Below are 56,577 nucleotides of genomic sequence, written 5' to 3'. Positions count from 1 at the left end.
AACGCTGGGTCGTCCGCGATCTCCTGACGCCGCGTCTGGACGGCGAAATAGGTCTGCCCCGCCGCGATCACAGGCTTGGACGGGTCACCGTTCTGGACGATCAGGTAACAGGCGTAACGAGACAACCGCACATCGGCGACCTCGCGTTGCGCGCCAGAGCCCAGATCGACCATTTTGGTGACGTCACCGAAATGGTCCGCCGGATCGAGCCCCGCCGCAGCCGCCGACACACGCGCCTTCTCAATCACGGACAGGAAGTTGCGGTAATCCTGATAGCCGAGAACGGGGGCAAGCTGCCTCGCCAGCCAATACTCAACCCCTTCGTCCTCATGGCGAATGGACTCGAACGACTGGCGATGCGGAGGAGCGATGTCGGTCATCTGGTGACTATCACGCCAGCAGAACAAAAAGGCAACTCTGTTATCCTTTTGCCAGCGCTCCTCGGTCAGCTCTCAATCCTCGTCCATCTTCAGCGCCGCAATAAAGGCTTCCTGCGGGATTTCGACCTTGCCGAACTGGCGCATGCGCTTCTTGCCGGCCTTCTGCTTTTCCAGCAGCTTCTTCTTGCGGGTGGCGTCGCCGCCGTAGCATTTCGAGGTCACGTCCTTGCGGAGCGCCCGGACGGTCTCGCGGGCGATGATCTTGCCGCCGATGGCCGCCTGGATCGGGATCTGGAACAGGTGAGGCGGGATCAGTTCCTTCATCTTCTCGACCATGCCCCGACCGCGCGTCTCGGCGCGGGCGCGGTGGACCAGCATGGAGAGGGCGTCGACCGGCTCGGCGTTGACCAGGATGGACATCTTCACCAGGTCGCCGACCTTGTATTCGGTGATCTCGTAGTCGAACGAGGCGTAACCCTTCGAGATCGACTTCAGCCGGTCGTAGAAGTCGAACACCACCTCGTTCAGCGGCAGCTCATAGACCACCATGGCGCGGTTGCCGACGTAGGACAGTTCGATCTGCTGGCCGCGACGGTCCTGGCACAGCTTGATGACGCCGCCCAGGTATTCGTCCGGCGTCAGGATGGTGGCCTTGATCCAGGGCTCGGCGATCGTCTCGATCTGCATCACGTCGGGCAGGTCAGCCGGGTTGTGCAGGTCCATTTCGGAGCCGTCGCGCAGGCCGATCTTGTAGACGACGGACGGCGCCGTGGCGATCAGGTCGAGGTTGAACTCGCGGCTCAGACGCTCCTGAATGATCTCCAGGTGCAGCAAACCCAAAAAGCCGCAGCGGAAGCCAAAGCCCAGCGCCGCCGAGCTTTCCATCTCATAGGTGAAGGAGGCGTCGTTCAGGCGCAGTTTGCCGATCGCGGCGCGCAGGTCCTCGAAGTCGGCGGCGTCCACCGGGAACAGGCCGCAGAAGACGACCGACTGGACTTCCTTGAACCCCTTCAGCGGTTCGGCGGTCGGCTTCTTCTCGTCGGTGATGGTGTCGCCGACGGCGGCATGGGCCACTTCCTTGATCTGGGCGGTGATGAAGCCGACCTCGCCGGGACCGAGTTGATCGACCGGGGTGTTCTTGGGCAGGAAGACGCCGACCCGGTCGATCAGGTGGGTCGAGCCGTTGCGCATCATCTTGACCCGCATGCCGGTCTTCAACACGCCGTCGAAGACGCGCACCAGCACGACGACGCCGAGGTAAGGATCGTACCAGGCGTCGACCAGCATGGCCTTCAGCGGCGCATTCACATCGCCCTTGGGCGCCGGAAGCTTGGTGACGATGGCCTCCAGCACCTCCTCGATGCCGATGCCGGACTTGGCGCTGGCCAGGACGGCTTCGGAGGCGTCGATGCCGATCACGTCCTCGATCTGGGCGCGCACGCGGTCCGGCTCGGCGGCCGGCAGATCGACCTTGTTCAGGACCGGGACGATCTCGTGGTTGTTGTCGATGGCCTGATAGACATTGGCCAGGGTCTGGGCCTCGACCCCTTGCGAGGCGTCCACGACCAGCAGCGAGCCTTCGCAGGCGGCCAGGGAGCGGCTGACCTCATAGGCGAAGTCCACGTGGCCCGGCGTGTCCATCAGGTTCAGGATATAGTCCTGCCCGTCCTTGGCCCGATAGGTCAGGCGCACGGTCTGGGCCTTGATGGTGATGCCCCGTTCCTTCTCGATCTCCATATTGTCGAGCACCTGCTCGGACATCTCGCGCGCGGTCAGGCCGCCGGTGTGCTGGATCAGGCGGTCGGACAGGGTCGACTTGCCATGATCGATGTGCGCGACCACGCTGAAGTTGCGAATGTTCGAGATCGGGGGAGTCGTCATCCGCGCGCCCCTATCACGCGTAAGGGTTCGGGACCAGACGCACGGCCGAACTGGTCCCGAACTGCGTCACATTAAGCCTTGGCAATAAAGCCTTTCGCCGTTTGAGAAGGCTTGGCGGACGCGGTATGGAACAAACCTCCCGATAACCGGCGCGAGCCGGCGACCCGCTTCGCCTGCAACCGAGGAAATCCCGTGTCCAAGACGACCCGAACCGTTTTCAACTTCGGCGCCGTCGCCCTGTCGGCCTTGCTGCTGGCCAGCTGCGGCGGACATGGCGAGGAAAAGAAAGATGAAAAGGCCGCAGGCGGCTCGCGCCAGACCGTCAGCGCCGCGACCGTGACCCAGACCAGTCTGGACCGCACCGTCACCGCCTCTGGCACCGTCTCGGCCTGGGAAGAGGTGCCGGTCGCGGCCGAGACCGGCGGCCTGACCGCAGTCGCCGTCTATGTGGACGAAGGCTCCTATGTCCGACAGGGCCAGCCTCTGGTGCAGATGAACGACGTCCTGCTGCGCGCCCAGCTGCGCCAGCAGCAGGCCCAGGTGCAGCTGGCCGAGGCCAATGTGGCGCGCGACAACGCCGCGCTCGATCGCGCGCAGCAGCTGAAGGAACGCGGCTTCCTCAGCCAAGCGTCGCTGGATACGGCCCTGGCCAACCAACGCAGCTCGAACGCCAATCTGGCCGCCGCCCGCGCGGCCCTCAGCCAGACCCAGACCCAGTTGTCACAGGCGACCATCCGCGCGCCCGTCAGCGGCCTGATCATCAGCCGCAGCGTCACCAAAGGTCAGATCATCGCCGCCGGGACCGAGCTGTTCCGCATGGTGCGCGACGGCCGGCTTGAGCTGGACGCCCAGGTGCCGGAAACCGAACTGTCCCTGGTCCGCGCCGGTCAGTCCGCGATCGTGACCTCCAGCGAGGCCGGCCAGACCACCGGCTCGGTCCGCATCGTCACGCCCGAGGTCAATGCGCAGACCCGCCTGGGCCTGGCTCGCATTTCCCTGGCGCCCGGCGCCCAGCTGCGGCCCGGCATGTTCGCCCGCGCCAACATCGCCGTCGGCGATCAGCCGGCGACGACCGTGCCGACCGGCGCGGTCCTGTATCGCGACAACAAGCCCGGCGTCTTCGTGGTCCGGGGCGACAGCACCGTCCACTTCCAGCCCGTGACCATCCTGTCGCGCACCGAGACCCAGACGGCGGTCAGCGGCGTCGCCGTCGGCGTTCGCGTCGCGGTGGACGGCGCCGGCTTCCTGAACGAAGGCGACCGCGTCAACGTGGCCCAGGCGGTCGGCAACGCGCCGGCCCCGGCCGCTCAGCCTGCGACTAAGTAGGACCGACGACCATGAACCAGATGTCGTCATGGGCGATCAAGAACCCGATCCCGATCATCCTGCTGTTCCTGTTGCTGACGCTCGGCGGCGTGGTCGGCTTCATGGGGATGCGGATCAATCAGAACCCCGACATCGACTTTCCGCTGGTCGCCGTCACGGCCGCCCGCCCCGGCTCGGCCCCGGCGGAAATGGAGGTCCAGGTCACGCGCCTGATCGAGGATTCGCTGGCCGGCCTCTCGGGCGTGCGCCACATCACCTCCAACATCACCGACGGCGTCTCGACCACGACGATCGAGTTCGAGCTGGGCACCGATACCGACCGCGCCACCAACGATGTGCGCAACGCCATGACCGGCCTGCGCGCGTCCCTGCCCCAGGACATGCAGGAGCCAGCGGTCCAGCGTATCGACATCACCGGCGACGCCCTGATCACCTATGTGGTCCGCTCGCCGACCATGACGCCGGAAGAGATCAGCTGGTTCATCGACAACGAGGTCAGCCGCGGCCTGCTGGCTTTGGGCGGCGTGGGAGAGGTCAACCGCTCGGGCGGGGTGGACCGCGAGATCCGCGTCGAGCTGGACCCGCAGCGGCTCGCCGCCTACGGCGTCACTGCCGCCGAGGTCAGCCAGGCGCTGAACAACGTCAATAACAACCTGCCGGGCGGGCGAGTCACCATCGCCGGGTCCGAGCGCGCCGTGCGCACCCTGGGCGCCGCGACCTCCGTGGCGCAACTGCGCGACACCCTCGTCCCGCTGGGCGACGGCAAGACGGTGCGTCTGGACAACCTGGGCACGGTCGAGGACAAGTGGAGCGAGCCGCGCCGCCTGGCCCGCTACAACGGCCAGGAGGCTGTGACCTTCAACTTCCTGCGGTCGCGCACCGCGTCCGAGGTCAAGGTCGCCGAAAAGGTCCGCGAGGAGGTCAAGAAGCTTGACGACGCCCACCCCGAACTGACGATCCAGCAGGTCACCGCCAGCGTCGAACAGATCGAGGAATCCTATCTGGCCTCGCTGGAGGCCCTGCTGCTGGGCGCCGTGCTGGCGGTCATCATCGTCTTCATCTTCCTGCGCGACTGGCGGGCGACCTTCATCGCGGCCATTGCCATGCCGATGTCGCTGATCCCGACCTTCGCCATCCTGGGCCCGCTGGACCAGTCGCTGAACGTGGTGACCCTGCTGGCCCTGTCGTTGACCATCGGCATCCTGGTTGACGACGCCATCGTGGAGATCGAGAATATCGTCCGCCACATGCGCGACGGCAAACCGCCCTACGACGCCTCACTGGAGGCGGCCGACGAGATCGGGCTGGCGGTCGTGGCCACCACCGCCACCATCATCGCCGTCTTCGCCCCCGTCGGCTTCATGCCCGGCATCATCGGCCAATTCTTCAAGGCCTTTGCGCTGGCGGCCTGCGTCTCGGTGGCCTTCTCCCTGCTGGTCGCGCGGACCCTGACACCGCTGATGGCCGCCTTTATCCTGAAACACACCAACCACGAAGACCGCGATCCCTTCTGGATGGACGGCTATCTCAAGGCCCTGCGCTGGTCGCTGGGCAATCGATGGAAGGTGTTGATCCTCGGCATCCTGTTCCTGTTCGGCTCCATCGCCACGGCCGTCGTCGCCAAGATGTCGTTCGAGTTCATGTCGCCCGGCGACACGGCCCGCGCCGCTTTCCAGGTCGAGCTGCCACCCGGCGCGACTCTGCGGCAGACCGACGCCGTGGTTCAGCAGGTCACCAGGCGGCTGGAAGCCCGGCCCGAGGTCGTCTCCGTCTATGCCGCCATCGGTGGGCAGGACGTGACCCAGGCCAACATCTATGCCGACATGGTGCCCAAGGGCGACCGCGACCTGAGCCAGCAGGCCTTCGCCCGCGTCATGGTGGACGAGCTGAAACAGATCCCCGGCGCCCGCATCCGCGCCGGCGTCGCCCAGCAGGGCGGCGGTCCCGGCGACGGCACCAGCTATACCTTCTCGATTCTGAGCGATAACCCGGATGCCCTGAACGCTGCCGCGCGCAAAGTCGAAGAGGAAATGCGCGGCGTCCCCGGCCTAGCCAACGTCGTCAACTCGGCCGCCATCGCCCGTCCCGAAATTCTGGTCACGCCGCGTCCGGACGAGGCGGCCCTTGCCGGCGTTTCGGCCGGCGCCATCTCCCAGGCCGTGCGCGTCGCCACCATCGGCGACGTGGACCAGAACCTGCCCAAATATAACTTGGGCGACCGCCAGATCCCGATCCGTCTGCAACTGACCGCAGACGCGCGAGAGGATCTGACCGTGCTGGAAAACCTGCGGGTGCCGGCGACGGGCGGTGCGTCCGTGCCGCTCACCGCCGTCGCCGACATACAGTTCGGCGCCGGTCCCGCCACCGTCACCCGCCAGGACCGGTCGCGGATCGCCTCGATCAGCGCCGAACTGGACGGCATCACCACCGGCGCGGCCGGGGCGGCGGTCAATCGCCTGCCCTCTGTCAAGACCCTGCCCGCCGGCGTGCGCCAGGTGCCGGCCGGCGACGCCGAGTTCATCCAGGAGATGCTGACCGGCTTCGGCATCGCCTTCGCCTCGGGCATCCTGCTGATGTATGCGGTTCTGACGCTGCTGTTCAGAAGCTTCGCCTATCCGATCACCATCATGGCGGCCCTGCCCCTGGCCATCGGCGGCGCCTTCATCGCCCTGGCTATCGGCGGCGCCAACTTCTCCATGTCGGCCCTGATCGGGGTGCTGATGCTGATGGGGATCGCGGCCAAGAACTCCATCCTGCTGGTGGATTATGTCATCATGGCCGAGCGAGAGGGTATGCCCCGCCACGAGGCCATCATGGATGCGGCGCACAAGCGCGCCCGGCCGATTTTGATGACCACATTCGCCATGGGCGCCGGCATGGTGCCCATCGCCCTTGGGGTGGGCGCCGACGTCCAGTTCCGCTCACCCATGGCCATCGCCGTGCTGGGCGGACTGATCTCATCGACCTTCCTGTCCCTGCTCTACATCCCCGCCATCTTCACCATCGTCGACGACATCGCCGGCTGGGGCCGCCGCATCCTGAGCCGAAAGACGGCCGGGCAGCGGGAGTTGGCGAAACCGAGGCAGGGGCCGTTAGTGGAGTAGCGCGCGGCGCCTTTCGCACCACACCTTCGTCACCGTCTCCGTCACCCTCGGCAAAGAGTCCGAGGGTGACGGTTCTAAAAAAGGCAGGTTTCCCGCCTCGATCCGGACCGGAACAGACTGAGCGGAACGCGCAGCCGATCTGCCAATTCATGGAAAATGATGACGCGGAGAGCCTATGCCTTCGCGGCACCTTCCCGACCGGGACCTTTTTCGCGGGGCGGTATCTGGAGCTCTAGTGCGCAACGGGCGCGCTGGGCCAGGACAGGCGGGCGATTGCGCCGGGCGATGAGGACCGCAGCGACCAGTCTCCGCCGAGTTGGCGGGCCAGGGCCGTGATGATCCGAAGACCCAGGCTGGTCGGTTCGGTGCCCGTATCTTCGGTGACGCCGACGCCGTCGTCGGCGATGATCAGGGTGCGTACCGCGCCATCGTCGCACAGATCGATCGTGATCCGGCCTGGCCGGTCGGGAAAGGCGTGCTCCAGCGCGTTGTTGACGCACTCCAGCATGATCAGGACCACGGGCGTGGCCTCCTCGGCCGACAGAACCACGTCGCCGCTGGAGATGGAGACAATCACGTCGTCACGCGCGGCCGCCGTCAGCGCATCGTCGACGATCGATCGCGCCAAATCCTGAAAAGCGGTGTTCTTCTGGTCTGCGTCGGCCAGACTGCGCTGGATGCGGGCCACGAGACCCGTGCGGGACGAGGCGTCGGCCAAAGCCTTTCTGGCGCCTGGGTCGGCGGCGGCGCGCGCCTCCAGGCTCAACAAGGCGCTGACCACCTGAATATTGTTCGACACCCGGTGCTGAACTTCTCTGAGCAGAATGTCGCGGCTTTCCGCGAGCGCGGCGTTGCGCTCGACTTCGCGCGCCAACTTTCCTGACGCCTTGTCCATGCCGACGATGAAGAAGATGTCGACGGCGACGACGAAGGCATAGAAGCCGATGGCGACGAAGGTCGCGACGCTGAGGTCGAACCCAGCCGGGCCGATCCAGAACCACCAGGCCGACAACCCCGACAAGGTCGCTGTCAGGACCGCCGGGCGCAGGCCCGCATAGAAGGCGACCAGAACGACGGCCGGAAAAAAGGTCAGATAGGGAAAGCCCGGCGGAAACCAGTGCGCCAGGCCGTAGCGAATGGCGAAGGCGACCAGCCAGGCGGCTATGGCGAAGGCATAACCGCGCCAGACGGGCGTTCGAAACTTCTGATGAAGCATTCGCTTCCCCAATGGACGCAGTGCGTCGACAAAGCCTTGTATCGGGCAGTGGAACGTCCGCGTCCAGCATGGCTTAACGAGGGAAACCGGTCGATTGGCGAAAAGTCCATAACGAGAGCCTGCTGTGACAACGCCAGGTCGCACCCGCCCACGGGCTTGATTGCACAGAAAAAGGGCCGGCCGGTCGCCCGGTCGGCCCTTGGTCGGTCAGCCTCGAAGGCCAGCGATCAGTATTTGACCTTCAGCGTCACGCCGTATGTGCGCGGGGCGCCGAGGTAGGCGTTGTAGGTCGCCGTGTCGGTGGCCTGGTTGTAGAAGGTGCCGTTGGCTTGCGGCGTCGTGGTGTTGGTGAAGGCCGTACCCTGCAGCGGCGCGGCGAAGCCGACCTGGGTGTATTCTTCTTCCAGCAGGTTCTGGCCCCAGACCTCCAGCGTCCAGCGCTCATCCGCCGAACCGATCGAGACCCGGCCGTTGACGACGGTGAAGGCGTCCTGGTTCTTGTACGGCAGCAAGTCCGAGCCGGTGTTGTATTCGGTCGAATACTTGGCCGACAGGTTGAAGCCGCCGCGCAGGCCGCCGCCCAGTTCGCGATCGAACGCCAGGGCGCCGGTCAGCGACCATTCGGGAGCGAAGGACGCACGCGCGCCCGGCAGCAGCGACAGCTGCGGGAAGCGGCCAGGGCTGGACAGGTCGGCGGCGCCGAACTGGCCGTATTTGGCGTCGGTGTAGGTCACGCCGCCCTGGAAGCTCAGGCCCTCGACCGGGGTGAACCAGACCATGTCGGCATCGACGCCGCGCGAGGTCAGTTCCGGGATCGATTCCACCACGAAGGCGGTGCCCAGGAAGGTGTTCAGTTGGAAGTTCTCGAACTTCTGATCGAAGTAGGTGACGTTCAGCAGCATGGTGCGGTCGAACAGGGTCGTCTTGACGCCCGCCTCATAGCTGTCGACAGTCTCGGCCTTGAAGAACAGCGAGGCGTCCGGCGTCACGCCCGTCTGCACCCGGTCCATATTGTAGCCCGCGCCCTTGTAGCCGCGCGCATACGAGCCGTAGACCATGATCGACGGGTTGAAGCGGTAGGACGCCTTGATCGTGCCCGACAGGTCGGTGTCGCTGAACTTCTCCTGGATCCGACGACCGTCGTACAGCGGGTTGGACCAGGGCAGACACAGCAGACCGAGCGCGGCGGCTGGCGTGGCGACGTTGGCGGTGCCGGGGATCGGCGACACGGTGCGGTTGGCCGGGTTCTGATTGGCCAGGGCGCCGCCGCAAGCTGCGCCGTTGGTGCCCAGATTGTCCTGAATCCCGAACAGACGCTTGCTGTCGTAGGTGTAGCGCAGACCCAGGTTGATATCGAAGGCCTCGGTCACCCGGTAGGTGTTGTTGGTGAAGACGGCGACCGATTCCGACTTCTGGGAATAGTGGTCTTCGTAGGCCTTGCCGACGCCGAAGGTCGGGGCGGCGGCGCTGGGCGGCACCGCGCCGATCACGCACAGCGGCTGGCCCGCGGCCGCGCCGGCGGTGCCGACTAGGAAGCCGTTCGGATTGGTGAAGCAGCCCAGGCGCGACGGGCTGGGACCGCCCACCGTCGCTGGCAAGGACGCCGTCAGCAGCAGGGAGGCGAAGGCGTTGTAGTCCGAGCCATAGACATAGCTGTCGTCGCGATAGACGCCTTCCTTGGTGGCGAACAGACCGACCAGCCAGTCTAGCTTGTCCGAGGTGCCGGCCAAGCGGAACTCCTGCGTCAGATTGTCGACGCCGTAGCCGTTGGAGCCGTCGTTGGCGCGGTACAGGATGTCGGCGCCGGTGTAGTCCAGGTCCATCCCCTGCTGGAACGACCAGTCGCGCCACGAGGTCTGCGACGTCAGGGTGGCGTTGATGCTGGGGAAGTCGATGGTCGCTTCCGCCGACAGACCCATGTCCTCGATCTCTTGCGGGGTCTCGCGGTTCGAATAGGCCAGACGTGAGAAGGGCACGGTGCCGAAGCCGGCGACCGGCGGACGCTGGCCCGGGCCGTTCGGCGCCGTCAGGGCGGCGATGAAGGCCTGGGTCGGGCCGACGCGCGTCTGCACGGCGACGCAGCAGTATTCCTCGCGCTTGGTGTAGTCGGCGATCAGGCGCACCGAGACGTCGTCGCTGGGCAGGATCAGCAGTTGGCCGCGCGTGGTCCAGTAGTCCTGGGTCTGGTCGTCCTTGCGGGTGTTGGGTCCGTCGCCGTTGTTGACGTCGTAGAAGCCGTCACGCTCGCGGTGAGCGACGAACAGGCGGCCGGCGATCTGGTCGGTCAGGCCGCCGGTGACGGAAACCGAACCGCCGACGGCGCCGAAGTTGCCGCCGGTCAGTTCGCCCGCGATCGAGGGATCGAACGAGGGGCGCTCGGTGATGATGTTGATGACGCCGGCCGAGGTGTTCTTGCCGAACAGGGTGCCTTGCGGGCCCTTCAGGACCTCGATGCGGCTCAGTTCGCCCAGGTCGCCGAAGCCGACCGAGTTGCGCGAGCGATAGACGCCGTCGATCACCACGCCGACCGAGCTTTCCAGGCCGGGGTTGTCGCCGACGGTGCCGGCGCCGCGGATGCGCACGGTGGTGGAGGCTTCCGATTGGGTCGAGGTGACGGTCATGCCCGGCGTCAGGATCTGCAGATCCTTGATGTCCTGCACGCCGGCGCCGTCCAGCAGTTCCTGCGACAGGGTCGTGACCACGATCGGCACGTCCTGCAGGCTCTGTTCGCGCTTCTGGGCGGTGACGATGATGTCGTCGACGGTCGCCGGGGCTTCCTGCGCGGCGGCGACGCCTGCAAAGCCGAACACGACAGCGCCAACGACGGCGGCGGACACAGTGGTCCTGAGTTGAAGATTGCGGCGCATAGCGTCCTCCCGGCTGAAGCCGCGATGCTTTGAGCGATCGCAGCGTTTCCTGTTCCCTCGACGTCCCCTACGTGGGGGATCATTCGTTAGGGACAGGCTAAGCGCGGTTCGGGCCGACCGACAAGCGAGCGTTGTTCGCCGCGACGATTTTTCGCCGCGGATTCGCCTTTGTGTGTCAGGGAAGCGACAGAAAACGCTGACGCTAGGTCAGTTTTTGCCCGTCTTTCGGCCCCAGAGGCTCGACCTCAGGATGCAGGGCGGCGGGATCCACCTGGCGGGCCCGACCGGCGAAACCCAGCACCAGGGCCGCCGCGATCGCCGACAGGATCGAGCCGCCGATAACGCCCAGTTTGACCTCGACCTGCTCGGGCGAATCGACCGCGCCAGGGAAGGCCAGGACGCCGATGAACAGGCTCATGGTGAAGCCAACCCCGCACAGCAGGGAGACGCCATAGACTTGCAGCCAGCTGGCGCCCGTCGGCCGCGCGCCGATCCTCAGCGCCGAGGCCAGCCAGGCGGCGCCCAGGACGCCGATCTGCTTGCCGAAGAACAGGCCCAGGGCGATGGCGATAACGAGGGGCGCGAACGCCTGCTCCATCGACAGGCCGGCGAAGGAGACGCCCGCCTTTGCGAAGGCGAACAGCGGCAGGACCAAAAAGGCGTTCCACGGATGCAGATCGTGCATCGCCTCCTTCAGCGGGCTCTGGCCGTCTTCGGCGCGCCCCTTGATCGGCACGATCATGGCGAAGGCCACGGCGGTCAGGGAGGTGCTGAGGCCCGACAGCACGGTCAGATACCAGACCAGGGCGAACCCCAGCACCCAGAAGGGCGCGGGGATGCGGATGCGGTGCGCCGCGACCGCGCCAAGCGCTAGGGCGCCCAGCGCCCAGAACAGCGGCGTCCAATTCGCGCCCTCGCTGAACAGCACGGCGATCAGGGCGATGGCGCCCAGGTCGTCGACGATGGCGAGCGTCAGCAGGAAGACCCGCAATGACGAGGGCAAGCCCTTGCCAACGAAGCCGAAGATGGCCAGCGCAAAGGCGATGTCGGTCGCCAGCGGAATGGGCCAGCCCGCATGGGGCGCCCCGATGGCGCCGGACAGCAGCAGATAGACCGCCGCCGGCCCCGCCATGCCGCCGAGCGCCGCCAGCACTGGCGTCGCCAGCTTCTTCGGATCGCTGAGTTCGCCGCGTACGATCTCGTATTTGATCTCCAGCCCCACGACGAGGAAGAAGATCGCCATCAAACCTTCCTTGATCCAGTCGGAGATCGTCTCCTCCAGCCGGATCGGGCCGATCTGCAAGACGTGGTAGCTCTTCAGCCAAGCGAAATAATCGGCCGACCAGGGCGAGTTGGCGATCGCCACGGCGGCGATGGCGGCCAGCGCCAGCGCCGAGCCGGATGCGGCCTCGGTTTTGAGGAAATCGAGTGTCAGTTTGCGCGCCACGGCGGCCTCCAAGCGAACGGAAGTTTCGTCGTGACGCCAGGTTATCGACGGGCGTCGGACCGGATTCGCAAACCAAACTCGGCGCGCCGGCCTGGCCGCACGGGGCGACCTGATGGCTGGTGCCAGAATAGAGGATCAGGCCGGCCAAGCCAAGCCGAAGCAGGCTAGCCCCTCGGGCCGAACAGGATGAGCCCGGCGCCAACCAGGCAGACAAGGCCGCCCAGGATGTCCCAGCGATCTGGCGGGGTCTTCTCGACCAGCGCCATCCAGATGAGGGAGGCGCAGATATAGACGCCGCCGTAGGCCGCGAAGGCGCGGCCCGCCGCGTCGCTGGGGACCAGGGTTAGGAGCCAGGCGAAGGCGATCAAGCAGGCGACGCCGGGCGCCAGCCACAGGGGTGAACGATCCAGCTTCAGCCAGGCCCAGAAGGCGAAACAGCCGCCGATCTCCGCCAGGGCCGCCAGCGGATAGATCAGCCAGAGTTTCACTCAGGCGTGTCCGTCTTCGCCTTCGCCGCCCGCTCGGCCGCCAGCTTGGCCAGGACCCGGCCGCGGCCGCGCGACAGGGCGTGGATGGCGCCGCGCATGGTGGCGACCTCTTGCTCCGAGAAGGCGGCGCGGCCCAGCATGACGCGCAGGTTCTGGCTCATCGAGCGCTTCTTCTCGGGCGGATAGAAGAAGCCGCCGTTTTCCAGCTCTTCCTCCAGATGCTCGTACATGCCGATCAGCAGGTCGTTCGACGCCGGCGGTTCGCTGTCGCGGAAGCGCGGCGGCGGGGCGTCCAGGATCAGGGTGCGCCACTCATAGGCGTTGATCGCCACGGCCTGGGCCAGGTTCAGCGAGTGGTGCTTCGGATCGATCGGAATGGTGACGATGCCGGCGCACAGGGCGATGTCGGTCGTCTCCAGTCCGGCGCGCTCGCCGCCGAACAAGAGGCCCGTCTTCAGGCCCGAGGCCGTGTCGTCATAGAGGACGCGGCTGGCCTCGCGCGGCGTGCGCACTGGCTGGCGCGTCTCGCGCGGGCGGGCGGTCGTGGCGAAGACGGTGTTCAGGTCGGCGATGGCCTCGGCGACACTGTCGAACACCCGCACCCTGTCCAAGACCCAGTCGGCGCCCGAGGCCGTGGCCCAGGCCCGCTCTTGGGGCCAGCCGTCGCGGGGGCTGACCAGGCGCAGGTCCGACAGGCCGAAGTTGGCCATCACCCGCGCCACGGCGCCGATGTTCTCGGCCATCTGCGACTTGTCGAGGATGACAGAGGGAGGTGTCAGCTCAGGCAACGCAATCAGTCCTCGCCCACCATGGCGATCCAGGGGTCGGCGGTTCCGGCCTCGACCTCGGCGACCTTGACGGCGGGCCAGCCGATGGAGGCGCTGCCCGAGGCGGTCCAGGCGGCGACGATGAAGTCGCGCAGTTCGCCGGCGCCCGCCGCCAGACGTTCGTTGACGAAGGCCGCGCCGCGCGGGTCGCTGTCGCGGAAACCTCCGGCCTTCTCCAGACGATAGAAGGGGATCACCGTGCCCAGGGTCGTGGTCAGATAGGAGACGGTGCGCGCCTTGACGTCGAAACCGTCCAGTTTGGCGGCCGGCATGGCGGCCTCGACGGCGTCCAGACGGGCGACGCGGTTGGTGAACTCGCCCTCGAACACGGCGTGGGTCTGGCGCGAGTTGGTGAAGCCTTCCGGGTTCGGGAAGTCGCCCCAGCCGTTGTAGTGAATGCTGGTGTGATGCGGTTGCGAACCGTCGCCGACGTAGTGGCCCATGACGCCGATGTCGCGCAGGATCAGGGCCTCGCGGCGAATGCGGTCGGCGCGATACCAGGCCTGGCGCTCCATATTGGTCTCGCGCTTTTCGGCGGCGTTCAGCACGCGCCAGTAGGCGAAGTCGCGGCCCAGCTGCTGCCAGGCGTCCATCATGGCGTAGGGCAGATAGCCGGCGTCGTTGACGTCCAAACCGGCCTTGGTCAGGGCGGCGTCATATTCGGACTTCAGGCGCGGCAGGTCGTTGAGGTTCATGCCGCGCTGGTCGTAGACGCGCCCCTGGTCGTCCAGATCGACGAAGTGGGCGGTGTCGCGCTCGCGGTCGTGCGGCTGGCCGGCGCCCTTCCAGCGGTCGGGCTCGCGCGCCAGTTCGCCCACGTCTGCGATGGCGGCCGGGGTGCGCAGGAAGGCCGGCAGTTCGTCCGGCAGGGCCCGCATCGCCGCCACGCCGATCAGGCGGTGGCCGGTGTTGCCCCAGGCGGTGACAGTGACAGCCGGCGCGGCGACCGCGACGAGGGACAGGGCGGCGATGGCGAGACGTTTCATGGACAAACCTCAACAAGGATCACGCCCGTCTAACGCATCCTTGATCGCGCCTCCAGCGTCCAAGGGGTGGTGCGAGGCGCATCGGCGCCTAGGTTATGAAGGCTCCCCCTTCGTCTGTTTCAGGCTCCACGCCCTTGGGGAGCGATGACGTGATTGCGTCGTCGCCGTCGTCGGACGGCCCTTCAAGTGGACGCCAGACCGAAAGGACATTCCCATGCGCACGCCCCGCATCGCCCTTCTTGCTTCCGTCGCCCTTCTTGCGACCGCTGCGACCGCTCACGCCCAAGACGCATCAACCACATCGCAGACGCCGACGGCCGCGCCGATGGCCGGCTCGACCACTTTCACCGATGACGAGCTGAAAAAGTTCGACGACGCCATGGCCAAGGTGAGAGCCGTCAGCGACACGCTGAACGGCGCTCAGCCGACGCCGGAACAGCAGGCGCAGATGGCCGCCGCAGTGCAGGATTCGGGGCTGGAAGTGACGCGCTTCAACACCCTGTCCAACGCCGTCGCCGCCGATCCGGCCCTGGCGGCGCGCATCCGGGTGGTCAACGCCACGCCGCCCGCGCCCGGCACGCCGGCCGCCGCTGTGACGGAGGACGAACTGAACCGCTTCGTCACCGCCATGACGCAGATCCGCGCCGTCACGGCCGAGGTGCAGAACAATCAGGCGACGCCCGAGCAGAGCGCCAAGTTGACGGCGGCGGTCGAGGCGTCCGGCCTGACGACCGAGCGTTTCAACGCCATCTCGCAACTGGTGTCCGCGACGCCCTATCTTCAGGCCAAGGCGCAACTGGCCGGCGCGCGTCTGGAGAAGGGCACCAGCCAGTAGCGATCAGGTGTCTGCGGGCTCGCGCCGGGTGTCCGGCGCGGCCGGGCCCGCCTCGTCCTCGTTCAGCAGACGGCCTTCGCGACGGGGCTTGATATAGGGGGCGGGCTGGGGCGTCGGCATATTGCCGCGCATCAGCTGGCGGCCGGCCTTGAGCCCGCCGGTCAGTTGCAGGTCCAGTCGGGCCTCGTCGCGACGGCGCACGTCGCCGATGGTCTCGGCCGCCTCATGCTCGTCCAGCCCCAGTTCAACCAGGGCGCGCTCGCCGAACTTGAGCGCCGACTCGAAGGTCTCGCGGATCTGGTAGTCCACGCCGGCCTGGATTAGCCGCATCGAATGCCCTCGGTCGAAGGCGCGGGCCATGATCCGCGTAGTCGGGAACTCCGACTTGACCAGTTCGACGATGCGGTCGGCGGCCTCGGGCTTGTCGACGCAGACCAGGACCATCTCGGCCTCCTCCGCGCCCGAAGCGCGCAGGGTGTGCAGCTGGGTGCCGTCGCCGTAGTAGACCTTGAACCCGAACTGGGAGGCGGCCTGGATCATCTCCACGTCGTTCTCAATGATCGACACGTCGACGTCGCGGGCCAGCAGGGGTTGGGACACAACCTGGGCGAAACGGCCGAAGCCGATGATCAGCACCTGACCGCGCAGGTCCTTGGCGAAATCCACGCCCTCGGCGCTTTCGGCGTCCTGGACCGGCTTGGGCGACAGTCGCGCGATCAGCAGCGAGGTCAGGGGCGTCAGGGCCATCGACAGGATCACCACCGCCGACATCATCGCCCCGATGCGCGCGTCGAACAGGCCGGCGGCGACGGCGGCGCCGTACAGGACGAAGGCGAACTCGCCGCCTTGTGCGAACAGGCCGGCACGCTCGACCGCCTCATGGTGCGAGGCCTTGAACAGGCGCGCGACGGCATAGATGCACACGCCCTTGACCAGCATGAAGGCCACGACCCCGCCCAGCACCAGACGCCAGTCGGCGACCACGACCGACACGTCCAGCGACATGCCGACGCTGAGGAAGAACAGGCCCAGCAAGATGGCGCGGAACGGCTCGACGTCGGCCTCCAGCTGGTGACGGAAGGTCGATTCCGACAGCAGGACCCCGGCCAGGAATGCGCCCATGGCCATGGACAGGCCGCCCAGCGACATGGCCCAGGCGGCGCCGACTACGACCAGCAAAGCCGCCGCCGTCATCACCTCGCGTCCCCCATATTGGGCCAGCAGGCGGAAGACCGGATTGACCAGATATTTGCCGGCCAGCAGCACACCGCCGACCGCCGCGACCGCGAAGCCGACGGTCTGCCACAGGGGCGGCGCCTGTTCGTTGGCCACGCCCAGCACCGAGGCCAAGACGGCGACGATGGCCAGGAGCGGCACGATGGCCAGATCCTCGAGCAGCAGGATGGAGACCGCCCGCTGGCCCGGCCCGCCCGCGATCTCGCCGCGCTCTTCCAGCATCTGCATGATGACGGCGGTGGACGACAGGACAAAGCCCATGGCGCCGACGAAGGCGACGGGCGCGGAGAATCCGGCCAGCATGGCGGTCAGGGTCAGGATCAGGCCGCAGAATAGCACCTGGGCCGCGCCGAGGCCGAAGATTTCCTTGCGCAGTCCCCAGAGCCGCTTGGGCCGCATCTCCAGACCGATGATGAACAGGAAGATGACCACGCCGAACTCGGCGACGTGCAGGATGGTCTCGGGCTCGCGGAACAGCTTCAGACCGAAGGGACCGATGGCGAGGCCCGCCGCCAGATAGCCAAGCACCGATCCCAAGCCGATGCGCTTGAACACCGGGACGGCGAGCACGCCCGCGGCCAGCAGAGCGGCCGCCGCGCCCAGATCAAGTCCCGTCGTCGCCTCAGCCATCGCATTCCCCCAAGCTTGGCGTCTATTGTGGAGGTCCTGGTCGGCGATTGCGAGAGGACACGAAAGACACGCTGAAAGATCATCGTGCGTCGAGCGGGATTTGGCGCCACAGTTTCGCCCCAGGACGACCCGCGACTGGCGTCAAGACAACAACCGGAGGAAGCCATGTCACGCATCATCAGGATGGCGGCGCTGTCCGTTCTGAGCCTGTCGTTCGCTGCGCCGCCGGTCGCCGTGCCGAGCGTCGCCCTGGCCAAGCCGCTGGATGGCGAACCGACGCCGGCGGCGTGCCGGCCGCTGGGGTTTGAGCTGGAAACGGAAACCGAGATGCAGGATCTCGTCGTGACGGGATCTCGCGTCCAAGGTCGCACGGCGACGACGCACGCGCCGCCTCCTCCTCCTCCTCCGGCTCCTCCCCCGCCGCCACCGCCTGCTTCATACGTCCCTCCGCCGCCCGCTGCGATGACAGGCAGCGTGGGCGTAACCGGGGTTCGGGTTTCGCCGATCACCCCGGCGCCCGCGCCCGCCGACACCGAACGCTACCCTGATGCGACGCCCAATCCGGTGAAGCGGACCAGCGATCAGCCGGTCTCGACCTTCTCCATCGACGTGGACACGGCGTCCTATTCGAACGTGCGGCGCTTCATCGACGAGGGTCGTGCGCCACCCAAGGATGCGGTGCGGGTCGAGGAGCTGATCAACGCCTTCGACTATGACTATGCCCGGCCGACCAGCCGGACCCGGCCCTTCGCCATCACCACGGCGGTCGCGGCCTCGCCCTGGGCTGACGGGCGTCAGATCGTGCACATCGGCCTGCAAGGTTATGAACTGCCGGCGGGCGAGCAGCGGCCGCTGAATCTGACCTTCCTGGTCGACGTCTCCGGCTCGATGGGGTCGCCGGACAAGCTGGACCTAGCCAAGAAGGCGATGAACCTGGCCATCGACCGGCTGAGGCCGCAGGACACGCTGGCCGTCACCTACTACGCGGAAGGCGCCGGCACGACCCTGCAGCCGACCAAGGGCGACGAAAAGCTGAAGATGCGCTGTGCGGTCGCCAGCCTGAAGGCCTCTGGCGGCACGGCCGGGGCGACCGGCATGACCAATGCCTATGACCAGGCCCAGGCGAACTTCGCCCGCGACAAGGTCAACCGCATCCTGATGTTCACCGACGGCGACTTCAACGTCGGCGTGACCGACAACAGGCGGCTGGAGGACTATGTCGCCGACAAGCGCGGTACGGGCATCTATCTGTCGGTCTATGGCTTCGGGCGCGGCAACTATCAGGACGCGCGGATGCAGACCATCGCGCAGGCGGGCAATGGGGTCGCGGCCTATGTCGGGGACCTGAGCGATGCGCGCCGGCTGTTCGGACCGGCCTTCGACAAGGGCGCCTTCCCCATCGCCGACGACGTCAAGATCCAGGTCGAGTTCAATCCCGCGCGCGTCGCCGAATGGCGGCTGATCGGCTATGAGACCCGCCTGTTGAACGAGGAAGACTTCAACAACGACCAGGTCGATGCGGGCGAGGTCGGATCCGGCGCCAGCGTCACCGCCCTGTATGAGATCACCCCCGTTGGCGGCCCGACGCAGATCCCCGATCGGCGCTATCCCGACAACCGTATCGGGGTCGGCGGCGGCGATCCGAACGGTGAGATCGGCTTTATCCAGGTGCGCTACAAACAGCCGGGCCAGAGCCGCTCGGACCTGATCCAGCAGCCGCTGACCAACCGCGCGGGCGGGTCGGTCAGCGCCCAGCCGCCCGAGGCCACGCGCTGGGCCATCGCCGTCGCCGGATTCGGGCAAAAGCTGCGGGGCGATCCGTGGATGACGGCCGACTATGGCTGGGACCGGATCATCGATCAGGCGCAAGGGGCCAGGGGCGAAGACCCCTATGGCGATCGGGCCGAGTTCGTTCAGCTGGTGCGGGCGGCCCAGGGCCTTCCCCCGATGCGGACGCCCTGACCGGAACCGCCACGCTCGCGGCGGGTTTTTGAGCGCAACGCTTCAACCAAGGGAAACCCGCCATGAAGATCCGCGACGTGATGACCAAGGACGTGCATCTGGCCCGCCCCGCCGACACCATCCAGGACGTGGCCAGCCGCATGGCCAAGGGCGGCTTCGGCTTCGTGCCTGTGGCGGACGGCGATCAGCTGATCGGCACCATCACCGACCGCGACATCGTGGTGCGCGCCCTGGCGACGGGCGCCGCCTCCAGCGCCTCGGTAGTGGAGTTCATCACCCGTGATCCGCAGACGGTGCTGGACACCGACGACCTGAAGGTCGTGCTGGACCTGATGGGCGCCAAGCAGATCCGCCGCGCCCCGGTCGTGGACAAGCATGGCCGCGTCGTCGGCGTCGTGTCGCTGGGCGACCTGTCGACGCGCGTGAAAGAGAAGTACGCCGGCGAGACGCTGGAAAGCATCTCGCGTTAAGACCTGCGTAACCGCGCCCCGACACCGGGCGTCAAGGATCGTCGTTCATGCTGTTCCTGCGAATATCGGAGGATGGCATGGCGCGCGCGCAGTTCCAGAAGGGTCAGAAGGTCTGGGTCGAGTGCGTCGGCGCCTGGGCCTTTATCGAACAGGTCCAGCCCGTCTGGGCCAAGGGGTTCGAAGAGCCTGTGCGCGTCACCTATGACGTCGGTCTGGGGCGCGAGTTCACCGCCAACGAACTGTTGCTGGCGACCGACGATCCGGCCTCGGACCAAGGCTTGGGCGACTGGCGGCTGCTGCGCGCGCGCAACAAATGGCAGTTGCCCGAGGATTGCCTGCATCACCCCCATCCCGGCACCTATCCGGTCGTCGTCACCGATCGGGCGGACTGGGGTGGTTGGCGCGTGCCGGGCGCCGAATACGACCGTGATCCCCAGCATATCGAGTTTCAGGCCCGCCTGATCGCCGCCGCGCCGCAGCTGATGCGCGTGGCCCAGGATCTGGTGGATCTGGTCGCCGAGACGCCGGACGATGCGCCGCCGGCCGTCCTGACCCTGGCCCGACAGGCGCGTGATGTGCTGCATGGGGTGACGCGGGTGCTGGAGCCCGCGCCCGACCGCCTGCTGTCGCCGGTCGCCGCCGCTTAAAAACCCGTCAAAAGCGCGCGCCGAGCCTCGACACGAATCCGCGACGCAGCCTAGATTCCCGCAACGAAGTGTTTGTCGGAGGGTCGGGGCTTGCGGGACGAGGAGCGGCGGGAAAATCGGTCGGGGCGTCGCGCCTCCGACCGCGCCGCCGGCGCGCCCGCCTGGTTGCGGATTGCTGTCCTTGTCTTGGCGCTGATCGCGGCCGCCTATGCCCTGATGGCGTCGCGCGAGTTCAGCCGGCCGACCCGCGAAATCAGCCGCCTGGAAGCCGAAAATCTGAAGCTGAACGCCGAGCTGGTCGCCAGCCAGACCGCGGTGCTGATCCAGTCGGCCGAAGCGGGCCTGGCCGCAGGTCGCACCGCCATCGCCGCCAAACTCGCCCCCATAGAGGTCGTTGAAGCCGCGCAGGCCGCTGCGCCCAAGGTCGCCTTCACCCTGGTCGGTCCCGGCGAGACGGTGCAGGCCGCCAAGGGCGAAGGTTCGGTCGTCGCCGGCCAGGCCAATGCCGACGGCCTGAGGCTGGAGGCGCGGATCGCGCCCGTCCTGCCGAAAGGCGGCGAGACGCGGATCGTGTCGGCGGGCGGCGTGGTGCTGGCCTCCGCGCGCGCTGCCGAGATTGGCCAACCCATCCGCTCCCTGATCGGCGTCGATGCCTCGGCCCTGGTCGGTCGGGCCGAACCGCGCGCCGTGACGCTGGGGGGGCAGGCCGGCCTCGCTGCGGCCGCTCAGGCCCGGGCGGGCGGCCCTTATGTGGTCGCGATCTCGGAAGGGACGACCGCCTCCGTCTTCGACGACGCCTGGGTGGTGCTCGCGCCGCTAATGCTGGGTGTCGGGGTCGTGGTTCTGTTCGTCCTCTACGGCCTGCGCCAGACGCGCCAGCACCGCGAACGGGTGGCGACCGAAAAGCGGTTCCGCATCGCCGTCGAAGCCGCGCGGTGCGGGGTGTGGGAGTGGGATCTGGCCAAGGGCGAGGTGTCGCTGTCGGACTATATGGCCGCGCTGCTGGGCTTTTCGCGCGGCGGTGTGACCGACGCCGAAGATGTGATCGGCCGCGTCCATCCCCGCTTTCAGGAAGATTTCCGCCACGCCCTGCGCCAGGCGGCGGCCTATGGCGCCTTTGAGATCACCTTCCCGGTGGCGGGACCGGACGGGCGGGCGCGGTGGATCGACGCGCGGGGCCAGGCGCGCGGCGAGCGCGGCGACATGGGCTTTTCCGCAATCCTGGGCGTCGCGCTGGACATCACCGAGGCCCGCCGCGCCAAGGCCGCCGCCCAGGCCGCCGAAAGCCGGCTGCGCGACGGGGTGGAGAGCATCTCCGAGGCCTTCGTCCTGTTCGATCGTCAGGGGAGGCTGATCCTTTGGAACCAGGCGTTCGAGGACGCCTTCGGCTTCGATCACGGCGTGGTGCGGCGCGGCGCCATGAAGGACGAGCTGAACCGGATCGCCGGCCTGGCCATCAAGGCCGAGCATCGTCCGGCCAGCGGTCGTGCGGGCCTTCGCGAGGTCGAGCTGAACGACGGGCGCTGGCTGCAACTGTCCGAGCGGTTCACTTCCGAGGGCGGGTCGGTCGTCACCGCCGCCGACATCACCGCCATCAAACGCCAGGAGGCCGAGCGCCGCCGCGCCGCCGACGATCTGCGGGCCACCGTCGATCAGCTCGAATCCAGCCAGGAGAAGCTGTCGCTGTTGGCGCGCAAATACGAGGTCGCCATGACCCGGGCCGAGGCCGCCAACCAGGCCAAGTCCGAGTTCCTGGCCAATATGAGCCACGAGCTGCGCACGCCGCTGAACGCCATCAACGGCTTCTCGGAGATCATGGCCAGCGAGCTGTTCGGGCCGCTGAACGAGAAATACAAGGGATACGCCGGCGACATCCTGAAGTCGGGCCAGCACCTGCTCAGCCTGATCAACGACGTGCTGGACATGGCCAAGATCGAGGCCGGCAAGATGACCCTGCACTATGAGCCGGTGTCCTTGCGCGAGGTGTGCGAGGACGCGGTGCGGCTGATGCGCGGCAAGGTGCAGGAGGCGGGCCTGAAGATCGCGGTCGAGGCCGGCGACCTGCCCGACATCGAGGCCGATCAACGCGGCGTCAAACAGGTGATGCTCAACCTGATCTCCAACGCCGTGAAGTTCACGCCCGAAGGCGGCTCCATCGTCGTGTCGCTGAAACCCTTCGTCGGGGCGCAGGGAGAGGACCGCGTCCGCGTCGCCTGCGCCGACACCGGCATTGGCATCGCGCCAGAGGACCTGGTCCGCCTCGCCCGCCCGTTCGAACAGGTCGAGGGCCAGCATTCCAAGACCACTCAAGGCACCGGCCTGGGCCTGGCCCTGACCAAGTCCCTGATCGAAATGCACGGCGGCCAGCTGAGCATGGAAAGCCAGCCAGGCGTCGGCACGGTCGTCAGCTTCGACCTGCCGGTCAAACGCCCGGATCAGACCGTGCAGCCGATCCGGGCGGCGTTCGCGGCATAAGACTTGGGCATATATGGCCAGCCAAAAAGCTGCTGCGGTTTTCGGCCTATCTGAGACCTTCTGCCCGTAGGCTGCGAGCGCGAACTGTTGAGCTTTTTCGGCGGCCCGATCAGAGTGCATCCATGAGCCTCCGATCCCTTCTCGCCCTTGGTCTCCTCGCTCTCGCCGGATGCGCTCCATTTCCGAAAGGGCCGCCTTTGATCGGGTACGATCCCGCTCCTTATGGCGACGCATTCCGGGCGGCGGCAACGGAAGCAGTCATCCGGAAAAAGCTGGGAAAGGGCTTCTACGAAGCCTTCGGCGACAAGGCCTATACGATCGGCAAGTCCGGCCTTTGCGGGGAGGACTCGCTCCAGCAGTTCTTCTCGCTGCAGCAGGGATGCGCGCTGCTCGGTCCAGGCGACAATCAAGACTGCCGCGAACTGGAGCTTTGCATCCGGCTCACATTGAGCAGCGCATTATTTAGAGACCCAGAGATTAGGTCGGCTGTCGAATCCGCTTTGCTACGGCCCTGCGATGCGCTCACTCCGCCTCGAGATCTGCCATACGCAAGATGGCCTTCGGCCATTGGCAAGCCCGCGACCGCCAGTTGGGACTTGCTTGGCTGTAGCAGTCGTCGTCAGGTGGATGGGCGCGATATCGCGTTTCACGAGAACGGCGACCAAACCGTGATTTCATTCACGATTGGCCGCACTTAACGCAAGCAGGCCTCTAGCAACTAGATATGCTAGCCACCCGAAGAGGACGCTCGCAGCGTTCGCTCAAGACAACACGCCTCCCCTAAACCAACTCCACGCCCATTGCGGTGGCTTCGCCGCCGCCGATGCAAAGGGCGGCCATGCCGCGGGTCTTGCCGTGGGCTTTGAGGGCGGACAGGAGGGTTGTCAGGACGCGGGCGCCGGAGGCGCCGAGCGGGTGGCCCAGGGCGCAGGCACCGCCGTTGACGTTGATCTTGTCGTGGGGGATGCCGAGTTCCTGCATGGCGATCATCGGCACGATGGCGAAGGCCTCGTTGACCTCCCACAGATCGACGTCGTCGGCGCTCCAGCCGGCCTTCTTCAACGCCTTCTGCAGGGCGAAGACCGGAGCGGTGGTGAACAGGTGCGGTTCGTGGGCGTGGGCGGCCTGGCTGACGACGCGGGCGATCGGCGTCAGACCCAGCGCCTCGGCCGTCGATTGGCGCATCATGACCAGGGCGGCGGCGCCGTCCGAGATCGAGGCGGCGGAAGCCGCGGTGATGGTGCCGTCCTTGCCGAAGGCGGGTTTCAGATTGGGGATCTTGGACGGGTCGGACTTGGTCGGCTGTTCGTCGCGGTCGACGGTGACGGGGCCCTGGCGGGTCTTGACCTCGACCGAGGCGATCTCGGCGTCGAAGGCGCCCGTTTCCTGGGCGCGCTTGGCGCGGCCGGCGCTCTCGATGGCGTAGGCGTCCTGCTGCTCGCGGGTGAACTGATAGTCCTTGGCCGTGTCCTCGGCGAACTGGCCCATCAGCTTGCCGGGGGTGTAGGCGTCCTCCAGCCCGTCCAGATACATGCTGTCGGAAATGACGTCGTGGCCGATGCGGGCGCCGCCCCGGTGCTTTTGCATCAGATACGGGGCGTTGGTCATCGACTCCATGCCGCCCGCCACGATCACATCGGCCGAACCGGCGGCCAGCGCATCGTGCGCCATCATGGCCGCCTGCATGCCCGAGCCGCACATCTTGTTGATGGTGGTCGCCTCGGTCGAGGTGGGCAGGCCTGCGCCCATGCCCGCCTGACGCGCTGGCGCCTGGCCCAGGCCCGCAGGCAGGACGCAGCCCATGATGATCTGCTCGACCTGTTGCGGATCAAGGCCCGCGCGATCCAGCGCCGCCTTGACCGCGACGGCGCCCAGGTCGGTGGACTTGGCGTCGGACAGCGCGCCTTGGAAGCCGCCCATCGGGGTGCGGGCGTAGGAGACGATGACGACGGGATCGGCGGATGGGGTCGCGGACATGGGGACGGCTTCCTCTATTTCGGGCGAGAGATAGCGATCCCGGCCGGTCAGGAAAAGTGCAGCCGCCGATACTTGCCCCGGAAATAGAGCAGCGGATCGCGGCGCGGCTCGAACCGGGCGCGCCTGACCCGGCCGATGATGACCAGATGATCGCCGGCCTCGACGATCTGTTCGGTTCCGCATTCGAAACTGGCCAGGGCGCCCGAGAGGATGGGCGCGCCGGTGTCCCACGTCTCCCACGCCACGTCCTGGAACCGGTCGGCCTGGGACCGGGCGAAGACGCCGGAGGTCGGCTGTTGGCCGATATGCAGGACGTTGATGGCGAAATGTTCCGCCTGGCGGAAACGGTCGACGTTGGTGGACGAACGGGCCAGGCAGAACAGGATCAGCGGCGGGTCGAGCGACACCGAGGAGAAGGAGTTTGCGGTCAGGCCGACGGGCTGTCCGGCCTCGTCCAGGGTCGTGACCACCGTGACCCCGGTGGCGAAACAGCCCAGGGCGTCGCGCAGGGTGCGAGGGTCGGAGCCGGCCTGATAATACAGGGCGTCGCGCGGGGCGTGGCGTTCGAGAAAGCCCAGAAGGGCGGCGTTCTCGGTCTCGACCGCGTCGGGCGCCTCGGCGCGCGCGATCGTCTGGATCGGGACGCCGGCCAACTGCGCCTCAAGCTCGGGCGAGACAGCCCCCTGCCCTTCGGCGACGACCGCCAGACAGCTGGCCAGGGCCGGACCGGTGACGGCGAGCGCAGGGATGACGGTCGCCAGCGTCGTGCCGGAACAGACGATGGCCGGGCGAGAGGGAAGCTCGGTCAGCAGTCGGCGCAAGGCGGTGGAGCCGTCGTCCGCCTCGTCGAAGTCGGCGGTCAGCATGACATGGCGGCCGGCCTCGACCAGCGCGCGCACCGACCGGCGCCAGTCGCCGGACAGGCGCTCGGGCGCGCCGATCAGCAGGACGATCGGATCCTCGGGGTCGCCCCAGCTTTCGACGTCCAGGCCTCCGTTCGGGGGCGGCGATGCGGTCATGAGGCGGGGCGGTCCGGTCTGTCGTGAAGCGTAGGCGCGATCCCTATTAGGGGAAGACCGGCGCCCGACGCCAGAACTGTATCAGCCGCCGTAGCCTCGGCCGCCGCCGCCGAAGCCGCCGCGCGAGACGACGGTGGTGCGGCTCTGCACCCGCGTCGGGGCCTGACGGGCGACGTCGCCATGCTCGCGGGCATTGGTCAGGGTCTTGCCGGTGCGATAGTCGCGGTAGGCGTAGCCGCCGCCATAGCCGTTGGACAGCCGCCCCTCGCGGTCGCGATACAGCGGTCCGCCGCCGCGATAGCCGCCGCCGTTCAGCATCTGGCCGACGATGAAACCGGTCAGCAGCGGGCTGAAGAAGGAACCGCCGTTGTTGTTCGGCTGGCATTGCGACGGTCCCCACTGGCCCTCGCACTCTTCGCGGGTGGCGTAGCGCGGCGCGGTCTTGGCGGCCTCGTCCTGGGCCTTGGCCAGGGCGGCGTCGCATTCGTTGTCGGGAATGTCGTTGGCGGCCTTGCACTCGTCCAGCGACTGATAGGCCAGGGTCGGCTCGGGTTCGGGCGCAGGCACGCGCTGGGGCGAGCCGCAGGCGGCCAGCGAGAAGCTGGCGGTCGCCATCAGGCTGCTGACGTGCAGGACGCGCGAGCGCTTCAGCCGGCGCATGGTGTCTGTCTTGGGAAGGTCTTTGGGGTCGGTCATGGGTTCACGACGTCATGCAGGCGGCGTTGAGCAGGCCGACGCAGATGGAGATGGAGGCCAGATAGACGGCCGCGGCGATCTCGCCCGCCTCGATGCGGACGACCAGGTTGCGGAAGGCCATTCGGCTGATGGCGACGAAGACGACGATCTGGATCACCCCGGCCAGAAGGGCCCAGGCTGCGAACTCCATCAGGCTGACGGTGTGCGACAGGGCCGAGGCCAAAGGCAGGACATAGCCGATCAGGGCGCCCCCGAGAGCAATGGCGGCGGCCGTGTTCCCCTCACGGATCAGCGTGTGTTCGTGATAGGGCGTGACCCACTGGTAGATCAGTTTGAAGGCCAGGGTGAAGGCGCCCGCCATGGCGAAGGCGATCAGGAAGGCGATCGCCCCCTGCTGAAAAATGAACCAGTCGAACATCGGTCTCGCCCCCTCGGTTTGCGCGCTCAGGCGCGGAACTCGGCCATTTCCAGCGGAATGCCGATCATGATTTCGTGCGTGGTGTCGCCGCCCTCGGGCTGCTGCTCCAGGGCCAGCATCAGCTCGCGCCCGCCGCCCAGCTCGCGTGCATACAGCATGCAGGTCTGGAAGATTTTCGCATAGGGCGTGGTCGCGGCGCGATCGTCCCAGATCGTTTCCCACAGGGTGACGGGCGGCTGGATGGCGTCGCTTTCGGCGAACCAGAAGCGGGGATAGTCGGGCAACTCTTCGGCCGCGCCGTGAAAGACCGGCGCCGACAGGCGGTCGCGCCAGATTCGGCGTTCGCGCTCGCCCGGCGGATAGGCCGAGGTCCAGGGCACGAACAGGCTGAAGTCGTAGGTTTCCAGGCCCGCCTCGTCGTCGCTCATGGCCTGAAGCATGACGTGGTCGTCGGTGTAGAAGCGATGGACGAACTGGCCGCTGTCCAGGCTGACCAACCCCTGCGCCGAGATGTCCAGCACGTCGCGATCCAGGGTGAACTGCGTCTCGTCGCCCAGCCGGCGCCAGGCCAGCGGGTCCAGCGACACGGTGCGGCCCACGGTGATGTTGCGCACCGTCGCCAGTCGATTGGCAGGCGCGACCTTCTCCGAGGATCCGAAAAGCTTCTTGAACATGGGACGATCAGGATCCGGCCAGGCTCGGCTGGTTCAGCCGGGCCGCCGAGACATAGAACAGGCGGTCGCCCTGTTCCACGCCTGTTTCCGGCGAGGGATTGAAACGCGGCGAGTCCGCGCCGTCCGGCTGATGCGCCAGAAGGGTCGCGCGGTGCTGAAGGAAACGCTGCGTCAGGTCGCCGACCGATCTGCCCGCGCCGGTCCATTTCAAGCTGAACAAGGTCGCGCCTTCGTCCAGGTGACTGGTCAGGGCGCTGATGACTTGGCTGGAACCTGGATCGCGCGCGGCGCGGGCCAGCATTTCCGGCGCCGACGACAGAACGATCTCGACCTTGGGACAGTGCTGCGCCAACAGCCGTGCGCTGTCGGCGTCATCGAAGAAGCAGACGATATGTGCGGCGTCCGGCGCCATCGCCGAGACAGCCAGGGTGGCGGTCAGGGTGTCGGCGTCATTGCTCGCGTGGACCAATATGCGGCTCGCCTTCGCTGCGCCCGCACGCGTCAGCCCAGTCGTCGAGGTCAGGCTTTCCGTCTGGACGTAGCGAATGCGCGGATCGACGTCCGCCACCACCTGGCGCGTCAGCAGCACCAGGGTCTGAGACCGGTTCAACTCCGCGCACAGTTCTTCGACCATTTTGGGCGTACGAACGGGGTGATAGCCGACCAGCAGAATCGTATCGGTCATCCTTGAATAGTCTCCCTTGCCCGATCTCCGGGCGCGCCAGATGTCGCCGATCCCGGCCAGCACCTTGGCCACGACGGTCGTGAAAGCCGCGATGGCGCCGGGAAAGATCCACAAGGCCGTGACCAGTCGGCCGCCGACGCCTTGCGGACTGAGATCGCCATAACCTACGGTATAGGCCGTCGTCGCGTACCAGTAGAAGAAAGTCAGCGGGTCATGGAGTTCCGCTTCGTGTGCGACGGCGAGGATCAGCCACGACGAAACAGCGTGAAAGAGGATCAGCCCGCCCAGCATGCGCCAGTGCATATCGGCCATGGCGTGGAACGCCCGGTCGAAAATCACGGCCAGCTTCATTCGCGGCAGCAACATACGTCTTTCCCTCTCGCCAAGATGATCTCAGACCCCTAGGCGAAGTCAAGCGTTCATGTTACGCGTTTCATGTAACGATATGCCGAATGACGTTTCGCCCTCTTCCGCCGCTAACGACCGCATTCGTGCGTGGCGACAGGCGCGTCGTGAGGCGGGCCTGGTCAAGCTGGAACTTTGGGTGCCCGCCGCCGCCCGCGACGACGTCAAGGCGGCCGTGCGCGCCATCGTCACCGATTCAACGCGCGGGCCGCAGCTTGCGGGGCGCCCGCGCCGCCCCACTTCCGATTCCATCACCCCTGGAGACGACCATCAAATGGACGCCGTGATCGAGACCCCCTGGACCGTGCCCGCCATCAAGGCGGCGCTGGATGGCTCAACCCTGCTGCGTGACGGCGAAATGACCCTGCGCGTAGTCGAGGGCGCCGAGCCGGTGCTGCTGGCGACCATGCACGAATATGGCGACCTGCCGGTCTACCTGAGCGTTGGCGGCGCCCAGATCGTTTGTTCGGTCCTGCTGTGGCCGGTGTCTGAGCAGAAGGATCGCCACGCCTTCAACGAGTTTCTGCTGAAGGCCCAGCGCGTGGTGCCCCTGTCCAACTTCGCCATCACCAATGTCGGTGGCGAAGACGTGTACGAGCTGATGGGCGAACTCTCTTGCAAGACGACGCTTCAGACCATCCTGATCGAACTGCGCACCCTGGCCGAGAATGCGATCGACGCCACCGAACTGCGTGAAACCTTCGGCGCCGACGCCGCCTGATCCCGGAAGACCGACCATGTCCATGCTCAGAAAACTGTCCGCCCTGTTCCGCGGCTCGGCCCACGATGCGGCCCAGGGCGTCGTCGACGCCAATGCGCTGAAGATCCTCGACCAGGAAATCCGCGACGCCGACAACGCCCAGGGCAAGGCCCGCGATGACCTGGCCGGCCTGGTGGCGCGCCGCCGCATGGCCGAAAACGAGATGGCCAGCTTCCGCGACCAGATCGCCAAATACGAAAGCTCGGCCCGCACCGCCCTGGGTCAGGGCAAGACCGATCTGGCGCGCGAAGTCGCCGGCCGCATCGCCGAGCTGGAGGTTGAGATCACCAGCCGCGGTCCGCTGATCGAGGACATGAAGACGGCAGAGACGCGCCTGCGCACAGCCATCGCCTCGACCGACCAGAAGATCGAGACGCTTCGTCGCGAGATCGACATCGTCAAGGTCAACGATTCCGTCCAGAAGGCCCAGACGTCGGTCGCCCTGAACTCGGCCGGCGCCCAGTCCCGCATCGGCTCGGCGGCGGACAGTTTGCAACGCATCAAACAGCGCCAGGCGATCCAGGAAGAGAAGCTGAACGCCAGCCAGGCGCTGGAAGATCGCCGCACCGGCGCGGACCTGGACGCCAAGCTGCGCGAGGCCGGCATTCTGCCCGGCCATTCCTCGGCCGACGACGTCCTGGCCCGCCTCAGCCAGCCGGAGGTGACCGTGGTCACGCCGCGCATCGGCCAATCTACGCCCGACAAAGACCCGGCCTGATCCATGGAGCGTCTGCGCTTCGATCCCCGCACCGACTGGGACGCCAAGGCCGAGGAACTCGGCTTCACTTGGCGCCACACCGACGGCAAACCCTATTGGGACGAGACGGCGGCCTATGCCTTTTCGCTGGCCGAGATCGAGGACGGGATCGAGGCGCCGACCGAGGAACTGCACGGCCTGTGCCTGGAGCTGGTCAACGAGGCGGTTCAGTCCGAGCGGCTGATGGAACAGCTCGATATTCCCGAGACCATACGGGACTATGTGGCCGACAGCTGGAAGCGGGGCGATCCATCCCTCTATGGCCGGTTCGACTTCACCTATGACGGCACGGGGCCGGCCAAGCTGTATGAATACAACGCCGACACCCCGACCAGCATCTATGAGACGGCGGTGTTTCAGTGGCTGTGGCTGGAGGATCAGATCAAGGCCGGCGCCCTGCCCGCCGATGCGGATCAGTTCAACAGCCTGCATGAGAAGCTGGTCGAGCGGTTCCGCGCCATCTTCCCCAGCGGCGGCTTCGTGCATTTCGCCTCGGACGCCGATTTCGTCGAGGACCGCCAGACGGTGCGCTTCCTGGAAGACCTGGCCCAGCAGGCCGGGTTGGAGCCCCAGTTCGTCGCCATCGACCAGATCGGGCTGAACGCCGACGGCCGGTTCGTGGACCACGAGAACTGGATCATCCAGGCGATGTTCAAGCTCTATCCGTGGGAGCAGATGCTGCGCGACGACTACGCCGCGCCCCTGCCGACGGCGGACGTGACCGTGCTGGAGCCGGCGTGGAAGAGCATCCTGTCCAACAAGGCCATCCTGCCGCTGTTGTGGGAGCGGCATGCGGGCCACCCCAACCTGCTGGAATCCTATTTCGAGGGCGATCCGGCCGAGGCGGCGCTGGGCTCGTCCTATGTGCGCAAGCCGTTGTTCTCGCGCGAGGGCGACAATGTCGAACTGATCGACCGGGGCGTCAGCGCCGCAGAGGTGGTGGACGGCGGCTATGGCGAGGGGCGCTACATCCGCCAGGCGCTGTGCGATCCGCCCCTGTTCGACGGCAACCATGTGATCGTCGGGTCTTGGGTCGTGGGAACCGAACCGGCGGGCATCAGCCTGCGCGAGGACACGGGGCGCATCACGAGGAACACCTCGCGCTTCGTGCCGCACTTCATCCGCGACTGAGACGCAGGCAGGCAACCAAGCCGGACGACCATCGTTTTGTCGGCTGACATCAACCGACAAGAAGCCTCCCCATGCGCAACGTCCGCCTCGCCCTGATCGCCACCACCGCACTGACCCTCGCGGGCGGCGCGGCAGTCGCCCAGACGCAATATCCTTCGACGACCCAGGATCGGCTGGGCGCGGTCGTGGGCGCCCTGTTCGGCGATCGTCTGGGTCTGTCGGCCATGGATCAGGCCTGGCTGCGCGGCGGCCGTCCGCTGCGTGACGGACAAAGCCAGTTCTCGACCCGCGTGGACGCCAGCGTGCGCGCCCGAAGCGTCTCCGCCTCGGCCGCGACGCGCCTGCGCGCCGACTATTCCGCCCTGGTCGATCTGGAGAACCAATATGCCGTCGGCGGCATCTCGGCCCAGGAACGCGCCGATCTGAACGCCCGCTACACCGCCCTGACCCAGACGCTGGAAGCCGGCGCCTCGGGCTATGCCGACATGGACACCGTCGCCGAGGGCCGTGCGGACTTCGACACCCGCGTCAACGCCGCCGTGACCGCGCGCCGCATCACCCGCACAGAGGCGACGCGCCTGAAGTCCGACTATCAGGCCCTGATCCAGCTGGAGAGCCGCTACAGCGCCGATGGATCGATCAGCGCCAGCGAGCGCGCCGATCTGGACGCCCGTCTGGACGCCCTGGACCTGCGGGTCGGCGACGGCCCAGCCGGACAGACGCCGTCCGCCAACCTGCCCGCCCGCACCCGTCTGGCGAACCTGGAAACCGCCCTGACCGCCGCCGAGCGTTCGGGCGTCGTCAGCCGCACCGAGGCCGCCGACATCCGCGTCGAGGCCGGCGATCTCGCTCGCCTGGACGCCGCCTACAGCCGCACCAGCCCCTCGTCCGACGACACGGCCTACCTGAGCCGCCGCATCGGCGAACTGGAACTGCGCGCCCGCCGCTAAGCGTGACCAAAGCGTCCCGTGTGATCCGGCACGGGACGCCTCTCCGGCTACACCTGTGCATTGGGAGCTCTGATTTCACGGCAGCGCGGAAATGGCGTATGGGCACCCGCAGTCGCCCCTGCATCGCCGGTCAAGCCGCAACCCTATGTCCCTGAACGCCTCCCGCACGCTGTCCATCGCCCCAATGATGGATTGGACCGATCGGCATTGCCGGGCGTTTCACAGGGCGTTGACGCGCAAGGCGCTGCTTTACACCGAGATGGTGACGGCGCCGGCGGTGTTGCATGGGGATCGCGAGCGGCTGCTGGGCTTCGACGGGCTGGAGCATCCGGTCGCTTTGCAGCTGGGCGGGTCGGATCCGGCGCAGTTGGCTGAGGCCGCCAAGGTCGGCGAGGCGTTCGGCTATGACGAGATCAATCTGAACGTCGGCTGCCCGTCGGACCGGGTGCAGTCGGGCCGGTTCGGGGCCTGTCTGATGCGCGAGCCGGAGCTGGTTGCCGACTGTATGGCCGCGATCAAGGGGGCCGTCAGCGTGCCCGCGACCGTCAAATGCCGCATCGGCGTGGACGATCAGGATCCAGCCGTCAGCCTGTTCGCCACGGTGGACGCCTGCGCCGCCGTCGGGATCGAGGTCTTCGTCGTCCATGCGCGCAAGGCCTGGCTGAAGGGCCTGTCGCCCAAGGAGAACCGCGACGTGCCGCCGCTGGACTATGATCTGGTGCGCCGGCTGAAGCGCGAGCGGCCGCATCTGAACATCTCGATCAACGGCGGCGTCGCCTCGATGGACGAGGCCGAGGCGCATCTGGCCGAGGTTGACGGCGTCAAGCTGGACGGCGTCATGCTGGGCCGCGCCGCCTATCACGAACCGGCCATTCTGGGTCAGGCGGATCGTCGCCTGTATGGCGAGCCAGTCGAAGACACCGACGCCTTCGCCGCGCTGGAGCGCTATCGGCCCTATATGGCCGCGCGTCTGGACGAAGGCGTCGCCCTGCCGGCGATGGCGCGGCATATGCTGGGCCTGATGCACGGCCGGCCGGGCGCGCGGGCGTTCCGTCGCATTCTGACGGTCGAGGCGATCAAGCCCGGCGCCGGGCTGGAGGTGCTGGACCGCGCGGTGGAGGCCGTGCGCGAGGCCGAGGCGAGGCGCGACACGGCGCCCGGCGACTGGGCGGCGTAACCCAATCTTCAGAGCTGGCCGGCAAGGTTAAGAGAACCCTGCCGTTTCGGACCTGCACGCCATGAAGACCCCGCTGATCGCTGCCGTCATCGCGACCGCGCTGCCCGCCACATCGGCCCTGGCGCAGGCTGACGGCCGGTTCGCCGTCGGCGCCCAGGCCGGCACGCCGGGCGCCGGCCTTCAGGCCCAGTTCGCGCTCAGCCCGGTCGTGGTGCTGCGCGGCGGCTATGACGTGCTGAAATGGGACCGGGACCAGACCTACAAGGGTATCGATTACGACGCCAAGATCGACTTCAAGTCGCCGGGCGCCTTCGTGGACCTGCATCCGTTCCGCAACGGCTTTCTGATCTCGGGCGGGGCCTATTTCGGCGATCGCAAGGTCGATCTGGATGCGACGCCCACCGGAAACGTCAATGTCGGCGGCGCGACCTTCACCCCGGCCCAGGTCGGGACATTGACCGGGCGCATCGACCTGGAGAGCACCGCGCCGTTCGTCGGCCTGGGCTATGACAACACCTTCACACGCGGCGGAAGGCTCGGCTTCCGCATTCTGGCCGGCGCGGCCTTTGGCGATGCGCCGCAAGTGAATCTGGACGCTCGCGGCGGCACGCTGTCGAACGACCCTACCTTCCGTTCGCGTCTGGATCAGGAAGAGCGTGAGATTCAGGCCGAGGCCGATGATTACAAGGTCCTGCCGGTGCTTCGGGGGGGGGCCTCAACTTCAAGTTCTGACGCCAGCGGCGTCGTCCCCAAACGCGAAGACTGGGGTTAAATTGATTATACAAAACAGGGCGTTAACCTAGAAACAAACCGTAACAGACAGCGCCAGGGCGGGTTTCGCCACTTTTCCGCCACAGGTTAACGCGACAAGGCCAGCGCCGGCGGCGTTGGGAGCCGGTGTCTCCTGAGCGAAACTCATGATCGGCGCATCCGCTGCTATCGCCATGCTTTGGGCTGCCGTATCGTCTGTGACGAGCGCGCCTGTCCCCTACAATGACGTCGTAGCGGCGGATCAAGTCAGGACTGAAACCCCTGCCGCCATCGTCGGTTCCGATGAAGTCGAGACCGCCCTGAACGCCGAACAGGCCGAGCTGATGGCCTCCGATCCGGACTGGCGCGCCTCGGCGCGCCTCTATCACGCAGGCGGCGGCGGCGCGACGGGCAACGATTCGCTGGGTTGCCGTCCGATCGCCATGCGCACCGTCGCGGTCGATCCCCGCGTGATCCCGCGCCGCACCAAGCTGTTCATCCGCGAAACGGTCGGCATGCGTCTGGCCGACGGTTCGATCCACGACGGCTACTGGTACGCCTCCGACACCGGCGGCGCGATCAAGGGCCAGAAGATCGACCTCTATACCGGCAACGGTCGCGGCTCGATGAACCAGGCGCAACGCCTGAACATGCGCACCCTGACCATCGTGGACGCCGGCGATTTCGACGGTTGCCCCCCGGCCTGGACCACCGCTTCCAACTGATCCGGCCGATCATGAAAAACGCCGGCTGACCACGAAGGTCAGCCGGCGTTTTCGTGTCTGATGGCTTACGCCGATCAGTCCAACTCGGACACTTCCAGCGTCGACTGCACCATCGAGCCATTATATGTGCCGACCCAGATGTCGTAGCGGCCGCTCTGCGGATTGGTGATCGTCACCTTCGGATCGACGCCGCCCGCGCCGTCGTCGTCGCAGTAGAAGCGGCCGTTGGGCGTATTGATCAGCAGGGTCGTGTCTTCCGATGCGCGCACGCGGAACGTCAGATCGGCGTCGCCCGGCTCGAAGAAGATCTGGATGTCCGGGGCCGAGCTGACCGAACCCTCGCAGCCCGCCTTGGCGGCCGAGGCGGGCGAGGAGCCGCCGGCCAGGATCGACTTGGTCCAGGGGTCGGGCGTGAAGCCGCCGCGCAGATTGGCCGTGCCGTAGTTGGGCTCAAGATCGATATTGGGCGCCGCGCCCGCCGTCGTGTCCGTGCCGCCCAGTTCGCTGATCTGCAGCGTCGACTGGACCATGTTGTCGTTATAGGTGCCCAGCCAGATGTCGTAGCGACCGCTCTCGGGGTTGGAAATGGTCACCATCGGGTCCAGGTCGCCGCCGCTGTCGTCGTCGCAATACCAGCGGCCGCCGGGGCTGTTGACCAGCAGCGTCGTGTCCTCGCTGGCGACCGCCTTGATGGTCAGGTCCAGATCGCCGGCTTCGAAGTTCAGTTGCAGATCGGGCGCGGCGCTGACCTTGCCCTCGCAACCCGACTGCGCCGCCGAGGCGGCGATCGAACCGCCCGCCAGGATGGACTTGGTCCAGGGATCGGGCGTGAAGCCGGTCTCCAGCCGCACCGAGCCGTAGTTGGGGTCCAGGGTGAAGTCGGGCTTGGCCCTGCTCTTCTGGGCCAGGCTGACGCCAGGGGCGAGCAGCACGGACGCAGCGGCGATGACGGCGATGGATTTCATGATGCTCCCTCCAGCAGCGGCGCAACGCCGCAGGGGGAGACTATTCCGTTTCGGCGAACCGTGCAGCTTGAAATGCGGTCCTTCAGAAGCGGCGCTTGCCCGTCACTGTCTCGAAGAACAGGCGAAAGTCGCCCATCAGGCTCCACAGCGGATATTTGAACGTCGCGGGCCGGTTCTTTTCGAAGAAGAAATGCCCGACCCAGGCGAAGCCGTAGCCCAGCAGCGGCATGGCCAGCAGCCACCAGGCGTTCCGCGTCGCCACGAAGGCGACGAAGGCCGAGATCACCAGAAAGGTGCCGACGACGTGGATGCGCCGACACGTCCGGTTGGAATGCTCGTGGATGTAATAGGGATAGAAGGCCTCGAACGAGGCGTAACGGCCCTCAGGTGCGGACGGCATGCTCATGGGCGGAGGGTGCGCCTCCGCCCACGATCAGGCAAGTGCCGGCATGATCAGCCCTTGGGCTTGCCTTTGAAGCCGTCCTTCTTGAAGCCCGGCTTGGTCTTGAAGGGCTTCTTGGCATAGGGCTTGTCGCCCGCGGCGTTCGAGCGCGGATTGGCGCCGCCGTCAGCCTTCGGCGCCCAGGGCTTCTTCTTGAACGGCGGGCGGGCGTCGCCCTCTCCGCCATCGGCGCGCTTGTAGGGGGTCTTCTTGAAGGGGCGGTCGCCATCCTCGCGCGGCTTGCCGGCGAAGCGGCTAGCCTTCATCGAGCCGGGCGTCGGGGCTTCCGACGGCGTGATCTTCACCTCGTCTTTGGAGGCGGCGACGGCTTCGCGGAAAGCCTTCTCGTGGGTTTTGGCGACCTCGAACCGCGTCTCTTCGGGGAAGGTGCGGATGGCGCCGATCTGAGGCTTGGAAATGCCGCCGATGCGGCAGATCAGCGGGATCAGCCATTTGGGGTCGGCGTTCTTGTTGCGGCCCACGTCCAGACGGAACCAGACCACATCATCAGCGCCCAGGCGGTCGCCCGGCCAGGGTTGAGCCGCCGTGCCGTCGTCGTTGCGAACGGTGCGCTCGCGCTTGGCCGGACCGCGATCCGAACCCGGATCGGACAGTTCTTCCGGCGCCGGCTGTTCCTTGCGCAGCAGACGCACCAGGGCGGCGGCGATCTCGTCGGGCGTGCGTTCGGCGATCATCCGCTTGGCGACGACCATGTCCTCGTCGGAGACGTCGGCCTCGAAGAACTCGGGCGACAGCAAACGGCCTTCGTCGGCCTTGCGGATTTCATCGAAGGTCGGGGCGCCGGTCCAGACGGCGTCGACGCCGGCCTCGTCCATCAGCCGCTCGGCCTTGCGACGGCGCGAGTGCGGAACCAGCATAACCGAGATGCCCTTCTTGCCCGCCCGGCCCGTCCGGCCCGACCGGTGCAGCAGGCCGGCGCGGTTCATCGGCAGTTCGGCGTGGATGACCAGACCCAGGTCCGGCAGGTCCAGACCGCGCGCGGCGACGTCGGTGGCGACGCAGACGCGGGCGCGGCCGTCACGCAGCGACTGAAGCGCATCGGTGCGCTCGCGCTGACCCATCTCGCCCGACAGGCTGACGGAAGAGAAGCCGCGCTCCAGCAGCGACGACTGCAGGTGACGCACGCTGTCGCGGGTCGAGCAGAAGACCATGGCGCGCGGTGCCTCGAACCAGCGCAGGGTGTTGACCACCGCGTGCTCGATCTCGTTGGGCGCAATGCGATAGGCGCGGTATTCGATGTCGGCGTGCTGGCGCGTCTTGTCGGTCGCGTCGATGCGGACCGCGTCCTTCTGATAGCGTTTGGCCAAGGTGGCGATGTCGCGCGCGATGGTCGCCGAGAACAGCAGGGTGCGGCGTTCGGCCGGCGCCTGGTCCAGGATGTGCTCCAGGTCCTCGCGGAAGCCCATGTCCAGCATCTCGTCGGCCTCATCGAGGACGGCGACCTTCAGCTCGGACAGGTCCAGGTTGCCCCGGTCGATGTGGTCCTTCAGTCGGCCGGGCGTGCCGACGACGATGTGGACGCCGAAGCCGAGCGCGCGGGCTTCACGGCGCGCATCCATGCCGCCGACGCAGGTGGCGATCTTGGCGCCGGAGTCGGCGTACAGCCATTGCAGCTCGGCCGCGACCTGCATGGCCAGTTCCCGCGTGGGCGCGATGGCCAGGCACAGCGGTGCGCCGCCGGGGCCGAAGATCGGCTTGTCGCCCAGCAGGGTCGGCGCAGCGGCCAGGCCGAAGGCGACGGTCTTGCCCGAACCCGTCTGGGCCGAGACCAGCAGGTCGCGATCCGCATGCTCCGCCTCCAGGACGGCGGCCTGAACCGGAGTGGGTTCGGCATAGCCCTTGTTGATCAGGGCGCGATCAAGCGCGGGATGGACGGCGGGAAAGGGCATAGGAAACCTGGGACAACGGACAAGGGCGGTCGCCGAAACGACCGCGCCCGGCCGAGGTCAGACCTCAGGCCGGGCGAATGATGGGGCTCTATACATCAATAAGGGCGCAAGCGGGGCGGAAAACGCCGTTCACCCTGTTCCTTCAGGCGACGTTGACCTGAAAGACGCAGTCTGGCGATCGAACCCACCGCGTCCGGAGCTTCGCCATGCAAGCGCATTCTATCGCCACCGCCGGACTGACGACCGCGCAGAACCGGTTCGACAACAGCGCACGCCGCACCGCGACCGCGCCGCTGGACAATCTCGCCGACGAAACTGTGGAGCGGATCCAGGCCAAGACCGCCTTCAGCGCCAACGCCGCCGTTCTGCGCACCGCCGACGACATGACCGGCACGCTGCTGGACATGCTGGCCTGAAGCTTCAGACCGGAGCCTTCTCAGGCAGGTTGAAGAGGCCCGCGAAGCGGTCGAACACGGCCCGGTCGCCGGTCAGGGTCATCAGGTCGTCAGCCTCGAAGGCGGCAGGCGGAACCTTGCCGTAAACGCACGCGGCGACCAGCGGCGGTTGGGTCGTCAGGACGACGTCGGCGGTGTCCGTGGCGCCGCGACGGGTCGTGATCGTCCCCTTTTCGATCTGAACGACAAAAGGCTCGTCGCCGAAGACGAAGCCGACTTTCATCGCGGCGTCTCCGGCCAGGGCCGGATCGAACATCGTCTCAAACGACTGCATGATCGACACCGCACTGATCGGCAGGGTCGGGTCGTGGCGAGGCGAGCGCGCGGCCCAGCCACCCAGCACCATGAAGACCGGCTTGATCTCGTAGCCCCACGGCGTCAGCTCATAGACCTGGACCGAGGCGGGCGGCGGGAGCTTGCGGCGGGTCACGATGCCCGAAGCCTCCAGCCCCTCCAGCCGCTGGGTCAGCACGTTTGCGGAAATGCCGTGCAGATCCTTCCGCAGATCACCGAACCGGCGCGGACCCATCATCAGTTCGCGGATCACCAGCAGAGCCCAGCGTTCGCCGATCAGGTCCAGTCCGTGCGCAGCGCCGCACGCATCATGATATTTTCGGCCCGCCTTATCGGTTATCTTTTCTAACTTCATAGTTGACTATGGTAATCATCGGAGTCAGGTTTCGCAAATAACAAGGAGAGGAAACGTCGTGGCCCAGCTGATTTTCATCAACCTGCCGGTCGCCGACCTGCCCAGATCGATCGCCTTCTATGAGGCTGTCGGCGCGACCATGAACCCGATGTTCAGCGACGACACGGCCGCCTGTATGGTGGTGTCGGACGTGATCCACGTCATGCTGCTGACCCACGACAAGTGGCGCACCTTCACCGACCGGGCGATCCCCGACGCCCATGCCTCGGCGCAGATGTCGCTGTGCATTTCTTTCGACAGCCGAGAGGCTGTGGACTCGGTGGTCGAACGCGCGGGTGCAGCGGGCGGCCTTATGGATCCAAACCCGATTCAGGATCATGGCTTCATGTATGGGCGCGGCTATGCCGATCCGGATGGCCATATCTGGGAGCCGATGTGGATGGACCCGGCCGCCGTCGCCGCCGGTCCTGAAGCCTTCGCCGCCAACGCCATGGTGTCGTGATGGCTGACAGTCGCGAACTGAGCACCAGCCGTCTGATCAAGGCCTCGCCGGAGACGGTGTGGAAGATCTACACCGAGCGCACCGGCGAGTGGTTCTGCCCTCGCCCCTGGACCACACCGGTCGTGGATTGGGACCTGCGCGTCGGCGGGCGGGCCAATGTCGAACTGGCCTCGCCAGAGGGCGAGCGGCATCCCTATTCCGGCGTGTTTCTGGAGGTGGTTCCGGGCCACAGACTGGTCTCGACCGGCGCCTTTACAGAAGGCTGGGTTCCGCAGGCTGGCGACATGAACTTCGTGCGCATCGACACCTTCGAGCCCGAGGCCGGTGGAACCCGCTACACCGCCACCGCTCGGCATTGGGACGAAAAAGCCGCCGAAACCCACAAGGCCATGGGCTTCGAACAGGGCTGGGGCGCCATCGCCGATCAACTGGCGGCGTTGGCGCAGGGAGATGCGGCATGAGCGACAAGATCATTCCCTGCCTGTGGTTCGACGGCGACGCCGAGGCTGCGACCGCCTTTTATGTCAGCCTCCTGCCCGACAGCCGCGTCACCGCCGTCAACCGCTCGCCGGTCGATACGCCCTCCGGCGCTGAAGGCACGGTCCTGACGGTGCAGTTCGTGCTGGCGGGTCGTCAGTATCTGGCGCTCAATGGTGGACCGAACTTTCGCTTCACCGAAGCCGTCTCCTTCATGGTGATGACCGAGGATCAGACCGAGACGGACCGGCTGTGGGACGCCCTGCTCGCCGACGGCGGCGGCGAAAACGCCTGCGGCTGGTTGAAGGACCGCTGGGGTCTGTCGTGGCAGATCACGCCTCGTCGTCTGATGGAACTGACCACCGATCCGAACCCCGCGCGCGCCAAGGCCGCCATGCAGGCCATGATGGGCATGATCAAGATCGACATCGCGGCGCTGGACCGCGCCGTCGCCGACGTTTGAATCCAGAAAGAGGAGACGACCGATGACCTATGTGACCGGCTTCCTGACCCCCGTGAAAACCGAGGACAAGGCGCGCTACGTCAAGTCCGCCGAGGCCTCCTGGCCCCTGTTTCAGAAATACGGCGCCCTGTCGCAGGTCGAGACCTGGGGCGAGGACGTGCCGGACGGCAAGCTGACCAGCTTTCCCATGGCGGTGAAGCTGCAAGAGGGCGAGGTCGTCGTCTTCTCCTGGGTGACCTGGCCCGACCGCGCCACCGCCGACGCCTGTTTCGGCAAGATGCAGGACGACCCCGACTTTGCAAACATGGACATGCCCTTCGACGGCAAGCGCATGATGTGGGGCGGGTTCAGCGTCGCTTTCGAAGGCAAGGCCTGAGCCCGGCGGCGGCCCGGTTCGAACGCAAATCGCCCTGACGCATTGTCAGGGATCGAGGAGAATCGACATGGCCGCCCGCCCCACCTGGCAAGGACATCTGAAGCTGTCGTTGGTCACCTGTCCGGTGGCCCTCTACACGGCGACGACCAGCACGAACGACGTGCGGTTTCACCTGATCAATCCCGACACCAATAATCGCATCCGCATGGTGCCGACCGACCCGGACGCCGGGCCGGTCGAGCGCAGCGATCTGGTGCGCGGCTATGAGGTGTCCAAGGACGAATACGTCCTGTTCGACGACGCCGACTTCGACAAGGTGAAGCTGGAAAGCACCAAGACCATCTCGATCGACAAGTTCGTCGACGAAGACGACATCGACCGGCTGTATTGGGACGATCCCTTCTTCGTGGTCCCAGAGAAGGGCGCGGGCGTCGAAGCCTTCGCCGTCATCCGCGACGCCATGAAGAAACAGGGCAAGGTGGCGTTGGGTCAGCTGGTCCTGCGGGGCAAGGAGCGTCAGCTGGCGCTGGAGGTCCGGGGCAAGGGGCTGATCGCCTACACCCTGCGCGCCCATGACGAGGTGCGCGATTCCGACGAATATTTCGACGACATTCCGACGGTGAAGGCCGATCCCGACATGGTCGAGATCGCCGCGCGCATCATCGGTCAGAAGGAGGCGGACTTCGACCCGACAGACTTCAAGGACGGCTACGACGACGCCCTGCGCGCGATGATCAAGGCCAAGTCCAAGGGCGGCAAGGGCGTGGTCGATGTCGCCGAACCCGACGACACCAATGTCATCGACCTGATGGCCGCATTGCGGAACAGCCTGAAAGGGTCGGCGACGGGGACGAAAAAGCCAGCCGCCAAGAAGGCCCCGGCAAAGAAGGCTCAGGCAAAGAAGGCGGCGCCCAGGAAGGCTGCGGCAAAGAAGAAGACAGCGGCCTAGACGCCCATCGCCTTCAGGGCCGATTTCAAACTGACCGCCGAGCTGCGGAAATCAGCCCACGGATCGGGCTTCTTCAGCAAGGCCGCATAGGTCCAGAGGTTGAATGCGGCGGGGTCCAGCCCGGTCTTCACCTGCCCCCACGACAGCGGAACGGCGATCCCCGCGCCCGGCCGTGCACGCGGCGACCAGGGCGCGACCGCCGTCGCCATTCGCCCGTTGCGCAGATAGTCGATGAAGATCTTTCCACCCCGCGCCTTCTTGGCCAGGGTAGTGGTGAACCGGTCCGGCGCCTCGGCGCGGATGGCCTCCGCCACCGCCTTGGCGAAGGCCTTGTTCTGATCCCAGGTCACGCGCGAGCGGGCGTCGGTCTTGATCGGCGCGACGACGTGCAGCCCCTTGCCCCCGGTCGTCTTGACGAAGGCGGCCAGACCCAGCGCCTCGATCTTCGCCTTCACAACCTTGGACGCGGCGATAACGTCGGCGAAGTTCAGCCCCTTGTCCGGATCCAGGTCGAAGGTGATTTGCTCAGGGATTTCCGGCTGGCCGGGCGCACAGCCCCAAGGGTGCAGTTCCAGCCCGCCCGACTGGGCGATGGCGACCAGGCCGCCGACATCGACGGCGGCGACGTAAGGGGTGCGGGCCTTGACGTCGATCAGCTTCAGCCGCGGGTTCGACCCCGCCATGGCGTGACGCTGGAAGAAGGTCTCGCCGCCAATCCCCTCGGGCGCGCGGATGATGGAGGTCGGCCGGTCCGCCACATGGGGCAGGATCCGCTCGGCCGCCGCCTCGTAGTAGCGCGCCAGATCGGCCTTGGTGATCGCCGGCCGGTCGCCGACGGCGGGCCACAACACCTTGTCAGGGCTGGAGATGGTCACGCCCGCCACGACCACCTTGCCGGGCTTCCCGGCTGGTCGCACCGTCGTCGTGGTCTTCTTCGCGTCGCCCATGTCCGTAGGCGGTTGCGGCGCCTGGGTGACCTCGGCGGCCGTCTTGTCTTCACGCAGCCCCTTGAACGCCGCCTGCCGCAGCGATCCGGATTCGGTATAGCCGCCGTGCTCGACCTCGGCGACCAGCACCGGATTGACCCAATGGATGTCCTTGGCCGCCTTTGGCGCGCCCGCCCCGGCGAAGGGAGATTTCTCCGCCGCCACGCCCTTCAGCGCCGGAACAAGCGTCTTCGTCACCGCCTCGGCATAGCCGGTCCCGACCCTTCCCAGATAGCGAAGACCGCCCTTTTCCCTGACCCCGACCAGCAGAGAGCGGAACCGCGTGCCGCCCTCGGACGACCAGCCGCCGATCACGATTTCATCGCGCCCGCGGCATTTGGATTTCAGCCAAGTGGACGACCTTCCGGCATGGTAGGGGGCGTCCAGTTTCTTGGAGATCACGCCTTCCAGATCCATGCGACAGGCGCTCTCCAGCACCGCTTGGCCGGTCGAGGCGAAATGCTCGACGTAGCGCAGCCGCCCTGCGGCCGCCTTTCCGATCCTGTCCACATAGGCCTGCAGCCGCGCCTTGCGATGCGACAGCGGCAGTTTGCGCAGATCCTCCGCCCCCTCGAACAACAGGTCGAAGGCGAAATAGACCAGACCTTCCGTCTTCTCGTCCGAAATGGCGGCCTGCAACGCTCCGAAGTCCGGCATGTGTTCGTCGTCCAGCGCGCACAGCTCGCCGTCGATCACGGCGTCGGGCCAGGTCGCCGCATCCGCCGCCAGATCCGAGAACTTGTAGCTCCAGTCCAGACCCTTGCGCGTCCGCAAGACCGCCCGACCGCCGCCTACGCCGATCTGGATGCGATAGCCGTCGAACTTGATCTCGTGCGCCCAGCCCGTACCGCCCGGCGGATGGCCGGTCACCTTGCACAACTGGATCGGCACGAAGGCCGGCGGCTTCCTGGCCTTCGCCGCCGCTTTCGAGGGCGTGGGTTTGGCCGGGCCCTTTCGCCCCGTCGGCTTGGACGCCGTCCATTCCTTGGTTCCGTCCGCGATTTCGGCCAGCGACCGGCCCGTCGTCACCGAGGCGTCGATTTCGGCCAGCGCATCGCCCTCTCCCGCCACGGCGAAGTCGTCCTTCTCCTTCAGCAGCAGCCAGTTGTTGCGTTTGGAGGGTTTGCCCCGATCGCTCTTCAGCCGGATCAGCGCCCATTTGCCCTTCAGCCGTTCGCCGTGAAGGATCATCTTGATCTGACCCTTGGCCCAAGCCGCCTCCAGGTCCGGCTCCTGCGGCTCCCAGGTCCCGACATCCCACATCTGCACCGTTCCGGCGCCGTAGTTGCCGTCGGGGATCGTGCCCTCGAACGACCCGTAATCCAGCGGATGATCCTCGACCTCGACCGCCAGACGCTTCACCGCCGTGTCGCGCGACGGCGCCTTGGTCACGGCCCAGGATTTCAGCACCCCGTCCGCCTCGATGCGGAAATCATAATGTAGCCGCGTCGCCGCATGGCGCTGAATCAGATAGCGGAAGCCGCCCTTCGCGCGCTTGCCCTTCGCGCCCTTCGGCTCGGGCGTTTCGCCGAACCGGCGCTTGGCCTGATAGGTCTTCAGTTCACCGCGCATAGGGGCGTAATCCGCCCCGCGCCAAAGCGTTGCCTCAGCGACAGAAGCGCGTGTCGGTCGCCTCGAGGTGCAGGTGGTCGTAGTGGACGGCGTTGTAGTCGGGGCTCAGCGTCGTGCCGAAGATGCGGCAGGCGTCGTCGCGGATACGCTTCAGGAAGCGCGCTTCGGGCGTGTCGCCGTTCCAGTCCTTGGTCACGGTGATGCGCCGCCCGTCCCTCAGCCTGACCCCGGCGAAGTCCAGCGCCGCCGCCTGGGAATGGGCGCTGATGCGGTTCGAGCCCACGCCGTTGTTCACATTGCGACAGGCGTAGGCCCCCATGTGGTCGATCTGCACGACGTCAGAGCCCAGGATCTCGCGCGCCGCCGGCTCCAGCGACTGGCGACGCCAGATGCTCAGCGCCAGCGCGGTCTGGCAGGTCATCTCCACATCGCCCGGCGCCATGCGCGCCACCGTCCCCAGGTCGGCGCCCAGCACCCCGCCTTGATGCAGGCCGCAGGTCGCGGTGTTCTGGCGATCCGGCACAGGACTGAATCGCACGCGCGCGGCGTTCAACTCGGCCAGGCACCGGCCCAGATCGCTACCTTCGCGCACGACCAGGGCCTGGGTCCCGCCGTCGATCATCCGGTCCACCAGCCCCCCGACCAGCGGCGCCTCGGTGCGTGACGGATAGGGCGATGGCGGCCGCAATGGCTCGGGCGGCCGCCGCACGCAGCCGCTGAGGATCAGCAGGACGCCGAGGCCGATGAGAAAGGGAGAGACGCGCGACACAGAGAGCATGGTCGCGACGCTTAGCTGATTCCCGCCGCCGCAGTGGTCACGAGGCGGAGAGCCGTCTATCGGCGCTCTTCGGACGCACCCTTGGCCCGGCACCGATCCGAACAGAACCGCACCTGATCCCAGTCCCGCGCCCACTTCTTGCGCCAGGCGAACGGCAGGCCGCAGGCGGCGCAGAGCTTTTGCGGCAGGTCGGACTTGGCCGGCGCCGTGCCGAGATTGACGTGCTTTCGAGCCATGTCACCTGCCAAGAAAAAGGGCGGCCCGTCGGGGCCGCCCTTGATCGTATCAGCTGTCCAGGAAGGACCGCAGTTTGCGCGACCGCGACGGGTGCTTCAGCTTGCGCAGCGCCTTGGCCTCGATCTGACGGATGCGTTCGCGGGTCACCGAGAACTGCTGGCCGACTTCTTCCAGCGTGTGGTCCGTGTTCATGCCGATGCCGAAGCGCATCCGTAGGACCCGCTCCTCACGCGGCGTCAGGGACGCCAGCACGCGGGTCGTGGTCTCACGCAGGTTCGACTGGATGGCGGCGTCGATCGGCAAGACGGCGTTCTTGTCCTCGATGAAGTCGCCCAGGTGGCTGTCTTCCTCGTCACCGATCGGGGTTTCGAGGCTGATCGGCTCCTTGGCGATCTTCAGGACCTTGCGCACCTTCTCCAGCGGCATGGCCAGCTTTTCGGCCAGCTCTTCCGGCGTCGGCTCGCGGCCGATCTCGTGCAGCATCTGGCGGCTGGTGCGGACGATCTTGTTGATCGTCTCGATCATGTGCACCGGGATGCGGATGGTGCGCGCTTGGTCGGCGATCGAGCGGGTGATCGCCTGACGGATCCACCAAGTGGCGTAGGTCGAGAACTTGTAGCCGCGGCGGTACTCGAACTTGTCGACCGCCTTCATCAGGCCAATGTTGCCCTCCTGGATCAGGTCCAGGAACTGCAGGCCGCGGTTGGTGTATTTCTTGGCGATCGAGATCACGAGGCGCAGGTTGGCCTCAACCATTTCCTTCTTGGCCTGACGCGCTTCGCGTTCGCCCTTCTGCACAGTCTGGACGATGCGGCGATAGTCGTCGATCGGCAGGCCGGCTTCCAGCGCCACGGCGGCGACGTCGGAACGGATGGTCGCGATCTGGCTGGCTTCGTTCTCGCTGAACTTGGTCCAGCGCACGCCCTGGTCCTTGATCCGGTCGGTCCAGGTGGGGTCCAGCTCCGAGCCAAAATAGGCCTTGAGGAACTCGGGCCGCGAAATGCCGTAGCTGTCGGCCAGGCGCAGCAGCCGGCCTTCCAGACCGATCAGGCGCTTGTTGATCGCATAGAGCTGCTCGACCAGCGCCTCGATGCGGTTGTTGTTCAGCTTCATCGTCTTCAGACGATCCGAGATGGACGTCGTCAGCGCCTGATAGGCCTTTTCATCCTTGGCGCTCAGCACCTCGCCCTTCAGGCGGGTCTGAACCAGCTTGTCCTGCAGGGCGCGGAAGGCGCCGAAGTCCGCAGCGATGGCGTTCAGGACGTCCATAACCCCGTCGCGCAGCTCGGCTTCCAACGCGGAGATCGACATGCCGCCGCCGTCGTCGAAGTCGTCGTCATCGTCGTCGTCGGACTCAGGCTTGTCTTCGGCGGCTGGCTTTTCCTCGGCCTCCTCTTCCTCTTCGCCTTCAGGCTGGGCGGCGCCCGGCAGGGACGAGGGGTTCAAAACGCCATAGGTGGCGTCCAGGTCGATGACCTCGCGCAGCAGGATGCGGTTGTTTTCCAGCTCGTCGCGCCAGACCATGATGGCCTCGAAGGTCAGGGCGCTTTCGCACAGACCCGAGATCATGGCGTCGCGGCCGGCCTCGATCCGCTTGGCGATGGCGATTTCGCCCTCGCGGCTCAGCAGTTCGACCGAACCCATCTCGCGCAGGTACATGCGCACAGGGTCGTCGGTGCGGTCATAGGCCGACTTGGCGGGCGTTTCGGCCACGGCGGTGCCGGCGGCGGCAGCGACGTCGGTGGACTGCTGCTCCTGCGCGTCCTCCTCGGCCTCCACGACGTTGACGCCCATTTCGGACAGCATCGCCAGGGTGTCTTCAATGGCGTCGGGCGTGACTTCTTCGGACGGCAGGACCTTGTTCAGCTCCTCCATCGTCACATAGCCGCGCGCCTTGGCTTGCTTGATGAACTTCTTGACGCCGGCGTCCGTCAGATCGAGCAGGGGCCCATCGGTCGAAACCTCGGTGTCCTGCGTCTCGGTCTGTGCGTTCATAGTCAGTCTGTCTCCAGCCGAGAGGGTGATCAGTCCGCCCCGGCGAAAAATACAATGCTTGGCGTGCCGTAAGGTTACGTGCCCGCGCTGTCTTCCCAAATCGTCCCGGCTTTGATCGCACGGCGAAGCGCATCCCGCTCGGCCTTCAGCCGGCGGAACGCCTCATCCTGCCCAGGCACATCACGTGCATGGGCCAAGGCGTCCTCCAACGCGGCGACCCGCGTCGAAGCGTCGAACGCCTGCGACCATCGGACCCTTGCCTCGGCGAGGGGCGCATTTGCGGCCAGGAATGGCGCGCCGGACTTTGCCGCCGCCTTCTCGACCTCGCGCACTAAGGCATCATGACCCGATTGCGCCAGATGGCGTCGCAGGGCGGCGGAGTCAAGGCTATGTCCCGACAGACGCAGGCGAACCAGCTCCTGCGCCAGTCCATCCAGCCCCTTGTCGCCGAATCCGTGGGCGGCGATCTCTTCCAGATGGTCGTCCATCCGTTCGGGGTCGTCGATGGCGCCGTGGGCCAGAGCGGCCGGCACCGGCTCGATGGCGCGAAACAGCGACTGCATCGCCTGGGCCCCCTCCGCCGTCTGACCCAGTTTGGGCGGCGGGCCGAAACCGCGTTTGCCCTGCCCCGGCGTCCAGGGCGCGCGTTGGGGGCTGCGGGGGAACAAGGCGTCGAAACGGTCGAACAGGTCGCGGCGGTATTGTTCGGCCAGATCCTTGTCCTGGATGGCCGAGGCGGTGTTTCTCAGCCGCGCCTTGAAGCCCGCCTTGCGCTCCGGCGTGTCCAGCAGCTCCAGATCCTGTTCGCGGCGGAACAGCACCTCGGCGAACCCATGGGTTTCGGCCAGGGCCTGACGCAGCGCGGGCGCGCCCTTGTCGCGCAGAATGTCGTCGGGATCCTGACCGGCCCCCAGCAGGGCAAACCGGAAAGAGCGCCCTGGCTTCAGCAGCGGCAGCGACCGTTCGATGGCGCGATAGGCGGCGCGCAGTCCCGCCGCATCGCCGTCGAAGCAAAGGATCGGCTCGTGCGACACGCGCCACAGCCGTTCCATCTGCTCCTCGGTCAGGGCCGTGCCCATTGGCGCCACGGCCGGCAGGCCCGCGCGCTGGCAGGCGATGACGTCCATATAGCCTTCGACCACGATGATGGCCTGGTCGTTCTTGGATTCCGCGCCCAGAATCCGCCGCGCCTCGGGCAGGCCATACAGGGTCGCGCCCTTGTGAAACAGCGGGCTTTCCGGGCCGTTCAGATATTTCGCCCGGTCGTCGGGGTTCATGGCCCGGCCGCCGAAGCTGACGATCCGGCCGCGCGCATCCAGGATCGGGAACATCAGCCGGTCGCGGAAGCGATCATAGGGCTGGCCGCCGCTTTCGGGCGAGATCAGCAGCCCGGCCTCGACCAATTCGGCGGGCTTGGCGCCGCGCTGGACCAAGGCCTGCTTCAGCCCCTCGCGGTCGTTGGGCGCATAGCCCAGGCCGAACCGCTCCCACTGATCCTCGGGCAGCCCGCGCTTGTCCAGGTATTCGCGCGCCGCCTTGCCCGGCGTGCGGCGCAGATTGGCGGCGAACCATTTCTGGGCCAAGTCCATCCAGTCCGACAGACCCGCCCGCTTCTGCTCGCGCTCGGCCTCCTTGGGGTCTTCGGCGGGAAGCTGCATCCCCGCCTCGCCCGCCAGACGCTGCACCGCCTCGACGAAACTCAGCCGCTCGGTTTCCTGCAGGAAGGAGATGATGTCGCCATGCTTGCCGGACGAGAAGTCGTGGAAGAAGCCCTTGTCGTCGTTGACGAAGAAGGACGGCGACTTCTCCTTCGAGAAGGGCGACAGGCCGACGTATTCCCGCCCCTGACGTTTCAGCTTCACCGTCCGCCCGATCACGTCGGACGGCCGAAGGCGGGCCTTCAGTTCATCGATGAATCTCTCGTCGAAACGCACCAGCGATCCTTAAGCCCTGCGGGCGTCAACGTCGATGGATGGGAAGACGATCAGGCGGCTCGTCCGGGCATCCCCCGATATCCGAACGAACCGCCGCATCGCAGAAGGCGCAAACCGCAGCGTCCCCCAACGCCTTGGCTAACGAAGTCCTAACGCCTCGCGGACCGGCATCTGAAGTCAGGACCGGCGTTCTGTCGAGAGGCGGGCAGCTCCGCCATAGCGAATAGAGGCGAGACTGTGTCCTTTTCGTCGCGCGTCGTTCGCCTTACGGGCGACCGAAGGGGACGACCTTATTGGCGGCGTCATGCCCGATATCGGCGCTTCCCAGGAAGGGTATGCCCGAACGCAGGCACCAGTACCGAACGATTTCCTCCGGAGTCTGACCAAAATCGGGATCGTTTGGCGTGACGTCCAAGACCCGTCCCAGGCGAATCCCGGCCACACGTCGGATGCTGGCCTGGCTGGTCAAGTGAAACATCATTCTGTCGATCCGGTAGGCGGCCTCGGACACCTCCTCCAACATCAGGACGTGGTCGGACAGATCGGGCTCAAGCGGCGTGCCGGTCAGTTCGTTCAGGATGGTCAGGTTGAAGGCGACGGCCGGGCGCGGATCGGTCGCCAGCGACGGCTCGATCCAGTCGGTGCGTCCGGTGGTCAGCCAGGACAGGGCGCCGCGCGCGGTTGCGTCGTCGCGCACCGAATCCGAGGCCATCGGTCCGTGCGCCAGATGCTTGAACCCGGCCTTGTACATTCCGGCCAACAGGCTGCCGGCGTCGGAATAGCCCATGTAGCGCTTCTTGCGGGCGACGGCGTCCAGGCGCGGGATCACCGCATCGGCGATGCGACAGGAGCCGTATCCGCCGCGTGCGAACCAGATGGCGTCGATGCGGGGATCGTTGGCGAACTCGACGAAGGCATCGGCGCGCGCCCGGTCGTCGCCGGCGAAATGGCCGTGTTTCAGGAAACAGGCGGGGTGGAAGACTACGGCGACATCGCGGTCGGGATGGTTCTGCGCCATCCAGGCCTCGACCGCCTCGGCCCGCTCTTTGGCGAAGCGCGAACTGGCGCAGACGACGCCGATCTTGAAGCTATTGGTGGTCACGTCCATCTTCTTCGTCGTTTTTGCGATCCCCTACTGGCGGACCGGCTCGATCCCCTGTTCTAAGGGGGCATGAACCAAGACGCCTCCTATTTCTTCTGCGGCATCGGCGGGTCGGGCATGCTGCCCCTGGCCATGATCGTCCAGGCGCGCGGCGCCGTGATCGAAGGGTCGGACCGGGCGCTGGACCAGGGCCGCACGCCCGAGAAGTTCGACTGGCTGCGCGCCCACGGCGTGACCCTGCACCCCCAAGACGGATCGGGCGTGACCCGCGCGGATCAGACCGTCATCGCTACCGGCGCCATCGAGGAGACGGTGCCCGACATCGGCGCGGCCAAGCGCGCGGGCGCGACGATCAAGACCCGGCCCGAGTTGCTCAGCGAACTCTTCAACGCCGCCTCGACCTCGGTCGGGGTCGCGGGCACCAGCGGCAAGTCCACCATCACCGGCATGATCGCCTGGATCCTGCATCAGACGGGCCGCGAGCCGACCGTCATGAACGGGGCGGTGATGAAGAACTTCGCCGACGCCGACCATCCGTTCGCCAGCGCCCTGATCGGCGGGCCGGACGTGTTCGTGTCGGAGGTGGACGAAAGCGACGGCTCCATCGCCCGCTACGATCCGACTGTGGCGGTGGTGTCCAACATCTCGCTGGACCACAAGTCGATGGAGGAGCTGCGCGAGCTGTTCGGCGGCTTCACCGCGCGGGCGACGACGGCCGTGTTGAATCTCGACAACCCCGAGACGGCGGCGCTGGCCCAGACGCTGCCGGCCGGCAAGGCGATCACCTTCGGCCTGGGCGAAGAGAAGGCCGACCTTTCCGCCCATGATCTTCAGCCGCTGCCGACGGGCATGCGGTTCCGGCTGATCGAGGGCTGGAGCGAACACGACGTGGTCCTGAACGTGCCCGGCGCCCACAATGTCGCCAATGCCCTGGCCGCGCTGGGCGCGACCCGGGCGCTGGGCGTGCCGACAGCCGAGGCGGTCAAGGCGCTGGAGACCTTCGCCGGCATCCGTCGCCGGATGGAGGTCGTCGGGACGGCGAACGACATCACCATCATCGACGACTTCGCCCATAACCCGGACAAGATCGCGGCCACGCTGAAGACCCTGCACGCCTTCGACGGTCGGCTGCTGATCCTGTTCCAGCCACATGGGTTCGGGCCGCTGAAGCTGATGAACTCGGAGTTCATCGACGGTTTCGCCGGCCTGATGCGCGAGGACGACGTGCTGCTGATGCCCGAGCCGGTCTATTACGGCGGCACCACCGACCGCAGCGTGGGATCGGAAGACATCGCCTCCGGCGTCCGCGCCGCCGGCCGTCAGGCGGAGGCGTTGCCGACGCGCGCCGACTGCGGCGACCGGATCGTCGAGATCGCCAAGCCGGGCGACCGCATCATCGTCATGGGCGCGCGCGACGACACGCTTTCGAGCTTCGCGGCGGAACTGTTGGGGCGACTAGGCCGCTAACCCCCATCGGCAAAGACGGGGTTCAGTATACATCGCGGCGGTAGCGGCCGTCTTCCAGCATCGTCAGCATCACGTCCGCGCCTAGCGTATTTTCCAACGCGGCATGCACGCCTTGCGACATCCCTTCCAGGCTGCCGCAGACATAGATCGCCGCCCCGCGTTCGACCCAATCGCGCAGGTCGCTAGCCGCTGCCGCGACCAGATCCTGCACATACCGCCCGTCGCCCGCGTCGCGCGAAAACGACCGGTCCAGTCGCCGCAGAACGCCCGACGCCAGCCAGCCCTGTAGCTCGGCGTCGAAGAAGGCGTCGTGCGCCTGGGTGCGTTCACCGAACAGCAGCCAGGCCCCGCCCGTGTCGGTGCGCGCCTTCAGGTGCGCGCGCAGCCCGGCGATGCCCGTGCCGTTGCCGATCAGGATCATCGGCGTCTCGTCCGCCGGGCCGTGGAAGCTGCGGTTCGTGCGCAGCCGCATCCCGATCTCGCCGCCGAGCGACAGGTCTTGCGTCAGCCAGCCCGAGGCCAGGCCCGGCGCGCCGTCAGGATGGCGCATCAGTCGGATCAGGAACTCGACCCGGCCGTCCGACGGCAGGGAGGCGATGGAATATTCGCGCGAACCCGGCGTGACGCCATCACGCTCAGGCAGGCCGACCTCGGCGATGTCGCCGGCCGACCAGTCGGGCGTCGCGCCTACGGCCTCGAACGCCAGATGATAGGCCTCGCCGCCGGGACTGCCCGGATTGACCATTGTGCGTTCGACCAGCCGCCAGGGATCGTAGGCAGGCGGGGTCCAGTCGGGGGCCGTCACGCTGCCGGTGATCTGGTTCAGCTGGTGCTGCCAGTGGCGGATGGCGCCGGCCTCACCGTTATCGACCTCGACCATGTCGAAGAGGGGTTCGGCGCCCGCGCGTCGCAGCCAGCCGTCGACCGCATGGCCGAAGCCGCAGAACTGGTCATAGCTGCGGTCGCCCAACGCCAGCAGACCGAAGCGTAATCCCGACAGCTCCGTCGCCTCGCCCATGACCTGGCGCACGAACCGGGCGGCGCTGTCGGGCGGATCGCCCTCGCCGGTCGTCGAGACGATCAGCAGCGCCCGGTCCGTCGCCTTCAGGGTCTGCACATCCAGATCAGCGAAGGACAGCACCCGCGCGCCCACGCCGCCATCGCTTAAGGCGCGCGCCGTCATCCACGCCAGTTCCTCGGCGAAGCCCGTCTGGCTGGCGAAGGCGATCAGCAGCGGCCGTCCCTCGCCTGCGCCCGCCAGAGCATCAGACTGCGCGCGGGCTGCCGCATTGGCTCTGCGCTCCCGCCAGACAATGACGGCGATCAGGGCCAGCCAAAGCGCCAAGGCCCCGACCGCCCACAGCCAGCGCTGCGGATCGGCTGTCACCCCGGACGATCTCCGTCGTCGTCGAGCAGAGCGGCGAAAGCCGGCGACATCCGCTCGACCGGGCCGCGCTCGGTGCGTTCGACGAAATGGGCCATCAGGCCGACGGCCTCGGCGTAGTCCGGTCCGTCGAACGGTCCCATGACGGTCAGGGCCGTGGCGTAGGCGTCGGCCATCATGGCCGAGGGGTGCAGGACGGTGACCGAACTCAGATTGTTGCTTACCGGCCGACCGGTCGATCCGTCGATGGTGTGGGGATACAGGCGCCCCTCATGGCGGAACGCGCGGCGATAGTCGCCGCTGGTCGCCACGGCCAGATCGAACAGGGCCGCCACGGTGTGGGGCGCGGGCGAACCCTCGACCCGCTCGATCTCGACCCACCACGGCTGGGCGTCCGGCTTGACGCCGCGCCCCTTCAGCTCGCCGCCGATCTCGATCAGGTGGGAGGTCGCGCCCATGGCCATCAGGCGGTCGGACACGCGGTCCACCGCATGACCCTTGGCGATGCCGGAGAAGTCCAGCTTCATCCCGCCCATCTGCATGACCGCGCGCGCCTCGCCGTTCAGCCGCAGCTTCTGCCATCCCGACACGACCGCAGCCGCGGCGATCTCGTCTTCGGCCGGGACGGGCAGCAAGGCCGAACGCGGTCCGGGCGGGCCGAATCCCCACAGATCGACCAAGGCGCCCAGGGTCGGATCGACCGCGCCGTTGGTCTCGTCGCCCAGGGTCATCGCCGCATCCAGCAGATCCCAGAACGGCTGGGACACCGCCCAGACGCCGGCCGGCGCGGTATTGAAGCGGCTGATTTCGCTGGACGGCTCCCACGGGCTGAACAGGCCGACGACGGTCGCCAGTTCCTCTTCGATCGCAGACCGGATCTCGGCCTCGCCCACGCCTGGCGGGGCGATGACGCGCGCGCTCCAGGTCGTGCCCATGGTCTGGCCGCCCAGCGAACGGATCAGGTCACTGGGCGGACGGGGCGGCGCGCCTTCGATCGCGGGCACGAGGACGCGGTTGTCGGCGCGGTCGCCCAGAGGGGCGGCGTCGCCGATATTGACCGTGGGCGGGGCGGCGCGCGAACCGCGCGAAGGGGGAATGTCGGACATGGCCCTTCGCTTAGGGCAGGACTTCCATCGCCGCCACATAGCTGGCGTTGGAACCCAGCGTTTCACCCTGGCCTTCGGTGCGGACCGAGGCGTTCAGCCAATACATGCCCGCTTCTGGCCAGGTGATGGTGAAGGCGCCCTCGGCGTTGGTCTTGAGCGTCGATTCTTCGGGGTCGTCGCGATAGCGCAGACCACCGCGCGCCACGGTGACGTCGATGTCCGCCGCCGGCTGACCGTTGTTCAGCAGTTTGAAGGTGGCGGGCTCGCCCACCACCAGGTCGTTCGGGTGGGTGACGGGAACCAGCTCAAGCCCCTCGCCGGTCGTCTTGAAGACGGTGTCGGAGGGGTTGTTCAGGGTAACGAAGGTCTCGATGCGGCTGGCGGTGCGGGTCGCCTGAACATTGGTCGCGCCCTCGGGCAGGCCCGCCGGATAGTCCGAGGCCGCGCCGCGCCAGCGCTTCTGTTCGCCGTTCAGGGTGTAGCTGGCCATCACTCCGTTCATGACGTTGGCGACCTTGTAGGTGCCGTTCTGGGTCAGATGGGCGTCGAAGGTCGAGCGGTAGCGGCCCTGCATGGCGTTCTCAGGCTGGACCGCCGAGCCGTCCGGCGCGGTGATGGTCAGGCCGGTCAGGCGCATGGCGGCGTGATCGGGGTTGAACACCTGGTTCGACATGCCGGCGTCGAATCCGACCCAGGCGTCCGTGCCCGACAGGGTCGTGGCGGTGGGCGCCAGCCAGGCGCGGTGGGCCTGGGCGGCCATGGGGGCGGCCAGCGCTGCGGCCAGCGTCAGCAGGGCGATCGTCTTCTTCATGGTCATGATCCTCAGCGAGAGACGGCGACGCGCACGGCGCCCAGTTCGGTGGAGCCGGTTCCGGCGCCGGTGTTGGCCGCGCCCCAGCGGAACGGCACGCGCACGACTTCGCGTCCGCCCAGTTCGCGCGCCGCCTCGACGACGATGTTGTACTGGCCGGGCTGAAGGTTGCGCAGGCGGGCAGCGGGTACGGTGACGGTCTGGCGACCCGGCGCGCGTGTGGCGCCGGATACGCCGTCGGCCGGCAGGCTCATGGCCCGACCGCCCTTGCGCCACCAGGTGCGCAGATCCTTCAGCCAATCCTTGCCGTCGCCCTCGTTGTTGCGGGTCTGCTGATACCAGACGGCCAGGGTGCGTTCGGCCGACTGGTCCGGCTTTTCGATCCACACCGCGACATAGGGGCGATGATAGGAGGCGGTGTTCAGACGCGGAATCTCGACCGACACCGTCAGGTCGGCGGCCATGGCGGGCGCAGCGGCGGCCGCCAGGCCAACGGTGGTGATGACGACGGGAAGAAGGCGCATCGGAAAACTCGTCAGTGAATGAAGATCAGGGCGATAACCACGGGGATGAGCAGGCCCAGCGCCGCCAGCGGCCAGGTCGAGGGCCGACCCTTGGCGTGCAGGAACATCAGACCCAGGCCCGTGACGGCGAAGATGACGCAGGCCGCCGCGAAGACGTCGATGAACCAGAACCAGACCACGCCGGCGTTGCGACCCTTGTGCAGGTCGTTGAGGTAGGCGATCCAGCCGCGCGTCGTCTTCTCGTGCAGGGTCTCGCCGGTCGAACGGTCGATGGTGACCCAGCCGTCGCCGCCGGGCATGGCCAGGGCGACATAGACCTCTTCCGCCGTCGTCTCGGTCGGCTTGTCGGCGATCTCAACCTTCAGCGCCTCGGACGCCCAGCGCGCGACAGCGTCGGGGACAGGATCGGTCGTCTCCTGCGGAAAGCTCGCCAGCCGCTGCAACAGGGGCGTCGGCAAGGTCGCGGTCTGTTCGACCGTCACCGGATTTCCGGGGATTGAGGCCGCGTGGTTCAGGGTGATGCCGGTGACCGCGAACAGGATCATGCCGACGAGGCTGACCGCCGCGGAAATCCAGTGCCAGCTATGCAGCT

52 protein-coding genes (2 of these 52 running past the window's edge) are annotated in these 56,577 nt (G+C 67.0%); 22 read left to right on the top strand and 30 right to left on the bottom strand.

The genetic code is table 11. The features are described from left to right. Both dinD and lepA read right to left on the bottom strand, forming a co-directional pair. Positions 1–380, bottom strand: the start of a protein-coding gene (gene dinD / locus ASF81_RS00795) for a DNA damage-inducible protein D (RefSeq protein ID WP_055803527.1). The gene continues 472 nt to the left of window position 1, outside the view; the window shows 380 of its 852 coding nt (coding positions 1–380); the start codon lies at positions 378–380; the stop codon falls past the left edge of the window. Between the two features lie 72 nt (positions 381–452). Further along, positions 453–2,261, bottom strand: coding sequence for a translation elongation factor 4 (gene lepA / locus ASF81_RS00790; RefSeq protein ID WP_055754055.1), 1,809 nt, complete (start codon positions 2,259–2,261; stop codon positions 453–455). Between the two features lie 192 nt (positions 2,262–2,453). On the opposite strand from lepA, the gene ASF81_RS00785 reads away from it, so the two are divergent. Both ASF81_RS00785 and ASF81_RS00780 read left to right on the top strand, forming a co-directional pair. After that, entirely contained in the window at positions 2,454–3,587 is a 1,134-nt protein-coding gene (locus ASF81_RS00785) for an efflux RND transporter periplasmic adaptor subunit (protein WP_055805279.1), read from the top strand. 11 nt (positions 3,588–3,598) lie between these two features. Beyond that, positions 3,599–6,691: an efflux RND transporter permease subunit gene (locus ASF81_RS00780; RefSeq protein WP_055803524.1), complete on the top strand. Its 3,093-nt coding sequence runs from the start codon at positions 3,599–3,601 to the stop codon at positions 6,689–6,691. A 232-nt stretch (positions 6,692–6,923) separates the two neighbouring features. Here ASF81_RS00780 and ASF81_RS00775 read toward each other — a convergent pair whose 3' ends face one another. The 6 genes from ASF81_RS00775 to ASF81_RS00750 all read right to left on the bottom strand — a co-directional run bounded on the left by ASF81_RS00775 (position 6,924) and on the right by ASF81_RS00750 (position 14,522). Then, a complete protein-coding gene (locus tag ASF81_RS00775; RefSeq protein ID WP_055803521.1) occupies positions 6,924–7,907 on the bottom strand; it encodes a sensor histidine kinase in 984 nt (327 codons plus the stop codon). 227 nt (positions 7,908–8,134) lie between these two features. Continuing rightward, positions 8,135–10,774, bottom strand: a complete 2,640-nt coding sequence (locus ASF81_RS00770; protein ID WP_055803518.1) for a TonB-dependent receptor — start codon at positions 10,772–10,774, stop codon at positions 8,135–8,137. Between the two features lie 202 nt (positions 10,775–10,976). Next, a complete protein-coding gene (nhaA, locus tag ASF81_RS00765; RefSeq protein WP_055805276.1) occupies positions 10,977–12,221 on the bottom strand; it encodes a Na+/H+ antiporter NhaA in 1,245 nt (414 codons plus the stop codon). A 164-nt stretch (positions 12,222–12,385) separates the two neighbouring features. Beyond that, on the bottom strand, positions 12,386–12,709 hold the full coding sequence (locus tag ASF81_RS00760) for a YnfA family protein (protein ID WP_055803516.1): 324 nt from the start codon (positions 12,707–12,709) through the stop codon (positions 12,386–12,388). Beyond that, complete coding sequence (locus ASF81_RS00755) at positions 12,706–13,497, bottom strand: RNA methyltransferase (RefSeq protein WP_055803513.1); 792 nt, start codon at positions 13,495–13,497, stop codon at positions 12,706–12,708. Before ASF81_RS00755 ends, ASF81_RS00760 begins: the two co-directional genes overlap by 4 nt. Before the next feature lie 5 nt (positions 13,498–13,502). Next, entirely contained in the window at positions 13,503–14,522 is a 1,020-nt protein-coding gene (locus tag ASF81_RS00750; RefSeq protein WP_055803509.1) for a hypothetical protein, read from the bottom strand. Positions 14,523–14,736: 214 nt separating this feature from the next. Here ASF81_RS00750 and ASF81_RS00745 point away from each other — a divergent pair, with 214 nt between their 5' ends. Further along, on the top strand, positions 14,737–15,357 hold the full coding sequence (locus ASF81_RS00745; RefSeq protein ID WP_055803506.1) for a DUF4168 domain-containing protein: 621 nt from the start codon (positions 14,737–14,739) through the stop codon (positions 15,355–15,357). Between the two features lie 3 nt (positions 15,358–15,360). Here the strand turns inward: ASF81_RS00745 and ASF81_RS00740 are convergent, their stop codons facing one another. Beyond that, positions 15,361–17,223 (bottom strand): monovalent cation:proton antiporter-2 (CPA2) family protein, encoded by a 1,863-nt coding sequence (locus tag ASF81_RS00740; protein ID WP_055803503.1) that lies wholly within the window; start codon positions 17,221–17,223, stop codon positions 15,361–15,363. Positions 17,224–17,388: 165 nt separating this feature from the next. Between ASF81_RS00740 and ASF81_RS00735 the strand changes: the two genes are divergently transcribed. The 5 genes from ASF81_RS00735 (at position 17,389) to ASF81_RS00715 (ending at position 23,475) form a co-directional block, all read left to right on the top strand. Further along, positions 17,389–19,185, top strand: coding sequence for a von Willebrand factor type A domain-containing protein (locus ASF81_RS00735; RefSeq protein ID WP_055803500.1), 1,797 nt, complete (start codon positions 17,389–17,391; stop codon positions 19,183–19,185). Between the two features lie 62 nt (positions 19,186–19,247). After that, the gene (locus ASF81_RS00730) at positions 19,248–19,655 is read left to right on the top strand and encodes a CBS domain-containing protein (RefSeq protein WP_055752885.1); all 408 of its coding nucleotides are present in this window, start codon (positions 19,248–19,250) and stop codon (positions 19,653–19,655) included. Between the two features lie 77 nt (positions 19,656–19,732). Next, positions 19,733–20,302, top strand: coding sequence for a hypothetical protein (locus tag ASF81_RS00725; RefSeq protein ID WP_055805273.1), 570 nt, complete (start codon positions 19,733–19,735; stop codon positions 20,300–20,302). 186 nt (positions 20,303–20,488) lie between these two features. Next, positions 20,489–22,777, top strand: coding sequence for an ATP-binding protein (locus ASF81_RS00720; protein ID WP_235559174.1), 2,289 nt, complete (start codon positions 20,489–20,491; stop codon positions 22,775–22,777). A 197-nt stretch (positions 22,778–22,974) separates the two neighbouring features. Beyond that, positions 22,975–23,475, top strand: coding sequence for a hypothetical protein (locus ASF81_RS00715; protein ID WP_055803493.1), 501 nt, complete (start codon positions 22,975–22,977; stop codon positions 23,473–23,475). A gap of 82 nt (positions 23,476–23,557) precedes the next feature. Here the strand turns inward: ASF81_RS00715 and ASF81_RS00710 are convergent, their stop codons facing one another. The 6 genes from ASF81_RS00710 to ASF81_RS00685 all read right to left on the bottom strand — a co-directional run bounded on the left by ASF81_RS00710 (position 23,558) and on the right by ASF81_RS00685 (position 28,612). After that, positions 23,558–24,754: an acetyl-CoA C-acyltransferase gene (locus ASF81_RS00710; RefSeq protein ID WP_055803490.1), complete on the bottom strand. Its 1,197-nt coding sequence runs from the start codon at positions 24,752–24,754 to the stop codon at positions 23,558–23,560. A gap of 47 nt (positions 24,755–24,801) precedes the next feature. Then, positions 24,802–25,773, bottom strand: a complete 972-nt coding sequence (locus ASF81_RS14690) for a flavin reductase family protein (RefSeq protein WP_082503389.1) — start codon at positions 25,771–25,773, stop codon at positions 24,802–24,804. An 81-nt stretch (positions 25,774–25,854) separates the two neighbouring features. Beyond that, positions 25,855–26,469 (bottom strand): DUF1190 domain-containing protein, encoded by a 615-nt coding sequence (locus ASF81_RS00700; protein ID WP_055803487.1) that lies wholly within the window; start codon positions 26,467–26,469, stop codon positions 25,855–25,857. A gap of 4 nt (positions 26,470–26,473) precedes the next feature. After that, positions 26,474–26,887 (bottom strand): DUF350 domain-containing protein, encoded by a 414-nt coding sequence (locus ASF81_RS00695; protein WP_017506364.1) that lies wholly within the window; start codon positions 26,885–26,887, stop codon positions 26,474–26,476. Between the two features lie 26 nt (positions 26,888–26,913). Beyond that, positions 26,914–27,561: a YjfK family protein gene (locus ASF81_RS00690; RefSeq protein WP_055803486.1), complete on the bottom strand. Its 648-nt coding sequence runs from the start codon at positions 27,559–27,561 to the stop codon at positions 26,914–26,916. A gap of 7 nt (positions 27,562–27,568) precedes the next feature. Further along, positions 27,569–28,612, bottom strand: coding sequence for a potassium channel family protein (locus ASF81_RS00685; RefSeq protein WP_055803483.1), 1,044 nt, complete (start codon positions 28,610–28,612; stop codon positions 27,569–27,571). 79 nt (positions 28,613–28,691) lie between these two features. Between ASF81_RS00685 and ASF81_RS00680 the strand changes: the two genes are divergently transcribed. From ASF81_RS00680 to ASF81_RS00650, 7 genes are all read left to right on the top strand, one after another. After that, positions 28,692–29,372, top strand: a complete 681-nt coding sequence (locus tag ASF81_RS00680; RefSeq protein ID WP_055803480.1) for a DUF2170 family protein — start codon at positions 28,692–28,694, stop codon at positions 29,370–29,372. Positions 29,373–29,388: 16 nt separating this feature from the next. Continuing rightward, the gene (locus tag ASF81_RS00675) at positions 29,389–30,129 is read left to right on the top strand and encodes a PspA/IM30 family protein (protein WP_055803477.1); all 741 of its coding nucleotides are present in this window, start codon (positions 29,389–29,391) and stop codon (positions 30,127–30,129) included. 3 nt (positions 30,130–30,132) lie between these two features. Further along, positions 30,133–31,299: a glutathionylspermidine synthase family protein gene (locus ASF81_RS00670; RefSeq protein WP_055803474.1), complete on the top strand. Its 1,167-nt coding sequence runs from the start codon at positions 30,133–30,135 to the stop codon at positions 31,297–31,299. Positions 31,300–31,370: 71 nt separating this feature from the next. Further along, entirely contained in the window at positions 31,371–32,249 is an 879-nt protein-coding gene (locus tag ASF81_RS00665) for a hypothetical protein (protein WP_055803471.1), read from the top strand. A 145-nt stretch (positions 32,250–32,394) separates the two neighbouring features. Beyond that, positions 32,395–33,426 carry a tRNA dihydrouridine(20/20a) synthase DusA gene (dusA, locus tag ASF81_RS00660; RefSeq protein WP_055803468.1) on the top strand — a complete coding sequence of 344 codons (1,032 nt, stop codon included), beginning with the start codon at positions 32,395–32,397 and terminating at the stop codon, positions 33,424–33,426. A gap of 61 nt (positions 33,427–33,487) precedes the next feature. Beyond that, entirely contained in the window at positions 33,488–34,198 is a 711-nt protein-coding gene (locus ASF81_RS00655) for a hypothetical protein (protein WP_055803465.1), read from the top strand. 196 nt (positions 34,199–34,394) lie between these two features. Further along, positions 34,395–34,901: a 3D domain-containing protein gene (locus ASF81_RS00650; protein ID WP_235559172.1), complete on the top strand. Its 507-nt coding sequence runs from the start codon at positions 34,395–34,397 to the stop codon at positions 34,899–34,901. 74 nt (positions 34,902–34,975) lie between these two features. On the opposite strand, the gene ASF81_RS00645 is transcribed toward ASF81_RS00650, so the two are convergent. The 3 genes from ASF81_RS00645 to ASF81_RS00635 all read right to left on the bottom strand — a co-directional run bounded on the left by ASF81_RS00645 (position 34,976) and on the right by ASF81_RS00635 (position 38,218). Next, the gene (locus ASF81_RS00645) at positions 34,976–35,866 is read right to left on the bottom strand and encodes a hypothetical protein (protein WP_055803457.1); all 891 of its coding nucleotides are present in this window, start codon (positions 35,864–35,866) and stop codon (positions 34,976–34,978) included. A gap of 82 nt (positions 35,867–35,948) precedes the next feature. Then, entirely contained in the window at positions 35,949–36,272 is a 324-nt protein-coding gene (locus ASF81_RS00640) for an Mpo1-like protein (protein ID WP_082503388.1), read from the bottom strand. Between the two features lie 47 nt (positions 36,273–36,319). Further along, complete coding sequence (locus ASF81_RS00635) at positions 36,320–38,218, bottom strand: DEAD/DEAH box helicase (protein ID WP_055803454.1); 1,899 nt, start codon at positions 38,216–38,218, stop codon at positions 36,320–36,322. Positions 38,219–38,424: 206 nt separating this feature from the next. Between ASF81_RS00635 and ASF81_RS00630 the strand changes: the two genes are divergently transcribed. Beyond that, entirely contained in the window at positions 38,425–38,634 is a 210-nt protein-coding gene (locus ASF81_RS00630) for a flagellar basal body rod C-terminal domain-containing protein (RefSeq protein ID WP_055803451.1), read from the top strand. Positions 38,635–38,638: 4 nt separating this feature from the next. Here ASF81_RS00630 and ASF81_RS00625 read toward each other — a convergent pair whose 3' ends face one another. Then, the gene (locus tag ASF81_RS00625; protein ID WP_055803447.1) at positions 38,639–39,322 is read right to left on the bottom strand and encodes a helix-turn-helix domain-containing protein; all 684 of its coding nucleotides are present in this window, start codon (positions 39,320–39,322) and stop codon (positions 38,639–38,641) included. 58 nt (positions 39,323–39,380) lie between these two features. Here ASF81_RS00625 and ASF81_RS00620 point away from each other — a divergent pair, with 58 nt between their 5' ends. The 5 genes from ASF81_RS00620 (at position 39,381) to ASF81_RS00600 (ending at position 42,089) form a co-directional block, all read left to right on the top strand. After that, positions 39,381–39,824: a VOC family protein gene (locus ASF81_RS00620; protein ID WP_055803444.1), complete on the top strand. Its 444-nt coding sequence runs from the start codon at positions 39,381–39,383 to the stop codon at positions 39,822–39,824. Next, positions 39,824–40,285 (top strand): SRPBCC family protein, encoded by a 462-nt coding sequence (locus ASF81_RS00615; RefSeq protein WP_055803442.1) that lies wholly within the window; start codon positions 39,824–39,826, stop codon positions 40,283–40,285. The genes ASF81_RS00620 and ASF81_RS00615 overlap by 1 nt, the downstream gene beginning before the upstream one ends. After that, positions 40,282–40,764 carry a VOC family protein gene (locus ASF81_RS00610; RefSeq protein WP_055803438.1) on the top strand — a complete coding sequence of 161 codons (483 nt, stop codon included), beginning with the start codon at positions 40,282–40,284 and terminating at the stop codon, positions 40,762–40,764. The genes ASF81_RS00615 and ASF81_RS00610 overlap by 4 nt, the downstream gene beginning before the upstream one ends. A 22-nt stretch (positions 40,765–40,786) precedes the next feature. Beyond that, the gene (locus ASF81_RS00605; RefSeq protein ID WP_017506381.1) at positions 40,787–41,140 is read left to right on the top strand and encodes a DUF1428 domain-containing protein; all 354 of its coding nucleotides are present in this window, start codon (positions 40,787–40,789) and stop codon (positions 41,138–41,140) included. Positions 41,141–41,207: 67 nt separating this feature from the next. Continuing rightward, positions 41,208–42,089: a Ku protein gene (locus ASF81_RS00600; RefSeq protein WP_055803435.1), complete on the top strand. Its 882-nt coding sequence runs from the start codon at positions 41,208–41,210 to the stop codon at positions 42,087–42,089. Here the strand turns inward: ASF81_RS00600 and ligD are convergent. The 6 genes from ligD to ASF81_RS00570 all read right to left on the bottom strand — a co-directional run bounded on the left by ligD (position 42,086) and on the right by ASF81_RS00570 (position 50,699). Beyond that, positions 42,086–44,647 (bottom strand): DNA ligase D, encoded by a 2,562-nt coding sequence (gene ligD, locus ASF81_RS00595; protein ID WP_055803432.1) that lies wholly within the window; start codon positions 44,645–44,647, stop codon positions 42,086–42,088. The two genes, ASF81_RS00600 and ligD, sit on opposite strands and share 4 nt — an antisense overlap. Positions 44,648–44,681: 34 nt before the next feature. Next, positions 44,682–45,425 carry an extensin family protein gene (locus tag ASF81_RS00590; protein WP_055803429.1) on the bottom strand — a complete coding sequence of 248 codons (744 nt, stop codon included), beginning with the start codon at positions 45,423–45,425 and terminating at the stop codon, positions 44,682–44,684. A gap of 56 nt (positions 45,426–45,481) precedes the next feature. Continuing rightward, positions 45,482–45,661 (bottom strand): DUF2256 domain-containing protein, encoded by a 180-nt coding sequence (locus ASF81_RS00585; RefSeq protein WP_017504429.1) that lies wholly within the window; start codon positions 45,659–45,661, stop codon positions 45,482–45,484. 49 nt (positions 45,662–45,710) lie between these two features. Next, positions 45,711–47,657, bottom strand: coding sequence for an RNA polymerase sigma factor RpoD (gene rpoD, locus ASF81_RS00580; protein ID WP_055752847.1), 1,947 nt, complete (start codon positions 47,655–47,657; stop codon positions 45,711–45,713). Between the two features lie 74 nt (positions 47,658–47,731). Beyond that, positions 47,732–49,591, bottom strand: coding sequence for a DNA primase (gene dnaG, locus ASF81_RS00575; protein WP_055803426.1), 1,860 nt, complete (start codon positions 49,589–49,591; stop codon positions 47,732–47,734). 265 nt (positions 49,592–49,856) lie between these two features. Beyond that, complete coding sequence (locus ASF81_RS00570; protein ID WP_055803423.1) at positions 49,857–50,699, bottom strand: LD-carboxypeptidase; 843 nt, start codon at positions 50,697–50,699, stop codon at positions 49,857–49,859. Positions 50,700–50,762: 63 nt separating this feature from the next. Between ASF81_RS00570 and murC the strand changes: the two genes are divergently transcribed. Further along, positions 50,763–52,160 carry a UDP-N-acetylmuramate--L-alanine ligase gene (murC, locus tag ASF81_RS00565; protein WP_055803419.1) on the top strand — a complete coding sequence of 466 codons (1,398 nt, stop codon included), beginning with the start codon at positions 50,763–50,765 and terminating at the stop codon, positions 52,158–52,160. A gap of 22 nt (positions 52,161–52,182) precedes the next feature. On the opposite strand, the gene ASF81_RS00560 is transcribed toward murC, so the two are convergent. The 5 genes in view from ASF81_RS00560 to ASF81_RS00540 are tightly spaced (at most 11 nt apart) and all read right to left on the bottom strand, a layout consistent with a single transcriptional unit that may run on beyond the window. Next, positions 52,183–53,547, bottom strand: coding sequence for a sulfite reductase subunit alpha (locus ASF81_RS00560; protein ID WP_055803416.1), 1,365 nt, complete (start codon positions 53,545–53,547; stop codon positions 52,183–52,185). Beyond that, on the bottom strand, positions 53,544–54,650 hold the full coding sequence (locus ASF81_RS00555) for an FAD:protein FMN transferase (RefSeq protein WP_082503387.1): 1,107 nt from the start codon (positions 54,648–54,650) through the stop codon (positions 53,544–53,546). Before ASF81_RS00555 ends, ASF81_RS00560 begins: the two co-directional genes overlap by 4 nt. A gap of 10 nt (positions 54,651–54,660) precedes the next feature. Further along, a complete protein-coding gene (locus ASF81_RS00550; RefSeq protein ID WP_200932826.1) occupies positions 54,661–55,461 on the bottom strand; it encodes a DUF4198 domain-containing protein in 801 nt (266 codons plus the stop codon). Between the two features lie 11 nt (positions 55,462–55,472). Beyond that, positions 55,473–55,985 (bottom strand): DUF2271 domain-containing protein, encoded by a 513-nt coding sequence (locus tag ASF81_RS00545; protein ID WP_055752840.1) that lies wholly within the window; start codon positions 55,983–55,985, stop codon positions 55,473–55,475. Between the two features lie 11 nt (positions 55,986–55,996). Continuing rightward, positions 55,997–56,577: the 3' portion of a PepSY-associated TM helix domain-containing protein gene (locus ASF81_RS00540; protein WP_082503386.1), read on the bottom strand. It continues 97 nt past the right edge of the window; 581 of the gene's 678 nt are visible here — the last part of the coding sequence; the start codon falls outside the window, past its right edge — the gene reads right to left on this strand; its stop codon occupies positions 55,997–55,999.

Source organism: Brevundimonas sp. Leaf168 (genome assembly GCF_001423685.1).
Classification (GTDB): domain Bacteria; phylum Pseudomonadota; class Alphaproteobacteria; order Caulobacterales; family Caulobacteraceae; genus Brevundimonas; species Brevundimonas vesicularis_C.
Note: the sequence above shows the minus strand (reverse complement) of the source record. Positions and strands in the feature narration are given on the sequence as shown.

What these genes read in the sequence shown, in the direction of transcription:
- ASF81_RS00700 (WP_055803487.1), bottom strand. Translation starts at nt 26,469, where the DNA reads ATGACCGACCCCAAAGACCTTCCCAAGACAGACACCATGCGCCGGCTG.
- ASF81_RS00605 (WP_017506381.1), top strand. Translation starts at nt 40,787, where the DNA reads ATGACCTATGTGACCGGCTTCCTGACCCCCGTGAAAACCGAGGACAAG.
- ASF81_RS00725 (WP_055805273.1), top strand. Translation starts at nt 19,733, where the DNA reads ATGGCGCGCGCGCAGTTCCAGAAGGGTCAGAAGGTCTGGGTCGAGTGC.
- ASF81_RS00635 (WP_055803454.1), bottom strand. Translation starts at nt 38,218, where the DNA reads ATGCCCTTTCCCGCCGTCCATCCCGCGCTTGATCGCGCCCTGATCAAC.
- ASF81_RS00555 (WP_082503387.1), bottom strand. Translation starts at nt 54,650, where the DNA reads ATGTCCGACATTCCCCCTTCGCGCGGTTCGCGCGCCGCCCCGCCCACG.
- ASF81_RS00690 (WP_055803486.1), bottom strand. Translation starts at nt 27,561, where the DNA reads ATGTTCAAGAAGCTTTTCGGATCCTCGGAGAAGGTCGCGCCTGCCAAT.
- ASF81_RS00640 (WP_082503388.1), bottom strand. Translation starts at nt 36,272, where the DNA reads ATGAGCATGCCGTCCGCACCTGAGGGCCGTTACGCCTCGTTCGAGGCC.
- ASF81_RS00730 (WP_055752885.1), top strand. Translation starts at nt 19,248, where the DNA reads ATGAAGATCCGCGACGTGATGACCAAGGACGTGCATCTGGCCCGCCCC.
- ASF81_RS00610 (WP_055803438.1), top strand. Translation starts at nt 40,282, where the DNA reads ATGAGCGACAAGATCATTCCCTGCCTGTGGTTCGACGGCGACGCCGAG.
- dusA (WP_055803468.1), top strand. Translation starts at nt 32,395, where the DNA reads ATGTCCCTGAACGCCTCCCGCACGCTGTCCATCGCCCCAATGATGGAT.
- ASF81_RS00600 (WP_055803435.1), top strand. Translation starts at nt 41,208, where the DNA reads ATGGCCGCCCGCCCCACCTGGCAAGGACATCTGAAGCTGTCGTTGGTC.
- ASF81_RS00750 (WP_055803509.1), bottom strand. Translation starts at nt 14,522, where the DNA reads ATGAAACGTCTCGCCATCGCCGCCCTGTCCCTCGTCGCGGTCGCCGCG.
- ligD (WP_055803432.1), bottom strand. Translation starts at nt 44,647, where the DNA reads ATGCGCGGTGAACTGAAGACCTATCAGGCCAAGCGCCGGTTCGGCGAA.
- ASF81_RS00710 (WP_055803490.1), bottom strand. Translation starts at nt 24,754, where the DNA reads ATGTCCGCGACCCCATCCGCCGATCCCGTCGTCATCGTCTCCTACGCC.
- ASF81_RS00545 (WP_055752840.1), bottom strand. Translation starts at nt 55,985, where the DNA reads ATGCGCCTTCTTCCCGTCGTCATCACCACCGTTGGCCTGGCGGCCGCC.
- ASF81_RS00615 (WP_055803442.1), top strand. Translation starts at nt 39,824, where the DNA reads ATGGCTGACAGTCGCGAACTGAGCACCAGCCGTCTGATCAAGGCCTCG.
- ASF81_RS00770 (WP_055803518.1), bottom strand. Translation starts at nt 10,774, where the DNA reads ATGCGCCGCAATCTTCAACTCAGGACCACTGTGTCCGCCGCCGTCGTT.
- murC (WP_055803419.1), top strand. Translation starts at nt 50,763, where the DNA reads ATGAACCAAGACGCCTCCTATTTCTTCTGCGGCATCGGCGGGTCGGGC.
- ASF81_RS00685 (WP_055803483.1), bottom strand. Translation starts at nt 28,612, where the DNA reads ATGTTGCTGCCGCGAATGAAGCTGGCCGTGATTTTCGACCGGGCGTTC.
- ASF81_RS00670 (WP_055803474.1), top strand. Translation starts at nt 30,133, where the DNA reads ATGGAGCGTCTGCGCTTCGATCCCCGCACCGACTGGGACGCCAAGGCC.
- ASF81_RS00645 (WP_055803457.1), bottom strand. Translation starts at nt 35,866, where the DNA reads ATGAAATCCATCGCCGTCATCGCCGCTGCGTCCGTGCTGCTCGCCCCT.
- ASF81_RS00775 (WP_055803521.1), bottom strand. Translation starts at nt 7,907, where the DNA reads ATGCTTCATCAGAAGTTTCGAACGCCCGTCTGGCGCGGTTATGCCTTC.
- rpoD (WP_055752847.1), bottom strand. Translation starts at nt 47,657, where the DNA reads ATGAACGCACAGACCGAGACGCAGGACACCGAGGTTTCGACCGATGGG.
- ASF81_RS00665 (WP_055803471.1), top strand. Translation starts at nt 31,371, where the DNA reads ATGCGCAACGTCCGCCTCGCCCTGATCGCCACCACCGCACTGACCCTC.
- ASF81_RS00745 (WP_055803506.1), top strand. Translation starts at nt 14,737, where the DNA reads ATGCGCACGCCCCGCATCGCCCTTCTTGCTTCCGTCGCCCTTCTTGCG.
- ASF81_RS14690 (WP_082503389.1), bottom strand. Translation starts at nt 25,773, where the DNA reads ATGACCGCATCGCCGCCCCCGAACGGAGGCCTGGACGTCGAAAGCTGG.
- ASF81_RS00780 (WP_055803524.1), top strand. Translation starts at nt 3,599, where the DNA reads ATGAACCAGATGTCGTCATGGGCGATCAAGAACCCGATCCCGATCATC.
- ASF81_RS00630 (WP_055803451.1), top strand. Translation starts at nt 38,425, where the DNA reads ATGCAAGCGCATTCTATCGCCACCGCCGGACTGACGACCGCGCAGAAC.
- ASF81_RS00735 (WP_055803500.1), top strand. Translation starts at nt 17,389, where the DNA reads ATGTCACGCATCATCAGGATGGCGGCGCTGTCCGTTCTGAGCCTGTCG.
- ASF81_RS00680 (WP_055803480.1), top strand. Translation starts at nt 28,692, where the DNA reads ATGCCGAATGACGTTTCGCCCTCTTCCGCCGCTAACGACCGCATTCGT.
- ASF81_RS00570 (WP_055803423.1), bottom strand. Translation starts at nt 50,699, where the DNA reads ATGGACGTGACCACCAATAGCTTCAAGATCGGCGTCGTCTGCGCCAGT.
- ASF81_RS00740 (WP_055803503.1), bottom strand. Translation starts at nt 17,223, where the DNA reads ATGGCTGAGGCGACGACGGGACTTGATCTGGGCGCGGCGGCCGCTCTG.
- ASF81_RS00695 (WP_017506364.1), bottom strand. Translation starts at nt 26,887, where the DNA reads ATGTTCGACTGGTTCATTTTTCAGCAGGGGGCGATCGCCTTCCTGATC.
- ASF81_RS00550 (WP_200932826.1), bottom strand. Translation starts at nt 55,461, where the DNA reads ATGAAGAAGACGATCGCCCTGCTGACGCTGGCCGCAGCGCTGGCCGCC.
- ASF81_RS00585 (WP_017504429.1), bottom strand. Translation starts at nt 45,661, where the DNA reads ATGGCTCGAAAGCACGTCAATCTCGGCACGGCGCCGGCCAAGTCCGAC.
- ASF81_RS00625 (WP_055803447.1), bottom strand. Translation starts at nt 39,322, where the DNA reads ATGAAGTTAGAAAAGATAACCGATAAGGCGGGCCGAAAATATCATGAT.
- ASF81_RS00655 (WP_055803465.1), top strand. Translation starts at nt 33,488, where the DNA reads ATGAAGACCCCGCTGATCGCTGCCGTCATCGCGACCGCGCTGCCCGCC.
- ASF81_RS00590 (WP_055803429.1), bottom strand. Translation starts at nt 45,425, where the DNA reads ATGCTCTCTGTGTCGCGCGTCTCTCCCTTTCTCATCGGCCTCGGCGTC.
- ASF81_RS00675 (WP_055803477.1), top strand. Translation starts at nt 29,389, where the DNA reads ATGTCCATGCTCAGAAAACTGTCCGCCCTGTTCCGCGGCTCGGCCCAC.
- lepA (WP_055754055.1), bottom strand. Translation starts at nt 2,261, where the DNA reads ATGACGACTCCCCCGATCTCGAACATTCGCAACTTCAGCGTGGTCGCG.